Here is a 41,529-nt window from a genome sequence, read left to right on the forward strand (position 1 = left end):
GCGCGGATGCCGTCGAAGCGTAAGTTCTTCGGTAGGGTGCGCTTGGCGAATTCGATATAGCGTTCCCGCGCGCTGTCGATGCGGGTGGCGCGGCCGATTTTTTCCGGCATGGCGAGCAGCGCCGAGGTGTCGCCCTCCATCAGGGCTTCGATCTCGGATTCCTTCTCGTCCGACAGCTTGTAGCCGTCAGGCCCGAACAGCTTGATGCCGTTGTCGACGAACGGGTTGTGCGAGGCGGAGATCATCACGCCGAGATCGGCACGGAGCGAGCGGGTCAGCATGGCGACGGCCGGAGTCGGCATCGGGCCGAGCTGGAACACGTCCATGCCCACGGCGGTGAAGCCGGACACGAGCGCGGATTCGATCATGTAGCCGGAGAGGCGCGTGTCCTTGCCGATCACCACGCGATGACGATAGGAACCGTTGGTGAACACCTTGCCGGCGGCCATGCCGACCTTGAGCGCCACCTCCGAGGTCATCGGATACGAGTTGGCGCTGCCACGGATCCCGTCCGTGCCAAAGAACTTGCGTGCCATCCCGGTATTTCCCCCGTCTAATCCCCCAGCCGGTGCCGGCCCCATCTTCGGGTGTGCCTGGCGCGACATGGAATTATGCTCCTCCTGGCGGCCTATCCGCGTTCAACAAATGTAAGCAAAAATTACACCCAAAATCCTAGAACGGGGTGGAATTTCGCTTAATTTTCAGTGCCGAACATACTGGCGCGCCACACCTCGAGCCCCTGGTGGCTGCCCGCCACGTCGTGCACCCTGAGGATCTGCACCCCTTGCGCGGCCGCGGCGATGGCCGCGGCATGGCTCCCCGGCTCACGCGAGCGCGGCTCCTTGCCCTGGCCGAGCCCGCCGATGAAACGCTTGCGCGAGGCGCCGACCAGAAGCGGCACGCCGAGGCCGTGGAACAGGCTGAGATTGGCGAGAAGCGACAGGTTGTGGGCAAGCGTCTTGCCGAAGCCCAGCCCCGGATCGGCGGCAATGCGGGCCCTGCCGATGCCGGCCGCGACGCAGGCCTCAATGCGGCTTTCGAGATAGTCGAACACTTCGAGCGTCACGTCGTCATAGGTTGGGTTCTCCTGCATGGTCTTGGGCTCGCCCTGCGCATGCATGAGCACGACGGCGAGCCCCGCTTTCGCCGCCACCGTCATGCAGGCGGGATCGTAGGTAAGCGCCGAGACGTCGTTCAGGATCTTGGCGCCGGCCTTTGCCGCCGCCTTGGCCACCTCGCTCTTCCGCGTATCGATCGAGATGACCGCTGGCGAACCGGCGAGGCCCTCGAGCACGGGTACGACGCGGGCGAGCTCCTCGTCGCGCTCCACCGCGTCCGACCCAGGCCGCGTCGACTCCCCGCCGATATCGACGATCTGAGCGCCTGCGGCGGCAAGCTCCGCCGCATGGGTGATCGCGCCTTCGGTCTCGTCATAGAGGCCCCCATCGGAGAACGAATCCGGCGTGACGTTAACGATGCCCATCAGCACCGGACGCGTCAGCGATAGCCCGGCGTAAGCCGGACGCGGCGCCGTCACGCGCTTCAGCACCGCCCCGAGGTCGGAGTCGCGTACATTCCTCAGCGCTTGCGCCGTGAAAAGCCGCCGCCTTGAATTGGTGGCGTTGCCTTCGATCAGAACCGCGGCGGTGAAGGCGATCGGTCCGCCGGCGAGCGGCAACGCCAAACCGTCCTCGACCGCCGCATCTGCGGCCGGCCCGTATAGAAATCCGATGGGCCTGAAATAGAGTTTCCCCTCTGCCATGGCTCCGAGCCTTAGCACAAAGCAGCATGCCCGGCACAAGCCGGGCATGCGCAAGTCGTAAACTGAGTGGCAGGGCTTAAGTCGACGGCTCGGGCGCCATGCCGCCGGCGTCGGGCTCGGGCTCCGGCGGCTTCTTGCCGCGCCCGGCGGTAGGCACGGCCGAAGCGGGTCCCGGACGCGGCTCCTCGGCGGCGAACTCGCGCACCGGCGGCTTGCCCTTGAGCAGGTTCTTGATCTCCTCGCCGGTCAGCGTCTCATACTCCAACAGTCCGCGGGCGATGGTGTGCAGGTCGTCGATATTTTCGGAGATGATCTTGCGCGCCGCCTCGAAGGACTCATCGACGATACGGTGAATCTCCTCGTCGACCACGGTCTGGGTCTCGTCCGAGAGATTCTGCTGCCGGGCGATCGAATGGCCGAGGAACACTTCTTCCTCGTTGTCGCCATAGGCCAGCGGCCCGAGCTTGTCGCTCATGCCGTACTGCGTGACCATGGCGCGCGCGAGCACCGTCGCCATCTTGATGTCGGAGGAAGCGCCGGAGGTCACCTTCTCGTAGCCGAACACGAGCTCCTCGGCCACGCGTCCGCCCATGGCGACGGTGATGTCGGCCTTCAGCTTGGCGCGCGTGTAGGACAGAATATCGCGCTCCGGCAGGCGCATGACCATGCCGAGCGCGCGGCCGCGCGGGATGATCGTCGCCTTGTGCACCGGATCGGAGTCCGGCATGTGCAGCGCGACGAGCGCGTGGCCGCCCTCGTGATAGGCGGTCAGCGTCTTCTCCTCCTCGGTCATCACCATGGAGCGCCGCTCGGCGCCCATCATCACCTTGTCCTTGGCGTCCTCGAACTCGTGCTGGGTGACGAGCCGCTTGGAGCGGCGCGCCGCGAGCAGCGCCGCTTCGTTGACCAGGTTGGCAAGATCGGCACCCGAGAAGCCCGGCGTGCCGCGCGCGATGACGCGCAAATCCACGTCGGGCGCGAGCGGCACCTTGCGCACGTGCACTTTCAGGATCTTCTCGCGGCCGATGATGTCGGGACGCGGCACCACCACCTGGCGGTCGAAGCGGCCTGGCCGCAAGAGCGCGGGGTCGAGCACGTCGGGACGGTTGGTGGCGGCGATGAGGATGATGCCCTCGTTCGCCTCGAAGCCGTCCATCTCGACCAGCAACTGGTTCAGCGTCTGCTCGCGCTCGTCGTTGCCGCCGCCGAGGCCGGCGCCGCGATGACGGCCGACCGCGTCAATCTCGTCGATGAAGATGATGCACGGCGCGTTCTTCTTCGCCTGATCGAACATGTCGCGCACGCGCGATGCGCCGACGCCGACGAACATCTCGACGAAGTCGGAGCCGGAGATGGTGAAGAACGGCACATTGGCCTCGCCGGCGATGGCGCGGGCGAGCAGCGTCTTGCCGGTGCCCGGAGGCCCGACGAGCAGCGCGCCGCGCGGGATGCGCCCGCCGAGCTTCTGGAACTTCTGCGGGTCGCGCAGGAACTCGACGATCTCCTGCAGATCCTCCTTGGCCTCGTTGACGCCGGCGACGTCGTCGAAGGTGACGCGGCCATGGCGCTCAGTGAGGAGCTTCGCCTTGGACTTGCCGAAGCCCATGGCGCGGCCGCCGCCCGACTGCATCTGCCGCATGAAGAAAATCCACACGGCGATGAGGAGCAGCATGGGGAACCAGGAGATCAGCACGCCGAACAGCGACGGCACGTCGTCCTCGGACGGCTTGGCGGTGATCTTCACGCCCTTCTGGTTCAGCTTGTCGACCAGGTTGGGATCGTTCGGCGCATAGGTCTGGAAGTTCCGGCCGTCGTTGAAATGCCCGCTGATCTGATTGCCGGCGATGGTCACGTCCTGGATGTTGCCGCCCTCGACCTCGGAGAGCAGCTGCGAGAAGCTGATCTCGTTGCCGCGGACCTGCACGCTCGGGTTCTGGAAGAGATTGAACAGAGCGACCAGGAGCAGGCCGATAAATACCCAGATGACGAAATTGCGGAAGTTCGAATTCATTCGCTGACCTGACGGCTTGAGCGACGGCGACGCCCGGGCGCGGCCCCCGACATTCTGGCGGAAAGACGCTTAGTAAGCCTCGTTAACATAGGAACCGGCACATCTTTTTCCAAGTAAAGCTAACGCAAAGAGGTGCACGCTTCCTAAAACGTCTGGGAATCCCCCTCAGGTCCCCGTTCCGGCTGACCTAGGCCGTCCCTCGCAGGAAGGTTGCCCGGCAGTCAAGGCCCACTTCATGGCACGAGAATGGCGCGGGCCCGAGGGCCGGCAGTCCGATCAGCCGTTCGCCCCGCCAGCAGGCGGGAAGGGTCCGGGCGGCAAGACGCGGCAGCGCCTCCGGCAATGCTTGTCGCTCACGCAGCGTGCGCAGTCCCGCCTCGCCGAGCGCCCGCACGGTAATGGGGGCGGCCTCGCATTGCCCCAGTTCGACCTTGAAGCGATTGTCCCACAAGGTCCGCTCGCCGGGCTTCAATTTCAGCTCGGGCAGGCCCTGTTTCCGCATCTCGCGGAAGATGCCGAGTTGCCCGCCGCGCGGCTCGATGCGGCAGCGCCCCAAAGTGTGTGCCTTGCCAGGCTCGGCCTTGAGAGCCGCAAGCAGGGCCTCGAGCTTCACGAGCCGCATCGGCTCCTCGCCGCCGCCGACCGCTGCGATCAAGCGCGACAACCCGCGAAGCGCGATCTCCTCTGGCGCCGACCGAAGCGCCGCTAGATCGACGACGGCGTAGCCTGCCTCGCACGTCTCGCTGTGCAGGAAAAGAAAATCTCTGGCCGCGGTCTCGAGCGCTTCGCGCGCGCGCCGCAGGCGCCGCGCCGACAATGCCACGGCTTCAGGCGTCAGCCCGAGCGCGGCGAAGGCATCGGCGTTTCGCCGCAGCCGCGCCCGCTCGAAGCGTTCGTCGCCGTTGCTCGGATCGACGGCGAACTTGAGGCCGGCCTGTTCGACCGTCGCCACGAGCCGCGCCTTCGGCACGTCGAGCAGCGGCCTGAGCAATTTGAGCCCCGCCCAGGAGCCTTGCTCAGGAATCGCCGCAAGTCCGTCGAGGCCGCTGCCGCGCCTGAGCCGCATCAGAAACGTCTCGGCCTGATCGTCGAGATGATGCGCGGTCACGAGCGCGGGGATGTCATGCGCATGACAATAGGCGGCCATCAAATCGTAGCGCGCGACGCGCGCCCTTACCTGGACGCTTGTTCCCACATCGCCATGGTGCTCCCATGCAAGGATCGCGTGCGGAAGCCTGAGCGACTTCGCGATGCGCCCAACCATAAGCACCTCGTCACGCGAGCCGGCGCGCAAACCATGATCGACCGTCAGTACGGAAATCTCGGGCCCCGTGCGCCGCGTCATGCGCCAACGCGCGGCAAGATGCATCAGCGCGAGACTGTCCGGCCCGCCTGAGACGGCCAGCGCCACGCGCGGGAAACGGGCGAGCGGCGCAAGCAGGCTCTTGGCCTCGCTGCGGGAGATGGGCAAAGCGCGCATCTCAGCAGCCGGCCTTCTTGCTTTCGCCCTTCGCCTGGTCGCGCACATGGTCTGGCGCCTTGGGAAATCTATCGCCGAGCTCCTTGAACGTCGAGCAGGCGGCATCCTTCTCGCCGAGCGCGGTCAGCGACATGCCGAGCTTGAGCAGGGTGTCCGGCGCCTTGTCGCCCCCCGAATATTTGCGGTAGCCGGCGAGAAACGCGTCCGCCGCCTTCTTGTGCTGGCCGCGCAGGAAGTAGGTCTCGCCGACCCAGTATTGCGCGCTGCCGGCGAGCGGATCCTTTGGGTACTGCGCCACCAGCTTGCTGAACGCCTTCTCGGCCCCCGGGTAATCGTGCTGGAGAAAGTCGCCGTAGCCCTGCTCGTAAAGGGCCTGAGCGTCGCTATCGGGAAGCGCCGCCAAGCTCTGCGGCATCTTCTCGTCAGGGAGCGTGCCGGTGGCCAAGTCAGGCGGCGTGATCGACTGCGGCGCGTTTGCATCCTCGCCGGGGCGCGGCCCATACCAGCGCGGCTTCGACGGATCGCTGTCGTCTGCCGCCGGCGGAGCGGCGGGAACTTCTGCATCTTGTCCTGACACAGCATCCTCGAGCACGTCCAAGATATTCCGCTCGGGGGGCGCGTCAGGCGCCGGAGTCGCTCCGACCGGCTCATCCGGTGTCGGCGTGATCGGAAGAGGCGCCGTCTCGTCCATGGGCGCAGGAACACTCGCTTGACCGCCGAGGCGCTCGAGCTCGCTGGTCAACGCGCCGATCTGCGTCTCGAGCGCGCTCACGCGGGATGCGAGATCGTCTGCGCTCGCGTGAGGCGGGATGCCCGCATCGCTCGGCGGGAGGCTCGGCTTGGCGGTGAGCAGCGATTCGAGCCTGCCGACCATGGCTTTCAGTTCGGCGATCTCCGCCTCGATGCGCGTGACGCGCGCGGCGATGTCGGCGCTATCCTGGGCGAGACCAGGAGCGGCGGGAAGAACCATCGCAAGAAGGCAGGCCGCCAAAGCGGTGCGCCGGGAACGAGAGAGTGGAGACACCATCAGGGACCTTGTCGGCACGGTTGGCTATTGGGATGGGGGCGCGCTGCGGCATGCGTACACGCGAGGCGCCCGAGCAGCTCCCATTTGCCCTGGCGTTTGGGGCCAAACTGAGGAGTGTTTGGCCTACAAAACGCGCCGCGACAAGGCCTAGTAGCGGGCGATGGCGCCGGGGTTCAGGACCGTCTGGGCCCGCCGGTTCTGCGACCAGCAGGAGGGTGCGTCGCACACGGCGATGGGCCGCTCCTTGCCGTAGGAGATCGTCTTGATCCGCGCTCCGTTGAGGCCGCTACGAACCAGGAAGCCCTTGACCGCCATGGCCCGGCGTGCGCCAAGCGCGAGATTGTATTCACGCGTGCCCCGCTCGTCGGCGTGGCCCTCGATGGTCACCGTGTATTGTGCGTACTGGTTGAGCCAGCGCGCCTGGTTGCGCAGGATGGCTTGCGCCTGGCCTGAAAGTGCCGAGCTGTCCTCCTCGAAGTGAACTACGTCGCCGACATTGACGGCGAAATCCCTGGAGCTTCCCGGCGTGACCGGCCCCTCGCCGCCGAGGCCGTATTGTCTTGGCTCCTGGCTCTGGCGCGAGCAGGCGGCAAGCGCCAAGGCAACGACGAGCACGCCGGCGAGCTTGCAGGCGCGGCTCAACCCACTACGAAAACGCATGTACTGGTTACCCCCGCTAGCCTCGATTTTAGGAAAATCGTAGGAGCCGGGTCCTTAACGATGTCCTACCTCGGCGGGGCTTAAGGTGGGCAATTCCAAGGCGCAAAAAAGGAAGGGATGCCTGGAGCGCCGCCGCATCTGCCACGGCGCTCCGGCATCCATGTCCCACTTGACGCGGAAACCCTTGGGTTTCCGCGGCAGATCTGGCATTCACGTGCTTAGACGCGAAGGATCTGCCCTACCAATTTGGCTAGCCGAGCTTCAGGGGCTCGGTCACAACGGCCTTCTCGTGATGGCCAAAGCAGCCACCGAGAGTAATGGCGGCGGCCACGAGCATGGCGGCAGCGATAACGCCCTTCAAACCCTGCATGGTCTTCTCTCCTTTGGTTAAAACGGCAATAGCCGTCTTTGCATGTACCGGCGCGGCGTATTCAGATCAAGATGCGACTAGGGTCGAGGGACCGTTTTGTCGGCTATTGATGCCAAAATGCCACGCCGAATCTCATCCTCCAGCCCGTTCAAGCTATCCCCCTCCGGAACGCCGATCAAGGTGTGGTTAACGACGTTGGGGCCCCTGGATTAAGAAAGTGTAACCAGCTGTGGCATTTTCGTCGCAAGCCCCGCAGGGACCAGCTAAGTCATTATAGAGACTTTGGAATCCCCGAAACGGCTGTCTAGTTGATCAGCGGCGACCAGGCCGGGTCGGAGCCGAAGGCGGGGGTCGCCACCTGGCGCTCGTTATAGCCCGTAAGATCGATCGTATAGAGCCTGGGGCCGCCCGCCGCTCCCGGCGATTCCCGGAAGAACATCAGGACCCTGCCGTTCGGCGACCAGGTCGGCCCCTCGTTGTGGAAGCCTTCGGTGAGGATGCGTTCGCCCGAGCCGTCCGGCCGCATCACCCCGATCAGGAACCGCCCATTGAGCATCTTGGTGAAGGCGATGAGATCGCCCCGCGGCGACCACACCGGGGTCGAATAACTGCCCTCTCCCTGGCTGATGCGGCGCTGATTGGCGCCGTCTGCGTCCATGACGTAGATCTGCTTCGACCCATCCCGGTCGGTCTCGAAGGTGATCTGGCGCCCATCGGGCGAATAGCAGGGCGCCGTATCGATGGCTGCCGTATGGGTGAGCTGCATGGTGTGGCGGTTGCGCAAATCCATGGCGAAGAGATTTGAGTTCCCGCCCTGCTCGAGGCTCATGACGATGCGCTGGCCGTCCGGCGAGAAGCGCGGCGCGAAGGTCATGCCGGGGAACGAGCCCACAGTCTCCTTCTGGCCGGTCTCGATGTTGAGGAGATAGACCCTCGGCACCGCCCCCTCGTAGGACATATAGGTGATCTCTTGCGTCGAGGGGCTGAACCGCGGCGTCAACACGAGGGTCTGCCCCGTGGTCAAGAGCCGCATATTGTGGCCGTCCTGATCCATGATGGCGAGCCGCTTCACGCGCTTGTCCTTGGGGCCGGACTCGTCGACGAACACGATCCGCGTGTCGAAATAGCCCCTCTCGCCGGTGATGCGCTCATAGATGGCATCGGCAATGAGATGGCCGACGCGACGCGCATCCTTGAACCCGGTGAAGAACTGCTCGCCCGCAAGCTGCTGACCTGACAGCACGTCCCACAGCCGGAATTCTGCGCTCAGCCTGCCGTCAATGCCGCCGATGCGCCCGACGACAAGAGCCTGAGCATTGATCACCCGCCAGTCCGCGAAATTCGGCACGCTGTCGGTGTCGAGGCCGCGCTCGATGAACGCCGCCTGGTCGATGGGAATGAACAGCCCGGACGAACGGAGATCGCTCGCCACCACGTTTGAGATTTCGAGCGCGATGGCCGGATCGATGGATCCGTTGCCGGCAAAGTCGGGAATGGCGATGGGCAGCGGCTGGATGTTGCCTTGCGTAATGTCGAGCTCGACGACGGCATGCGCCGGCGCGGCGCTCAGGAGCATGCCGAGCAGGGCCGCAAGCATGAACGCCGGTCGCAGCCGGCCGGCGCGGGGTATGGTCCGTGGCCTCATCGTTCGAATCGCATCTACCCGCTGCGATACATCTGGCTTGGGTCGAAATTGAGGATCATGTCGCGCCACAGCGCATATTTCTCGACGGGCAGCGCGTAAGGCTGGCACTGGTACACGGCGCGCACGGCGCTGTCGGCGGCCGCCTGGAAGAATGGCGACGTGCCGGCGTTGGCGACGGTCGGATAGCCTTCCAAGGTGCCATCCTTGTTGAGCTTGAGGCGAATTCTCACGACGATGTCGTCCGCCCCGAGGCCGCCCGGCGGCGGCGTCCAGCACTCCGAGATGCGCGCCCGGAGCGCATCCAACTCATTGATGGACATCGTCATTTCAGAGCCGGTGCTCTGTCCTCTGACCGGGCGAGTCTCGTCGGCAAGGTCGAGCGGCTGTGGCTCGTGTTTGGCGTCCGGGATCTTGTTGAGCAGCGCGGCGATGCGATCGGTATCGAACTCTTGCTTTTTCGGTTGAGGCGGCGGCGCCTTCGGCGTTTTCGCTTCGGCCTTCTCCGCTGGAGGGTCCGGCTTGCGTGTTGGCGCCGCAGGCTTCGGTTGCGGCTTCGGCGCCTCGGCCTTTTTCTCAGGCTTCGGTTCAGCCTTCGGCGCAGTCTCTGCGGGTTTATCAATCGCGGCGGTTTGCTCGGGCGCCTTCGCAGCCTTCTCCTTCACCGCTTGCGGCTTCGGCGCCTCCTGCTTGGCGGCGAGCGGCGCGTCGTCCTTGGCATCGCTCGTGCCAGCTTTGACCTTGGTGTTGTCGGAAGACGTGGCGACGTCGATGGGAATGGCGACGAGCGGCGCCGGTCTCATGTTGGACGACGAAAAGCCGGCGATCACGAACAGCAAGATCGCGATATGTAGCGCGGCGGAGATAAACGTACTTGGGCCCATGAACGCGGGGCTCCTCGTCAGAGTTGGTCCACCTGGTCGGTGACGAGGGTCACAGGCAAGCCGGCCTCCTTGATCCTGACCAGCACCTTCGCGACGTTGCCGTAAGGCGTGCTCTTGTCGCCGCGGACCCAGACCTGAGTCCCGCCACCGGCCTCGCGGATAGCAGCAAGTTTTGGCACAAGTTCGTCAAAATCGATCTCGGTGTTCTGGAGGAAGATTTTTCCCTCCGCGTCGACGGTAATGCTGAGCGGCGCCTGTTCGGGCGTGACCGGGCCCGCCTCGGTCGCTGGCAGCTCCACTTCCGGCAGTTGCGCGGGCGCGTCGATGTCGACCCCGACGGTGAGCAGCGGCGCCGTCACCATGAAAATAATGAGGAGCACCAACATCACGTCCACCATAGGGGTGACGTTGATCTCGCTCATGGGCAGGCTCGAGCGCCGCCTGGCGCGGCGGTTGGCGAGTGCGCCACCCGGTTGAAGTGCTGCTCCCATGGTTTGACCTCACATCGTCTTGTCGATTTGCCGCGACAAAATGGCGGAGAATTCGTCGGCGAAGCCTTCGAGACGTGCCGCGTATCGCGCCACTTCAGCGTTGAATTTATTGTAGAAAATGACCGCCGGGATGGCCGCGAGCAGGCCGAGCGCGGTGGCGAACAAGGCCTCGGCGATGCCGGGTGCCACCACGGCGAGGCTCGTGTTCTTGGTGACGGCGATCGCCTGGAAGCTCGTCATGATGCCCCACACCGTACCGAACAGCCCGACAAAGGGCGCGGTCGACCCCACCGTGGCGAGAAACGTGAGCCGGCGCTCGAGGCGCTCCACTTCGCGGGAGACGGTCACGTCCATGACCTTCTCGACCCTGAGCTGCACGCCGGGCATCGGCTTTGCCGCCGGCTCGCGTCCCTCGCGCTCGGTCGATCGCTTCCACTCGCGCATCGCCGCCACGAACAGCGCCGCCATGCCGGTGTTCCGGCGCTGCGCCAGCGCCTGGTAGAGCTCGTCGAGCGATTGGCCCGACCAGAACACCTGCTCGAACTTGTCGGTCTCTTTCCGCGTCTTGGCGTAGAGGAAGAACTTCTCGAGGATGATCGCCCAAGTCCACACCGAGGCAAGCAGAAGCCCGATGATGACCAGCTTGACGACGATATGGGCGTTCTTGAACAGCTCCCAGATCGACAAATCGACGGCGACGTCAGACGGATTCATTCACGGCCTCATGGCATGAGCGCCAAGCAGCGAGCCCCTCAGCCAGACGGCCGCTTGGCCCCGCGACGGTTACCGCGCGGGGGTTCGAGTTCGCCGGAGGAGGCCGCATGCCGCTCGTAGCCCCGAGCTTTCACGGGCCTTTGTGACTAAACTTGGGCTCGTTTGGCCGGGCTGCGCACACCCCATCCAGCGCGATGACTGATATACCCCTGTTCGCTACGTTCAACACCCTCGGTTTACGAAACGTTCAAGGGCGCCGCGGACTATCTGCCCGATGCGCTGCGGCTTGCCCGAGGCCGACACCAGCACGACGGTGACCTTGGCGCGGACCAGCACAGCGCCGTCCTTGCGCACCTCCTGGGTCAGCACGAGGCTCGCGCCGCCGATCTGAGCGCAGCGCGTGACCACTTCGAGCACATCATCGAGGCGCGCCGGTTTCAGATAATCGATGTCGATATGGCGGACGACGAACACGGAGGCCTCGCCCTCTTCGGGGTTGGCGAGGGCCTGGTGGTGGACGCCGAGCAGCCGGATGAAGTCGGAGCGGCCGCGCTCGCAGAATTTGAGGAAGTTGGCGTGATAGACGAGGCCGGAGAAATCGGTGTCCTCGAAATAGACGCGCACCGGCAGGACGTGCGTGTCGCCCTCGATGCGCCCGGCAAGGTCCGGCCAGGCGTTCTTCATGCGTTTAGGCATGGCGCGAAAGCGAAGCCGCCCAGAGTTCCCCTCTCCCCTGGGAGGAGAGGGGGCCTAGAACCGAAGGTGCGAGGGGGGCGAGGGGGAACCAGCGCCAGGGCCCCCTCACCTAAGCGCGGCATTCTCCTAACCCGCATCTTCGCCCACCAGACTAGCCAGCGCGCGCTAACGGCGGTGATGGCTTCGGAATGTCCTGCTTCCATTCCTTGGCGGCTTCGATCCAAGAGGCAATCGCCTCCTGAACGTTCCTGAGTGCTTCTTCGGGCGTCTCGCCGTCAGACATGCAGCCGGGAAGATCTGGAACGATAGCGAGATAGCCGCCGCCATCGCTCTCAGCCAGTCGCTCGATTCTGACGGAATATTCAAGCTTCATGATCCGTCTCCATAGGCATCTATATAGCGCACGAGTTTCCGGATGTAGACGGGCTTGATCGGCCTGCGAGCAGGAATGGTTAGGATTTCCCGAGCGTTGGGATGCTTGGCGTGGCAGTGGGAGGTTCCCTTGCCAGTGCGAAATAGCAAGCCATGCTGGCGGCAAACCGCTTCCACATCCTCGATACGCCAGTCCCCAGCGGGATTTCGGCGCATGCGCTCCAAAAGCTCGGACGGCATTAGTCGTGAGAGTCCTCGCCGTTGAATAGCGGAAACTGCGCCGGCTGGGCCAGTGGCGCAATGCCGAGATGGGCGAAGGCGAGCCCCGTCAACACGCGGCCGCGCGGGGTGCGCGCGATGAAGCCCTGCTGCAGGAGATACGGCTCGATGATCTCCTCGATGGCGTCGCGCGGCTCCGACAGCCCCGCGGCGATGGTCTCGATCCCGACCGGTCCTCCGCCGTAATTGATCGCGATCAGCCGCAGATAGCGGTGGTCAAGCGCATCGAGGCCGCGCTTATCGACTTCGAGCTGCGACAGCGCGCTGTCGGCGAGCTTGGCGTCGACCGCGCCGCTCCCCTCGACGGATGCGAAATCGCGCACGCGGCGCAAGAGCCGCGCCGCCACCCGCGGCGTGCCGCGCGCACGCCGCGCAATCTCATGCGCGCCTTCGCCCGTGAGCGGCAGACCTAAGAGCCGCGAGCCGCGCCGGACGACCTCTTCCAGCTCCTCCACCGTGTAAAACTCCAGCCGAATGGGAATGCCAAACCGCTCGCGGAGCGGTGTGGTGAGAAGGCCGGTGCGCGTGGTGGCGCCGATTAGAGTGAACCTGGCGAGATCGATGCGCACGGAGCGCGCCGCGGGTCCCTCGCCGATGATGAGATCGAGCTGGAAGTCCTCCATCGCGGGATAGAGAATTTCCTCGACCGCCGGCGAAAGCCGGTGGATCTCGTCGATGAACAAAACATCGCGGTCTTCGAGATTGGTGAGGAGCGCGGCGAGGTCGCCCGCCTTGACGATCACCGGGCCCGAGGTCGCGCGGAAATTGACGCCGAGCTCTCGCGCGACGATCTGGGCGAGCGTGGTCTTGCCGAGGCCAGGGGGCCCCGCGAACAGCACGTGGTCGAGCGCCTCGCGCCGGGCACGGGCGGCGTCGATGAACACTTTGAGGTTCGAGCAGACCTTGGTCTGGCCGATGAACTCGGCGAGGACCTGCGGCCTGAGCGAGACCTCTGGCTGATCGTCGTCGCGCTTCGCTGCCGCCAGCACCCGCTCAGCCATGAGCCAGCTCCTTGAGGCCGAGGCGGATCAAATCCTCGGCGCGGGCTTCGCGGCCGGCTTTGCCGATCGCCGCCGACACCGCCGCGGCCGCCTCCCCATGGGCATAACCGAGATTGGTCAGCGCCGAAACCGCGTCCCGCGCCGCGAGCCCCTCGGGCAGCGCCGCCACCGGCGCGAACCCACCACCCACCCTGATGGCGGGCGCCAGCGCCGGCATCTTGTCCTTCAGCTCGGCGACGATGCGCGCGGCGACCTTCGGCCCCACACCGGGCGCGCGCGCCACATGGTTCTTGTCCTGGAGCGCCACGGCATTGGCAAGGTCGGCGGCTGACAAGGTGCCGAGCACCGCCAGCGCCACCTTGGCGCCGACGCCCTGCACCGTCTGCAGCGCCCGGAACCAGGCGCGCTCGTGATCCGTGGCGAAGCCGTAGAGCCGCACGCCGTCTTCGCGCATATGCGCGTCGATGGCGAGCGTCACCACCTCGCCGACCGGCGGCAGAGCAGACAGCGTGCGCGCGCCCAAGGTCACCTCGTAACCGACGCCGCCGACGTCGATGATCGCCGTCGAGAGCGTGACCGAATCCACCTTGCCGGTGAGCTTGCCAATCATGGCGTGATCCCCGCAAGCGCGACGCGCGCTTCGAGCCTGGTCCAACTCCGCGCATGCGCATGCGTAATGGCGATGGCGAGCGCGTCCGCCGCATCGGCGCTGTCGGGCACCGCGCGCGGCAGCAAGCATTTCACCATGGCCCTGATCTGCGTCTTGTCGCCGTGGCCTGCGCCCACCACGCTCTTCTTCACCGCGTTCGGCGCATACTCGGCGATGGTCAACCCGGCGAGCGCCGGCACGAGCATGGCGATGCCGCGCGCCTGGCCGAGCTTCAAGGTGGCCACCGCATCGCGATTGACGAAGGTCTGCTCGATGGCGGCTTCCGCCGGCGCGAGTTCCGCGAGGACTTCGGACAGGCCATCGAACAATTGCCGCAAGCGATGGCCGAGACTGCCACTCGCATCGGAGGTCACCGAGCCGCAAGCGACGAAGCCGAGCCTCACCCCGTCGGTGTCGATGACCCCCCAGCCGGTGCGCCTGAGCCCCGGATCGATGCCAATAATGCGAAGAGTGCCCATGAAAGCTGCCAGCCGAGAAGTCGGGGACCGAGCCCCGCGCGGAGCCGAATCGCTTGCGATTCTGCCACGCGGGGAGCTTGCCAGGTAGTCAGGGTATCCCCGAGCCCCTTGTGGTGGTCGGTTGAATAATCATACTATACAACTTATAGGAGAATAGTCGGTCGTCGAAGGAGGCAGCGATGGCAACAAGGTCAAAAAAGTCGGCAAGCAAGACAGCTCGCAACGCAACGCAAAGCGCGAGGCCCAGAAAAGCAAAACCGGCCGGACGACAAGCATCTCGGCACATAGACGATGACGTGGATGGATGTGATTGCAATTTTCTCGAAACCGACATCACGCCTGACTCAGCGCTCCCGGCGGCCAAAGGTGGTGTGGAGTCGATTCCTCAAAGGAGCCGACGCAGCGCACGGCAATCGGCGTCGGCCCGATAACTCCAGCCCGCACATCACTTTCCGAGGAGTATGCAGATGGCCTTCTCGCTAACATGGCTTCCGCAGGTGCTACTCGATGCAGGTCTTCGGGTGGCAGAGCAACCCGGCTGGAGAACCCGCGGCCGGGGCGATGTTGGAACGGTTCGGGGTGTGATCTGTCATCACACGGCCGGCGCCCGCACAGGGAACATGCCGAGCCTCAGGGTTGTGACGGACGGAAGGTCGGGCCTCCCCGGTCCGCTCTCGCAACTCTGCCTCGCGCGCGACGGCACGTATTTTGTCGTCGCGGCCGGCCGATGCAATCACGCGGGCCGCGGCAACTGGCAAGGCGTCGCCACCGGCAACACGAGCTTCATTGGAATTGAGGCGGAGAACACCGGTTTGACGAGCGGACCGAATGCCGATCCCTGGCCTGACGTGCAGATGGATGCCTATCGACGTGGCGTGGCGGCGATCCTGAAAAAGATCAGAGCCAACGCCATCATGACCTGCGGACACAAGGAGTACGCCCTGCCTCAAGGCCGCAAGCCGGACCCGACCTTCAACATGACCGAGTTTCGCACGCAAGTATCGGCCATCTTGGCCGGCACCGCGCCCCGCCCTTCAGTCATACCGGCGGTGGATGGCGATGGCCGGCCGACTTTGGGACGCGGAGATACCGGCGCACTCGTCAAAGAGATTCAAAGGAAAGTCGGGGTCGCTCAGAGCGGCACGTTCGATGCCGATACCGAGGCTGCGGTCAGGCAATTCCAACGCGACCATGGCCTGGTTCCGGACGGGATTGTCGGCCCACGGACATGGGCGACATTATTGATGTAACCCGCCACGGACGGTGCCCGTTGCCGGGGTAAATCGCTTGGGGTCCTTCGATCGTATCTTCCTCCCAGGGAGATGCATCCGACTCCACTTGAAAGCTGCGGGCGTTCAAATATCTTAACCCCCGTGCCCGGTGAGGAACGGCTGATCCTTGGCGGCACAGGGAAGCGGTTGCAAGCCAATCTCGGATTTCTTCAAGTAACGCGAGTGGCCATGGATTGTAGAGTGAACAGCTATACTGCTAGTCCTCGAAATCTACTTTTAAGAACACTGAATGAGCACGACTTCGAGAGACTTAGACCCTTCCTAGAGCCGGTACCGCTGGTGCCGCGCCGCGTTTTGCAGCACGCGCGGCTTCCGATTGAGTACCTCTACTTCATTGAAGAGGGGCTCGTATCCGTGCTGGCGAGCGCTGGCAAGGGGAATGCCGTCGAGGTCCTTTTAATCGGGCGCGAGGGCGTGGTCGGCATCCCCGGCGCACTTGGCCTCGGCACCACGCCGCTTCGCCACGTCGTGCAAGTCGAAGGGAGCGCCGTGCGGATCCGTGTCGATGACGTCGGCCGCTTTATGGCCGAAATGCCGCAGCTACGAGCGCTGCTGCTCAACGACCTTCACGCCGCATTTCTTGAGAGTTCGCAATCGGCGGCCTGCAGTCTCAGCCATTCCTTTCCTCAACGGTTGGCGCGCTGGCTGCTTACCGCTCAGGATCGATGCGACAGGGACGAGTTGCCCGTGACGCACGATCTGCTGGCCCGCATCCTCGGGGTTCGGCGCGCCACCGTATCCGAGGCAATCAAGTCATTCGTCGGCAAGGGCATCCTTGCGCGCGTGCGCGGCGTGATCAGAATTCGAGACCGGGGCGGCCTCGAAAACATCGCCTGCCGCTGCTATCGGCCCACCCGTCTCGACGATGAGAAGCAGCAGGTGGGGCGGCGCCGGTTATTTGCCCTTCCCGCTCTTTGCTGCCTGCTCGAGGTTGAGTTACTGGCCCAATGAAGGTGCCCGGCCGAAGCCGGGCACCCGGCACGAGGTGCTACTCAACGACACCCTTGCACTTGTCGCTGTTGCGGATCTCGTCCAACGCCTTTTTGGCCAAGTCCACAGACTCATAGCCGCCGGTCTCGAGCATCGCTGTCTGACCTGCGCTTGGCGGCCCGTGAGACACCGAGCAATTCCCGACGGTGTCGACGGTCACGAACCACTTCGATTCCGTTGCCGCCCAGGCCGGAGTTGCCAGTCCGGCCACCAGCAGTCCTGCGACGAAGTATTTTTTCATGTGCGTTTCCTCCTTAGACACCAACCCCACAGCCGTCTTGCATATGTGCTTTCATCGCCGTCGGGCACCGGTGCAAAGGGCGGAATCCGTACGGTAGACGACGCAGTTTTTGCAGGCAGCCGGCTTGGTTCGAATCTCGCTCGGAGCCGCGGGCGGCGCGAGGAACGGATTTTGTAGCGCTGCGTTAGGGATTTAGGCGTAGGCTACGCAAAGCTCTTACGGGAGTGTGGGGTGCGCCCACCCGTGGGATCTCAAGGGGGAGCACCATCATGTCTGGTGCGGAGCAGACCCTCGATCCGATCGAGGCCGCTCAAGTCGACATTACCCGGTCGAAGGATCTGATCGCCTCGACCCTCGACGACCTGCGACAGCATCACAGCTGGCTCGAAGGCTACCATCGCGCCGAGCGCCGCCGGGTCCAGCGGCTTAAGCGCCAAGAGACGCTTCACCAGCTCGAGTTGAGGCGCCGGCGCACGGCTGGGACTTTGAGACAGTTTATCTTGATCTCTTGGTTCCTTGCGCGATGGCTTGTCCTCTCCTTGTTGAGGGGCAGCGCCGCCTTCCTCCTCGCTGCCTGGCGGCTCATGCGGCGTTGCGCGGTATGGACGGCCCCGAGGGCCTACGCGCTTGCGCTCGCGACCTGGAAAGCGACGGCCGCCGGCCTTCAATGGTCGTGGCGGACCTCCGTCATCCTCGCCAGCGCCGGCTTCAAGGCAGCTTCGGCCGGGTTCGTCTGGACGGTGCGAACGTCGGAGGTGGTTGGTCTCGCATTCCGAAAGCATCTCTCCGCCGGCTTTATCGTGCTTAGCGCCAAGGCTGCGATCCTCGCCGAGGACGTTCGCGAAAGGGCGGCAACCGGCTGGGCTTGGGCCGAGCGCCGGTCGCTACGCGCTGCCCTCACGCTGCGAAAGCGGCTCTCCGACGGCTGGGCCTGGACGCAGCCACGGGCGGTCGCCGCCTCACGCGCCCTCGCCGGCAATGCCCGCTTCAGTCTGGCGTGGCTCACCGACAAATCCGTGGCCTTCGGCTCCGTGACGCACGACCGAGTTTCACGCGGCCTCGCGCGAAGCCGCATCGAAGGACGGGCTCTCGCGCGGGCGATTCGCCGGACGGTACAAACCGTGTCAGGCCAGTTGACCGTGCAGAGCGCCACGCGCGCGCGCGCGGCGCAAAGGACTCTCACCACCGGTGCGGTCCGTGCCCGCGCGAAGTCTCGGCGCATCGCGCGCGCGGCTTCCCAGACGGCATCGGACGGATGGTCCTGGGTCGCCCTGCGAGCTTCGCGCGTGCTTCGGACACCGGAGCCGATGGTGCCGCTTCAGGCTGAAGCCCGGGCGTTGGTTGTAAGGCGGTGCACGGCGTTGGTGTGCGGCGAGCCGTGGCGCCCGCGCCTGCCGGCCGTTCTCGCGCCCTCCCCAGTTCGCGAAACTACCGGTCGAGATACAGCTCCCGCAGATCCTTCGTCCGCGCCTGCGTATGTTCCAAAAGGCAAGAAGAAATCGCGCCGCCGGCGCCGCCCCACCACTCGTAGAGCACCGCACCATTGCAGTCATGCTCCTTGAACTCGACCCAGGCGCGCTGGGCTTCGCGTAGCCCCTGCTTCCAGGCGTCGCGCTGCTCTTCCGTCAGGTGGTCGGCGTCATCGCCAACGCATTGACGAAACTGCTGCCTCCGACTCCGTTTCCGCCGCGCCAGCCGACACGGCTCAACTCACGTGGGGACCGCGCATCTGCTTGATCGCGGCCTGGATGCGCCGCCAGTCGGCCGCTTGGCTCTTGTCGCCGTGCCGCTCGCATTCGGCGACCTTCTGCGCCGCCTCGAGCTCGGCCTTCTCGCCGTGGGCGCCGACGAAACGCCGCGCATAATCGTGGATCTCGGTCATGTCCATGGCGTCCTCCTTGTCGAAGCGTTTTCATGCTCTCGGACGAATTCTGCACCCGCACTGAGGCAGATCAATGATGCCCTGGAAGGAGGCAGATCGCCTTAGCGCCCAAACGGAAGGCGCGGCTTTCCGGCCGCACAGCACGCCTAGTTCGGCGCCGCCGCGTCTTCGGCTCTCGGCAGCTCGACGATCTGCACGAGCCCGCCGTCCGGCCGGTTGGCGATACTGATGTTCCCGCCGGCCCGCTGCACCAGCTCCCGGGCGATGGTGAGCCCAAGACCGGCGCCGGGGATGTCCTGACGGCGCGCCGGATCGGCGCGGAAGAATGGCTCGAACACCTGATCGATCATGTCGGGCGGGATTCCGGGGCCATCGTCCTCGATGACGATGCGCGCCATGTCCTTGCCCACGCCGTCGACGCTGACCCGCGCCCGAACGCCATGGGTCGCAGCGTTGATCATGAGGTTGCGCAGCGCGCGATTAAGCTTGAAACGGCTCGCGCACACCGTGACCTCATGCAAATTCACACAGCCGACGTCGAGGTTATGGTCCTTCAGCTCCGCCGCGATATCGCCGACGAGCTTGTCGAGTCGGATGAGTTCCGGCGCGGCGGCGCCTGTCTCCTCGCGCACCAGCATAATGGCGCTGTCGGCGATGCGCTCCAGCTCGTCGAGATCGGCGAGCCACCGCGTACGCTCCTCCTCGTCTTCGACGAACTCCGCCCTGAGCCGCATGCGGGTGATCGGCGTGCGCATGTCGTGGCCCGCGGCCGCCACGAGCCGCATGCGGCTTTCCATGGCGCGCTTCAAACGCGACGACAGGGTGTTGAGGGCCTTGGCCGTTGCCCGTACCTCCGCCGGTCCGCGCTCGGGCAGCTCCGGCAGGAGCGCGTCGGGTCCCACCGAGGCCACGGCGTTCTCCAACAGGACGAGCGGGCGCACCATGCGATTGGCGGCGAATACGGCGACAGCCGCCGACCCGAAGGCAATCACCGTCAGCCATCGGGACAGCGCCCGCCACGGCGGCCCTTGCGGCGGCATGCCCGACGTGGGCATCCACAGCCATCCTTTATCCTCGATGGGAACCGAGACGATCAACGGCGCTTGTTCCCCGTCGCGCGAGATCGTCACGGGGAGATCGAGGCCTCGCGCCTTCAGGAGCTCGCGCACGGCTTCGGCCGATCGTTCGTATTGGCGGCCTGGTGCGGGCTCCGTCGCCAAGGTGACCCCTTCCAAGCCGTCCCTCCTCAGGCGAAGCGTCATCTCCACCTGCTGCGCCAATCCGTCGATCGCGCGCTCGGCGTGGGGCGGCGGCCCGAGCAGGTAATACAGCACGAGCGTCAGCAGGAAGACGACCGAGACGATGGCCACGACCAGGAGCAAAGCGAGCTTGACCCGGAGCGTGTTCACGTCGCGGCGTCCTCAATATCGACCTTGGCGGCAAGCTGATAGCCGCCGTTGCGCACCGTCTTGAGCAGCTTGGCGGGACCGCCATCACCGAGCTTGCACCGGAGCCGGCTCACCAGCACGTCGATGGAGCGGTCGAAGCCGTCGCCGTCGCGCCCGCGCGTCAGATCGAGCAATTGATCGCGCGACAGCACGCGGCCCGGCCGGTCGAGAAACGTCTTGAGCAGATCGAATTCCGCTCCGGTCAGCTCCACGTCGGTTCCCTTTGGGTCGGTCACCCTGCGCATTTGCGGGTCGGCGGTGAAGCCTTCGAAATGATAGACCTTGGCCTCGCTCGCCGGAGGGAGGGCTTCGGCCCGACGCCTAAGCACCGCCCGCACCCTGGCGATGAGCTCGCGCGGGTTGAACGGCTTGCCGAGATAGTCGTCGGCGCCGATCTCCAGCCCGATGATGCGGTCGACGTCCTCCTTGAGCGCCGTGAGCAGAATGATCGGCACGCTCGAACGCTGCGCCCGCAGGTCGCGGCACATGTCGAGACCCGAACCGTCCGGCAGCATCACATCGAGGACGATCAGGTCGATCTGATGTGTCGCCAGCTGGTCGCGCAGTTCGCGGCAGTTCGCGGCGAGCAGCACGCGAAACCCCTGGCTCTCCACATAGCGGGCCAAGAGCTTGCGGATTTCCGGGTCGTCGTCGACGACGAGTATGCGTGGGCTGGTCGAGGTCATCGGGTTCGTCCCCTTCTAGCCTCGCATGGGCCGGGCCACGAGTGCATTTTTGTAACCCAAGGCCGCCCCCTCCCGCGCCAGCAATGTTTCGACACAAAACTCGCTTCCGCGGCAACGTTCGGACACGCCGAGACTAACCAAGGCAACGAACCGGAGGTAGACCAGGGCGACACCAACATTGAGGATGCTGCAAATGAAATTCCCTGCAAAGTTCGCCCCGCTCCTCGTCGTGTGCGTGCTCAGCGTCGCCGGCCTCACCGCCGTGACTTCGGCCTACGGTGGCAGCGGGCATTCGGGCCACGGCTCCTGGTCCGGCAAGCATGGCGGCAAGCATATGTGCCAGCGCGGTTCCGGCGGCATGCACCATGGGCCTAAGCACGGCCCCGACTACCTCGCCATGAAGCTCGGCGTGATGGAGACGGAGATCGGCATCCGCGCCAATCAGATCGATGCGTGGCGCGACTTCACCGACGCGCTGCTCGCCACCATGAAGCGGCGGCCCATGGGTCCTGGCATGGGGCCCGGCGACTCCGCTGCGCCCTTCTCACTGGCCGAGGGTTTCGCCGACCGCGCCATCGAGCGCGCCGACAGCGCCGAGAAGCTGAAGCAGGCCATCGCGACTTTGCGCACCACCTTGACGGCGGAGCAACTCGACAAGGTCAAGACGATCGAGGCGCGGCTCCGTGCGCGCTTCCAGCAGCACCACGGCGGCGGCCATCACGGCATGGGGCCGCACGGCACCCCCTCCGTATCGGATGAGCCTGATGCATCCGGCGAAGACGACACCGAGGACGACGAGTAAGTCCCCCGCTAGCCGGCCTCTCCACGGCTAGTTCTTAAGAGGCGGGAGCAAGCGCGCTCCCGCCTTTTTCCTTGGCGAGCTCCGCACGGACGCCACCTGTCATTGCGCCAACTGATCCATCGGCACGGCGGTGGCGAACAGGCTCTCGCCCCATTCATGGAGCGGCCGGCCGAAATCCGATTCGGTGTGTATGCCTTTGCCCTTCCGCGCCTCCCACTTCGCGCCATAGGTCTCGTAGGGGAAATGGCGGATGTAGTAGTCGCAGGTCTCTTCCCAATGGGCGACCGACAGCGACTTGCCGTAGTGCTGGCAGTAAAGGTCGGTCTTGGTGTTCCCCATGCCGCGCGGCGTGCGCCCGTCGCCTTCGGCAAAGCCGATCTCCGGCCGGTTGCGCCACAGCATGAGAATGTCGCGCTGCTCAGGCCCGTAGAACTTTCGGAAATTCATCAGCTTCTGGTCTGAGGTGTACGGCGCGTGATCCTCCGGTGTCATGTAGGCGTCGAACAGCTTGACTCGCACCGCGTCGCAGGGATCGTCCCCTAGCCCTGCCACGAAGCCGCGCATATCGCCGGTCACGCGCTCGTCGGGATCGAAGCAGAGCATCCAGTCATGCGGCAGCTGGCGCCGCGCCATGTCGAGCAGAAGACCTCTGTGCCGCCCCTCGGCGCGCTGGCGCGCCTCGACGTCCTGCTCCCACACCTGATTGGCCACGACCAGCGCGACCTTGGGATGCGTGCGCAGGATCTCGACCGTCTCGTCGGTGCTCGCGTCGTCATAGGCGACGATCGCGTCCACTTGGCCGGCGAGGTAATCGAGCGTATCGGGCAGGAGCAGCGCCTCGTTGCGCACACGGGTGAGTGCCACGAGGAAATGCTTTTGCCCGAGCAGGCTCTCGTTGCCGGTGACGACCTGCTCAGTGTCGCGCAGTGGCCAATCGTTGGACACGTCGCTTAGAACCCGAACCGCGCCAGGATCGCGGCGATCCACACCATTGCGGCGAGCGCGATGGTGAGGAACACGCCGGCAGAGGCGAGGTCCTTGGTGACCTTGATGGCCTCGTGCTTTTCGGGATGGAGGTGATTGCACAGGCGCTCGATCGCGGTGTTGAGGAACTCGACGGCGAGCAGGAGCAGCAGGCTCCCCATCAGCGCCACCCAGGTCCACACATTGGTGGCGACGAAGAACGACACGGGCAGCGCGATCAAGGTGATCGCGGCCTCCTGCTTTATGGCCGCTTCGGTTCTTAAGCCCTCGCGGAAGCCGCCGATCGTGTTCCAGAACGCTCGCCCGATGCGCGTGAGCCCGCCCTTGCCGGGCAGGGCCGGCTGCTCGTGCAGGTGCTTGTACTCGGCGCTCTCCGTCGGCCGGGGTGCTCTCATGTGCAGCCTTTCAGGCTCACGCGGCGGTCAGCTTTTGCAGCACGTCCTCGGCCACATCGAAATTGGCGTAGACCTGCTGCACGTCGTCCAGATCCTCGAGGCCGTCGATCATGCGGAGCAGCTTCTGGCCGGTCTCCTCGTCGATCGGCACTTCGGATTTCGGCCGCCACAGGATCTGAATGGCGCGCGGCTCGCCGAAGCGCGATTCCAGCGCCTTCGCCACCTGATGCAGCTCGTCGGGATTGCAGTAGACGAAGTGCCCTTCTTCGCCGCTCTCGACGTCCTCGCCGCCCGCCTCGATCGCGGCTTCAAGCATCTCGTCGGCGGTGGCCTTGTCGATGTCGAATTCGATGGCGCCGAGCCTGTCGAAGTTGAACGACACCGCGCCGGTCTCCCCCAAATTGCCGCCGAACTTGGTGAACACTGAGCGCACCTCGCTCGCCGTGCGGTTGCGGTTGTCGGTCAGCGCCTCGACGATGACGCCGACGCCCCCCGCGCCGAAGCCCTCGTAGCGAACTTCCTCGTAGTTGGCGCCGCCCGCCTCCTGGCTCTTCTTGATGGCGCGCTCGATGTTGTCCTTGGGCATGTTCTGGGCCCGCGCCGCCTGGACCGCCGTCCTGAGCCGCGGGTTCATGGCCGGGTCCGGGAGCCCCATCTTGGCCGCAGCGGTGATCTCTCGCGCGAGCTTGGAGAACAGCTTGGAGCGCTTCTTGTCCTGGGCACCCTTGCGGAACTGGATGTTCTTGAATTTCGAATGGCCTGCCATGGTCTGATCCCTAGTCGCTGCGGGCCTTCACGGTCAAGGCCGGCCCCTTGGGCCTCCACAGGGCCTCCGGCTTATCGAAGCCTTAACCCTAATGGCCCGACAACTAAAGGCTTGGAGTCGGCAACAGGGCTCCGCGTGGGGAAGGGGGACAGCATGGCGCCGAAACGGAAAGACGCGGCGGGCAAAACGCACGACCGGTCGATGCCCACGTTGAGCCTGTCGCAACTCTGCTCCGAGGCGGCGGATCATGTGGCGAGGGCTCGCTTCGCCCTGTTCGACGAGAGCTACGACGCCGACCGGGCCCTGCTCCATCTCGACGAGGCGATCTTCTGCCTCAAGCGCATCCTGGCGCAGGGGCGATCCACGAGCGGAAGCGGCGCGCGGTCAGGTCTGCGCTCGGCCTAAGTCTCCGTCAGCCAAAACGCCGGCTCGGCTTGCGACAACCGGCCGCCGAGCCGGAGCGGCGCAATGGCGCGGGCGAGCCCCGTCGCATCGTCGACCTCGATGCCGACCCCGCAGATCGTCGCCTCCCCGAGCGAGGGCGCGAACCTTCGCGACGCGATCTTGGTGAGGAAGCGGCTGATCGGCTCCTCTTTGTCCATACCGAGAATCGAGTCGAAGTCCCCACACATGCCGGCATCGCTGATATAGGCCGTGCCGCCATTTAGGATCTGCTCGTCCGCCGTTGGCACGTGGGTGTGTGTGCCGATCACGGCGGTTGCGCGCCCGTCGACGAAGTGCCCCATGGCTTCCTTCTCCGAAGTCGCCTCGGCGTGGAAGTCGATGACCACGGCATCAGCACCCGATTTGAGCCCGCACGCCTCCAGCTCCCGCTCGATGGCACGGAACGGATCGTCGAGATCAGCCATGAACACGCGGCCTTGGACGTTGATCACGAGCACGTCGGCGCCGTTCGCCGCCTTGAAATGGCCGACGCCGCGGCCAGGCGTGCCCGGCGGGTAGTTGACCGGCCTGAGCAGGCGCTCTTGACGCTCGATAAAGATGAGCGCCTCGCGTTGGTCGAAGACGTGATTGCCGGTCGTGACGACGTCGGCGCCGGCGTCGAGCAACTCCAGGAGAATCGCCTCGGTGATCCCAAAACCGCCGGCGGCGTTCTCGCCGTTCACCACGACGAAGTCGGCACGGTAGCGCTCGCGCAGTTTCGGCAAGCTCTCCAGCACGGCCGTGCGCCCCGACCGCCCGACGACGTCGCCTAGGAAAAGGATGCGCATGGCTTGCCGCCGGTCTGCCGCCGAAGGTTCATCATCCGGCCGTGCATACAGAATTGCGGCAGAGGTCGCTAGCTTAACGGAAGGGGAGTGGCAGGGCCGCGATGGCCGTCGGAGCGTAGATCCCGGGTGTCCCTACTCAAAGTAGGTGGGCGCCGAGTGGCGGAGACCACGGTCCCCGTCAGGGTCAGCTCCCATAGGATCTTATAGGGCCCTGGAATACGTGCTCCTTACGCACCTCGCAGCCCGCCAAATGGGAATTATAATGACTCAAAGCGCATTGGACGACTAGCGCCGGTTGGCCGCACCCCCGGTTGGGCCGCCGTGCGTGAACCGCTCGTTGATAAGCTCGAGCCGATCCGCGGCGGCTCGTACCCGCGCTGCCAGGTCCGCCTGCGCTGTCCTTGCCGACTCGTCGGCCGCCGACTTGTCCCGGCGGGCCTCGGCGAGAGCGGTCTTCAACTCCTGAACCTGGCGGCGCAGGTCCCAAAGCTCGTCCGCCACCACCAGCGACGCCATCAGGATGAGCCGGTCGTCGCCCACCTGGCCGAACTTTCGCCGCATCGTGTCGACATGCGTACCGAGATATTCGGCGAGCGCGATGAGATGGCTCTCCTCGCCTTCGCTGCACTCGAGCCGGTAAGTACGGCCATTCAGAGTGACACTGACTTGTCCCATGAGGACCCCCCTCGCCAAACTCAGCTCGGCATCGCCGGCATCATATCCTTGAGCGTCACCATCACCGCCTCAAGCCGCCCGGAGACCTCATCGTTGGCGGCCTTGAGCCGCCGCACGCGGCTCCGCTCGGCGTCGAGATCGGCAAGCAACTGGTCGCGTTCATCGGTCAGGAAACGCGCTTGCTCTTTGAGGGCCGCGACTGAAACGTCGCTGTCTTCCTCAGAAAAAACCTGCCGCAGGTGGGTCTCGAGCTTGTCGAGTGCGGCGTCGAGCCGTCTGGTTTCCTGCTGCAAAGCCTCTGGTTGACTCATTGAACCCGCCCCTCCCCCCACTAGGCGCCTCAATTCCCCCAGGTGGCTTACTCTAAAGTCTCAACTGGCAGCCTGATGAGAATGTGGTTACGCCATGTTCTCTCGTCAACGACCTCCCGACAACCATCTTCTCCCGCCGAAGGTTCCAAAGATTGACAGGGCCGCGAGGCCTGTGATTTGAGACGAACGCTGTTAATGCCTGGTCAATGCGAAGACGCCGTGGAAACCCCCTGATCATGGCTGACGCCAAGCCTAGTTGCCGGCTCTATTTGCAGCTTCCGGCGCCCCTGACCGCGAAGCTCGAGGCTCAACTCGCGCAAGCCCTGGCTAGCACCACGGCGGCATGCGTTTTGCTTTGCGACTACGGGCGGCCGGACGATGACGCTAATACTGACCGCGTGATCGACCTAGTCCAGGCAGCCGGAATCGCCTGCCTCATCGACAACGATATTGCGCTGGCGGAGCGTCTCGGGGCCGACGGGGTTCATCTTGAGGCCGATCCGGCCCTCTATCGCGGCGCGCGCGAGCAACTCGGGGAAAGTGCAAGTATTGGCGCGGGTTGCGGCTTGAGCCGTCACGCCGCCATGGCCCTTGCCGAGGCGGGCGCCGACTATGTGGCGTTCGGGCCCGATGCTGGCGATATCGATGGAATCGATCAGTGTGCGGAGCTGATTGCCTGGTGGTCGGAGATTTTCATCGTGCCCTGCGTCGCCTGGAACGTCGATGACGCCGGGCAAGCGGCGCACTTGGCGCGCCTCGGCGCCGATTTTGTCGCCCCCTCCAGAACAATCTGGCAGGACGACCGCGCCGCCACCATCATCGCCGGCATCGATAATGCGATCCGCTCCGTCCGGAGGGCCGCGTGAACATGGCTTCCGTGCGGGACACGGCCTTTGCCGCCCTGTGGGCCCTGGCGATCGGGACAGGATCCGTGCGCGCCGCCGAAAGCCCCTCCTATGTGGCCTATTTCGAAGGCCGCTACCTCACCGCCCTGGAGCTCGCGGAAAAGGAGGCGGAGCAAGGCTCCAAGGAGGCCTATACCCTCATGGGCGAGATCTATTCCGGCGGCCTCGGCGTCGCCCAGGACTACGGCAAGGCGGCCGATGCCTACGCCAATGCCGCCGATCTCGGCGATCCCAATGCCCAGTTCTCGCTTGGACTCATGGTCGCCGAAGGTCTCGGCGTGAAGAAGGACCTTCGCATTGCCTCCGACCTGTTCCAGCGCGCCGCCGAGGCCGGCAATTCCGCCGCGCAATACAACCTCGCGCTCATCTATCTGCATGGCCGGGGCCGGCCTACGGACGACGTCAAGGCGGCCCAATGGATGGAGAAGGCGGGCGCCCAAGGCAACGCGCAGGCGCAATACGACCTCGGCGCGCTCTACCAGTTCGGCCGCGGCGTCCCTATCGACAAAGCGAAGGCCGCCGAATGGACCGGCAAGGCGGCGGAAGCTGGATTGTCCGCGGCGCAGGTCGAATACGGCGTGATGCTGTTCAATGGCACCGGTGTCGAGGCCGACCAGAAGCGTGCCGCCAAGCTGTTCCGGCTGGCGGCCGAGGAGGGCAACCCGGTGGCGCAGAACCGGCTCGCGCGGCTCTACGCCAACGGCGTGGTGGTCAAAGCCGATCCTGTCCAGGCCGCCAAATGGCACCTCCTCGCCCGCCAGGCCGGCGTCAGCGACTTCTCCCTCGACATCATGCTGTCCAAGCTAACCAAGAAGCAGCGCGTCCAAGCGGAGCGCGCGGTCGACGCCTGGACCTCCGGACGCCTGACCGAGTAGCAGCGGTGCGAATCCGCCGTCCCCTTGACAGCGGCCGGGCCCCACGTCTTAAAGGCGCCACCTCACTTCACATCAAGGCACCCCATGAAGATCAACGGCAACGAGATCAGGCCCGGCAACGTCATCCAGCATAAGGGCGCTCTGTGGGTTGCGGTGAAGACGAGCCACGTGAAGCCCGGCAAGGGACCGGCCTACGCTCAGGTGGAGCTGAAGAACGCCATCGACGGCACCAAGCTCAACGAGCGCTTCCGCTCCTCGGAGACGGTCGAGCGCGTGCGCCTCGAGCAGAAGGACTACCAGTACCTCTATGCCGAGGGCGACATGCTCACCTTCATGGACACCGACACTTACGATCAGATCCAGCTTCCGCGCGATTTTCTCGAAGAGCGCGCGGCCTTCCTGCAAGACGGCATGACCGTGACGGTGGAAAGCCACGAGGGCAGAGCCATCGGGGTCACGCTTCCCGGCCAGGTTACGCTCGAAGTGGTCGAGGCCGATCCCGTGGTGAAGGGGCAGACGGCCGCTTCCTCGTACAAGCCGGCCAAGCTGGAGAACGGCGTCCGCGTCCTCGTGCCGCCTTTCGTCGAAGCCGGTGAGCGTATCGTGGTCGACACCAACGAGCTGACTTACGTGCGCCGCGCCGATTGACGCTCTAGCGTCATACCGGCGAAAGCCGGTATCCAGATATTCACTCCGAGCAAGCGGCCCTGAATTCCGGCTTGCGCCGGAATGACATAGAACAGAACCATGCCTGCGTCCGCTCTGATGAACGTCATGCTCGCCGCCGCCCGCAAGGCGGGACGCAGCCTCGCGCGCGACTTCGGCGAGGTCGAGCAGCTTCAGGTCTCGCTCAAGGGCCCTTCCAACTTCGTCAGCGCCGCCGACCACCGCGCCGAGGAGATCCTCTTCACCGAGCTGACCCGCGCGCGACCAGGCTACGGGCTCCTCATGGAAGAGCGCGGCGAGATCAAGGGCGCCGATCTCACCCACCGCTGGATCGTCGATCCGCTCGACGGCACCACGAACTTCCTGCACGGCATTCCCATGTTTGCCGTGTCCATCGCGCTCGAGCGCGACGGCGAGTTGGTGGCGGGGCTGGTCTACAATCCCGCCAACCACGAGACCTTCACGGCGGAGAAAGGCAAGGGCGCCTTCCTCAATGATCGCCGCCGGCTCAGGGTGGCGGCGCGCACCGAGCTTGCGGCATCGGTGATCGGCACCGGCATCCCCCACAGCGGCCGACCCGGCCATGACGTGTTTCTCAAGGAGCTCCGCGCCGTCATGGCGGCGTCTGCCGGCGTGCGGCGCATGGGGGCCGCAGCCCTGGACCTCTGCTGGACGGCCGCAGGCCGTCTCGACGGCTTCTGGGAGCGCAGCCTGCGAGCCTGGGACCTCGCCGCCGGCATCGTGATCCTGCGCGAGGCGGGGGCCTATGTGAGCGACGGGGACGGCAAGGAGCGCATGCTGGAGGACGGCAGCATCGTCGCCGGCAACGAGACCATTCACGGCAAGCTATTGAAACTGCTGAAAGCTGCCGGTATGAGCGCCACGGCTCCGACCGCCGCACCCAAGGCGACGCTCACAAAATAGCGTCGTCCGGCGCCGCGCCAGGGAACGTCATCTCTCCCGGCCCCCGCCGGAAGAATGGGTAGCGCGAGAATATGGAGTTCTCCGCCCTGAGGTTGCCGTTTTGCCCGTCAAACTATTCGGCTAATCTCAACGCCAAATCGTCCGATTCAACGACGGCACCAGATGGCTCCGAAGCAGTACAAGACGAAACTCACGCGCCCGCAGGTTTTCCTGTGGCGCATGTCCTTGTTCCTGATCCTGGCCGTGCTGCTCACCATCATTCTCGACGGCCAGACCGGGCAGTTGCGGCGGAGCTTCATGGCCAATCCCGGCTTGAACGCGCTGATCATCGGCGTGCTCCTTGTCGGCATCGTCTATGCCTTCCGCCAGGTGCTCCGGCTCTATCCCGAGATCAACTGGGTCAACAATTTCCGCATCTCCGATCCAGGCATCGCCGTGGAGAAGCAGCCCGTGCTGCTCGCGCCGATGGCCACCATGCTACGCGACCGCGCCGGACATCTTTCGCTTGCGACCGGCTCCATGCGGACGCTGCTCGACTCCGTCGCCTCGCGGCTCGACGAGCAGCGCGAGACGACCCGATACCTTGTCGGCCTCCTCGTCTTTCTCGGCCTGCTGGGTACCTTCTGGGGCCTGCTGCAAACCGTGAGCTCGGTCGGCACCACCATCGGGGCGCTCGACACCACGGGCGGCGAGAACGTCATGCTGTTCGATCAGCTGAAGGAGGGGCTTGCCGGCCCCCTGAGCGGCATGGGCATCGCCTTCTCGAGCTCGCTGTTCGGACTTGCCGGCTCGTTGATCCTGGGCTTCCTCGACCTGCAAGCTGGCCATGCCCAAAGCCGCTTCTACAACGAGCTCGAGGACTGGCTCTCCAACATCACCGAGCTGCAATTGGCCGACGCCGGCGCCAAAGATGTACCGCCGCAACTCCGCTTCGCCCTGCTCGACATGCAGCGCTCGCTCTCCGACTTGAACGAGAAGGTCGAGCAAAAGATGTTGACCGACACGACCGGCGATGCGGTGAAGGATCTCTCCCAGGGCGTCGACAAGCTGATCAGGCAGATGCGCGCCGAGCAGAAGGTCGTGCGCGAATGGGCCGATGAGCAGGCCCAGCAGCAGCATGAGCTCGCCGCCGTGCTCCGACAGATTAGTGGCAAGCCGCCCAAAGTGCCGGCCCGCGAAGGAAGCTGATCATGGCGCTCGCTCGCGCACGCCGCCGGCAATATACGCCCAACTATTGGCCCGGCTTTGTGGACATGCTCTCCACCTTGCTGCTGGTGGTGATCTTCCTCATGGCCCTGTTCATGGTCACCAATTACATCATCACCCAGGCCGCGAGCGGCAAGGACACCATGCTGTCGCGCCTCAACCGTCAGCTGTCCGAGCTGACCGAGCTCCTGGCGCTCGAGCGCTCCAAGGGCGAGTCCGCCGAGGATAACCTCGCCGCGCTGCAGGCGACTCTGATGGACAAGGACAAGGAGACCCAGCGCCTTACCGGCCTCCTCGGCGAAGCGAGCGGCCAGACGGAAGGCGCCGAGGATCGCGCGGCGGCCCTCGGTACCAAGCTCGACGAGCAGAGGAAGATCACCGACGATGCGCTCGCCAAGGTCGAGCTGCTGAACCAACAGCTGGCGGCGCTCAGGCTCCAGCTTGCTGCCTTGAATGAGGCACTCGAAGCCTCCGAGGCGAAGGACAAGGAGAGCCAGGCGAAGATCGCCGATCTCGGCCAGCGGCTGAACGTGGCGCTGGCCAGGAAGGTGCAGGAGCTTGCCCGCTACCGCTCGGATTTCTTTGGCAAATTGCGCGAGGCCTTAGGGACCCGCGAGGACTTCCAGGTGGTCGGCGACCGCTTCCTGTTCCCTTCGGACGTGCTGTTCGACACGGGCTCTGCGGACCTCAAGCCTGAGGCCTTGCCTCAGCTCGACAAGCTCGCCGCGGCACTCAAGGACATCGAGACGAAGATTCCTTCTGACATTGCTTGGGTGATGCGGGTCGACGGACACACCGACATCAACCCGATCGTCACGCCCCAGTTTCCCTCGAACTGGGAGCTGTCGAGCGCGCGGTCCATCTCCGTCGTGCGCTACCTCATGCAACAGGGCATCTCGCCGGAGCATCTCGTGGCGGCCGGCTTCGGCGAGTTCCAGCCGATCGACGCCACCACGAGCGACGAGGCATTGGCCAAGAACCGCCGCATCGAACTGAAGCTGACTGAGCGCTAGGTCAGTCCTGATGGAAAGCGCCGATCGCGGCGAGCGCCTCCTTGCCGGTCGCATCCTTGAGCCCGCTGAAGGCAGCCTTGGCGAAAGCACGGACAAAGCCCACATCGCTGTCGTCGAGATGCCGCACCACGCGCGGCGCGACTTCAGCAAGAACCGCTATGCGTTCGTGCACCCAGCCCCTTGGTAGATCGTCGATCACGAGACAGCAAAGCGTACGCTTTATGGTCGTACTGAGCTTGTATTGCGTGTCAAACCAGCCCGTCCCCCGAATCAGCTGATTATATCTTTCCTCGTCCGACTCATTCGCCAACGCTGCACTGGTTACATCAGCAATCAGCGTTGCGAGACGCAGTACCGCATCCAAGGAACGTCCTATTTCTGAGGCGAACCGGACGACGTTCCTATCGCCCAGACGAACTCGCGCGTCCGGATTGGTGACCGATATGGAGCCCGCCCGAAAATAGGTATTCCCGATCCTCTCTGCAGCCTTAGTCCAAGAAACGAAAACAACGACATCCTTGACGCCATAGCTCGCGGCATCCTGAAGTTGCGACGTATCGAACACGTGATCGAGAAGAACCCGGACGACAGGGTCGCTTTGACGCGGCATTATGGCCGTACTTTCGCTATCCTGAGCAAGAGATGCGAACTTACTCGCGCTGCGGAGCACGTCTCCAAGCCGCTCAAGTAGCGCTCTCGATGGATCGCTTCCGCTCATTCAGGTCTTATAACACCGACCTGCGATCCATTTAGGCGTCAATCCCGACTTGATCCGGAACTCACCACCGTCGCGGATCAACAACCCGGCAATGACCGCGTGAATTTCTGCGGAAAGCTACTCCGCCGCATCCGGGGCGAATTGAAGCTCGGCGAGGCGGGCATAGACGCCGCCTTTGCGGAGCAGGGTCTGATGCGTCCCCTCCTCGACCAAGCCCCCGCGGTCGAACACGAGGATGCGGTCGGCGCGGACCACGGTGGAGAGGCGATGGGCAATGACCAAGGTGGTGCGTCCCTCCATGATCTTGTCGAGCGCCTTCTGCACCAAGGTTTCGCTCTTGGCGTCGAGCGCGCTCGTTGCCTCGTCGAGCAGGAGGACCGGCGCATTGCGCAGCACCGCGCGGGCGATGGCGATGCGCTGGCGCTGTCCTGCCGAGAGCGTGACACCGCCCTCCCCTAACATCGTATCGTAGCCCCGCGGCAGCGTCTCGATGAACTCATCGGCGAACGCCGCCTTGGCTGCTTCCTCGATATCGCGCCGGCTCGCACCTTCCGCGCCATAGGCAATGTTGGCGGCAATCGTGTCGGCGAATAGCGCCGTCTCTTGCGGCACCACGGCGAACCGCGACCTGAGCGCCTGAAGGTCCGCCTCGTCCACCGGAACGCCGTCGACCTCGACCCGGCCGGACGTCGGATCGTAGAACCGGAGCAGAAGCGCGATTACCGTGGTCTTGCCGGCCCCTGAGGGGCCCACCAGTGCCACCCGCTCTCCCGGCTTGACTTGGAAACGGACCTCGTCGAGCGCGCTCATCTCGGGGCGCAAGGGATAGGTGAACGAAACATCCCGGAAGGCAATCTCGCCGCGCGGCGGCTCCGGCAACGCCTTGGGGTGCGCCGGTGACTTGATGTGAGATTGCACCGTGAGCAACTCGCCAAGCCGCTCCGCCGCGCCGGCGGCTTGGGCCACCTCGCCCCACACTTCGCTCAAGCTGCCGACCGCGGCGGCGGCGAGCACCGCATAAAGCACGAACTGGCCCAGCCTGCCGCCGGTCATGGCGCCGGACAGCACATCCTGCGCGCCGTACCACAACACGCCAACGACGGTCGCGAACACGAGGAAGATGGCGATGGCGGTCAGCCCGGCGCGCGCCTTTGCCCGCGCTCTGGCCGCGTCGAACGACCGGTCGACCGCCGCCGCGAACCGCGCCGCGGTCGCGGCTTCATGGGTGAAGGCCTGGAGCACCTTCACCTGCCCGAGGCTCTCGCTCGCGTAAGCCGACGCCTGCGCCAAGGTGTCTTGCGCGTGGCGCGACAGCGCCCTGACCGAGCGGCCATAGGCCACCAGCGGCAGCACGATGATGGGAATGGCGATCAACACGGCGAGCGACAGCTTGGTGCTCGTCACCACCATCATGATGACGGCGCCAACTAGCAGAAGCGTGTTGCGGATGGCTTGGGAGATCGCCGTACCGGCGGCGGCCTTGACTTGCGTCGTGTCGGCGGTGAGGCGCGACATCACCTCGCCAGAATGTGCCACCTCGTAGAATGCGGGGCTCAAGCCCGTCAGGTGCTTGAACACGTCGCTGCGGATATCGGCGACCACGCGCTCGCCGAGCCAATTCACGCAATAGAAGCGCGCGGCGCTCGCCACCGCGAGGATGACGCCAACGCCGATCAGGGTGAAAAAGTAGGTGTCGATCAAGTCCGGCTCGATCCCGGAGAAGCCGAGATCGATCATGCGCCGCACGGCAAGAGGAACGGCGAGCGTGGCGATCGCCGAGACGACCAGCGCGAGAAACGCAGCCGCCAGCATGCCCTTGTGGCGCAGAAGGTAAGGCCTGAGACCGAGCAGCGGGCGCAAGGAGACGCGCCTCGCCTTCGCCCCCTCAGGCTCCACCGGGACGGAGTTCTGCCGGCCGTGGCGGTCCGAAATGTCGCTTACGCGTTGCACCAGAAATGCCCAGCTAGACTTTGCAGTTGGCCGACTTTAAGGGCCCGGGACCCGGGCGCAAAGGCTTTGTGCCGCGCCTTTCCGGCGCAGTCTTGTGCCGCCGGCCCAGTTCCAGTATAGGCTCCGCTCAACCAAACCCGCGGGATTTACAAGGCTAACGCCATGAAGAAGGACATCCACCCCGATTACCACCGCATCAACGTGGTGATGACCGACGGCACCGAGTTCGTCACCTATTCGACCTATGGGGCCGAGGGCGACACCTTGAAGCTCGACATCGATCCCAAGACCCACCCGGCCTGGACCGGCGGGGGGCAGCATTTGATCGACCGTGGCGGCCGTCTGACCCGCTTCAAGCGGAAATACGAAGGTTTCCTGAAATAAGCGTTGGCTACTTGGCGTCGGGGCCGAACGCTTCCCTCAAGCGCGACAGCTGCGTGCTCAAGGGATGGAGGCCCTCGCCGGCCACGGGCGGCTGATTGAAATCGAGCATCTGATCGAGGCGGATGACCCGCTCCTGAAGCTTGACGCTCTGTTCGATGAGGTCGCGCAAGCGCTCCGGCAGCACGCCGAGGTCCCGGCTCGGCTCCGCGCCCATGGCTGGCAGCTTGATCTTGCGCTGCTCCTCGATGGCCTGCTCGGGGGTCAATTCCCCCTCGCTCACCGCACGCCTTATCAATAGCCAAGACGCAAGCTGCATTAACCGCGTCGTCAGCCGCATGCTTTCCGTGGCGTAGGCGAGCGAATGCGGCGGGCGGAGCTTGCGGGCCTCTTTGCGGCCGTCGCCGTCGAGATAGGCGGCCGCGGCCTCGACCAGCGCCATGCCTTCGCGGAATACGGTCTTGAACTGATCGGAGCGCGCGAATTTCGCGCCGAACGAGACGGTCACGCCCTCGCGCTCATCGTTCTTCGACTTCCCCGCCATTACCCCACTCCCCGTCACACCCGTGCCGGCGGCATAGTATGCCATGCGGAGGCTCTGTCGTCGCCTTCGAGTAACAAAGGTTAAACGCCTCGAATCCGGCCAAAAAAAGAGCCGCCAAGCGGCGGCTCAGGAAGTTAACAGGGAGGCGTCAAACAGAGTGGAACAGGCCACTCAGATCCAGAGGACTGGATAACGCTGACCCTACAAGCGAAGTCCTAACAACGGGTTAACGCTAAGGGCCGATTTACCTAAAGGATCGGTAGCCGCGAAAAGGCGGCGCATCGTGGCGCGCGATGTGGCGCGATTGGCGGGGGATTGGCGCAATTGACGGGCGAATTGGCGCGAATGGCGGACGATTTGGCGCGCTGAATTTCCCGCCGCGTCACGCGTGCGATTTTCAGCGCTTGAACGCCGCCTCCGCCGCGCTCTTCGACGACTGCTTGGCGCCGAGCACCTGCTCGACCCGCGCGATCTCCTCCTTGAGGGTGGCGATCAGCGCCTCGAGCTCGGCGACCGAGTGCTTGGAGAGGTCCTGGCCGAGCTCGTGGGTCTTCTTCTTCGGCGGCGGGGCGATGTCGTCAAGGTCCATGTGTGCATCTTACCACCAGGAATCAGAAGTCAGTAAGTGGTAGCCCGGGTGAAGCGCAGCGGAACCCGGGGCAGCCTGTCAACCGCTCCCGGATTTCGCTTCGCTCCATCCGGTCTACAAGCTGATCAGAACAGCCAGGTGACCCGGCCCTTGACGGCGTTGTCGGTGACGCCGTCGCCGAACTGGCCCGAGTAGGACACGCCGGCGGTGGTGTTGGTGCCAAGCGCGAAGTCGAGGCCCGCGTCGACCAGCGCCGTGTCCTCAGCGAGCGGCACGCCCTCGATGGCGAAGCCGATGCCGGTTGTCGCGAAGGCAAGCGCGGCACCGGGGGTAACATCGTCAAACGCGTGCTGCCACGCGGCGGAGACATGCGGCGTGACCAGCATCGAGCCCCAATGCATGGTCGTGGCGGCGCGCAAGCCAAGGGTCGAGTAACCGACATCTTGGTCCGTGCTGCCGCGCAAGCTCGCCAGCGCCCCGCCATGCTCGCGGAAGTTCTCGCCATCGATGGACACATAAGCGAGTCCCGCGAACGGCTCGATTGCCATGCCGCCCATCGCCATCGGATAGGCCACCTCGCCGAAGATCTGGCCTGTGTCGGCGTCATACGAAGCGTTCTGCCGCTCGAAGAAGCCCGGGAAGATCACGGCGCGGGACGTGTCGATATCGTTCCACGCGAAGGCCCCGCCGCCCCTGAGCGCAAGCGGCCCCGCCATGCCACCGAGATAGCCGGCAAGCAGGAAGCTCTCCACATCGGCGGTGCTGTAGCGCTCACTGACGTCGACATTAGCGAACGAGGCGCCGGTGGCGAGGCCTACTCGCCACGAACCTGAAACTTGTGCATCCATGCCGGACACGAAGCCGCCGAGATCGCGGTCCGCAGTCGCCGCGTTGCCGTCGCCGTCGAAATCGCCCCAGGCGCCATAGGCCCGCGTCCAGAAGGCGAGCGGTTGCCCGTAAGGCGCGGACGCACTACCGAATGACCTATCAGTGCCAAGCGTCATCGCGCTCGCATCGAGGCTCGCCACCTGCGGTCCTGCCGCCGCCAGCGACGCGACTTGCGTATTGCCGCCGCCGGTCGCGTTCGCCTGCATCAGCCGCCCAAGGATTGCCTCGCGCACATAGCGGCTGTCGTCGGCGAGCACGCCCGAGAGGGTCGCGTGGATCTCGCCCGACAGCGCGTCGAACGCCATCCGCGCGCCTTCCACAGTTTGATTCAAGACCGCGAGGAACAGCGCGTTGGTCGTGGGGAACTGGTCGAGCGCCAAGCCCACATTGCATTGGTTGCTCGTCAGCGCCACCGAGCAGAAGCTGATCGGGCCCGGCCCAGGCCCAGGTCCAACCGTGCGTAACAAGGTCAACACCACATCGTTGCCGTCGCCACCCTTGTAATCGACGCTCGGCGTGAGGAAGGCGAGATTGGTGGTGGTCTCGGCGAACCTGCCCTTGACCCTGTCGTTGCCGTCATTGTCGACGATGAGATATTCGGTCGTGAGATTGTAATTGCCGTTCGCGGCCAGCACCCGCAGCACCGAGCCGGTGAGATTGACCGTGCCCCTCACGATCACCTGGTCGCCCTGGCCTTGCGCGTTGACCTCCACCTCGTAGACCGCGCCGGCCTGGAGCGTGAAAGCCCCGTTCACCGTCATCGTGCCGATCGAATTGCCGGGCGCAAAAATGCCGCCGCCGCCGATGGTCGTCGTCCCCACCGTGCCGGTGCCACCGAGCGTGCCGCCGTTCACCATGAATTCGGTGTTGGGCAGGCTCCCATTGACGAACAGCTCGCCGCCATTGACCGTGAATTCCGGAATGGTCGTGTTGGTCCCGGTCAGGGTCCACTCGCTCCCGTCTTGCTTCGTGAAGGTATCGAAGCCGCGATATTGCGCCGCCGGGCCGATGCTCGACACATCGAAGCTCGCCGCGCCATTGCCGCCGAGCACGAAACGGTTGTTGCCGGGCAGCCCGGTGAGGACGAGCCCGTTGATAACGGCGCCGGGATGCAGCTCGAGCCTGGCGCTGCCGCAGCACTGGTCGAACGAGATCGCCCCGCCGCCGCCGCCGCCGCCGTTCACCGTGCCCGCCACAGTGACGTTGCCCCGGCCCTCCATGATATCGATGGCGAAATTGCCGGCGCCAACGCCGTTGCTCGTCACACGGCCCCCGGCTTCCACATTAATCGTGACCGGGCCGCTGAGGTTGTAGGCGTAGATGCCGTCACCAGCGCCGCCCGTGACGTCGCCCCTCACGGTGATGGTGAACGCTTGGCCGCTTGTGCTGGTGGCCCGGATGCCGTCAATGCCGCCGGCGACATCGCCGTTCGTGGTAAGGGAGAACGCCGCGTTGCCGTACTGGCCGGCAAGAATGCCGAAATTGGCGCCCGTGACGCCCTCGGTGGTGATGCTGAGTGGGCCGGTGCTGGCGGCGTCGTTCCGCGCAAAGATGCCGGTGTCATTGGTGCCGGTGACATTGCCACGGGCGATGAGGGTCAGCGCGCCTTCGCCGTAGTTGCGGGCACTTATGCCGCAGGTGCCGCCGGTGACATCGCCATTGGCGGTGACGGTCAGCGCGCCCGTGCCAGAGTTGAAGGCAAAGATGCCGGAATCTCCGCCGGTGACACTCGTGCCGGCGCGGGTGGTCACGCTGAGATCGCCGGTGGAAGCGGCGAGGTTTTCCGCACGGATGCCATCGCTCAGGTTGCCCCTAACATCGCCGTTGGCAGTGACGGTCAGCGCCCCGCTGCCGGCATTAGCGGCAAAGATGCCGTAGTCGTTCCCGAGGACATAGCTGCCGGCGCCGGTCCTGACGCTGAGGGACGTGGTGCCCGCCTCGTTCACCGCATTGATGCCGTTCATAGAGATGCCGGTGACATCGCCGTTGGCGGTGACGTTCAGCGCGCCGTTGCCGGCATTGCGGGCAAAGATGCCGCGAATGTCGCCAAGGACGTCGCTGCCCGCGCCCGTCGTGATCGTGAGGCTTGTGCCCTCGTTCACCACATAGATGCCGTCCGCGGAAATGCCGGTGACATAGCCATTGGCCGTGACGCTGGTTGCCCCGCTGCCGAAGTTGTGGGCGAAAATGCCGTGGGTACCGCCGGTGACCGCGGTGCCGAGGCCGGTGGTGACGGTCAGAGCGGTCCCGGCGGGTGCGCCGCCGTCGCCGTTCAGAGCGAAGATGCCGATGGTGGCCGTGCCCTCGACATCGCCATTGGCGGTGACGCTCAGCGCCCCGCTGCCGTTATTGAGGGTGTAGATGCCATAGGAACCGCCGGTGACACTGGTGCCGAGGCCGGTGGTGACGGTGAGGTCGGTGCCGGCGGGGGCGAGGTTCGTGCCGTTCCGTGCAAAGATGCCCCTGGAGCCGGTGCCCTCAACATCGCCATTGGCGGTGACGGTCAGCGCGCCGCTGCCGTCATTGCCGGCAAAGATGCCGCGAATGTCGCCAAGGACGTCGCTCCCCGCGCCGGTCGTGATCGTGAGGCTTGTGCCCTCGTTCACCGCATAGATGCCGTCCGCGGAAATGCCGGTGACATAGCCATTGGCCGTGACGCTGGTTGCCCCGCTGCCATAGTTGAGGGCGAAAATGCCGTGGGTACCGCCGGTGACCGCGGTGCCGAGGCCGGTGGTGACGGTCAGAGCGGTCCCGGCGGGTGCGCCGCCGTTGCCGTTCAGAGCGAAGATGCCGATAGTGGCCGTGCCGTAGACGTCGCCGTTGGCGGTGACGCTGGTTGCCCCGCTGCCATAGTTGCGGGCGGCAATGCCGTAGGTACCGCCGGTGACACTGGTGCCGAGGCCGGTGGTGACGGTGAGGTCGGTGCCGGCGGCGACAATGCTCGTGCCGTTCTGAGCGTAGATGCCAGTCAAGGCCATGCCCTCGACATCGCCATTGGCCGTGACGCTGGTTGCCCCGCTGCCATAGTTGCGGGCGAAAATGCCGTGGGTGCCGCCGGTGACCAGGGTGCCGAGGCCGGTGGTGACGGTAACAGCGGTCCCAGCTTGTGTGCCGGTGCCGCCGTTCTGAGCAAAGATGCCGGTCAAGACCGTGCCCTCGACATCGCCATTGGCGGTGACCTCCAGCGCGCCGCTGCCAAAGTTGCTGGCATAAATGCCGCGGAGACCGCCGGTGACCGCGGTACCGGGGCCGGTGGTGACGGTAAGAGCGCTACCAGCGGGCATGATGAAGTCGCCGTTCAGTGCAAAGATACCGAAGAAACCGGTGCCCACGACGAAGTCGCCATTAGCGGTGATGCTCAGCGCTCCGCTACCGGCATTGAGGGCATAAATGCCGGAACTGCCGCCGGTCAGATTGCCGTCGGTGTCGACCGTCACGCTGCCCTGGTTCCCGGCCGGGATGTCGGCCCCGGAGCGGATATAGAGGGCGGTGTTCGCTGCGGTCAGGCTCGAAGCATACTCGTCGAAATAGGACAGGGCGCCGTCGCCGGTGATGCTGAGGGCGCGAGGGTCACCGGTATCGACGCTGAAGCCATAGAGGGCGATGACCTCGGCGTTGTTGGCAATGACGCTCTGTTGGGTGAGCACGCTGTCGGAGCACTCGAAGGTGGAGCCGCCGACATTCACGCAGCCCTGCCCGTAGGCGCGGCCGCCATAGGTCAGCGCGCCCACGAGCATCGTGCTCGTCAGCAATACACGCCGGCGCAACGACTTTGCGTCCAACCCCACCCCCCGGGGGCGCCTGTGTCGCACGTGGGCGCCAATCCAGCTTCGTCAGGCTCCGACTGTCGTACACGGACGAGAGTCGGACAATCCCACACGAGATGTGTGGCTGAGAAATTGGAGGGATTCTCGCGCGTTGTTGCTGGTGGGATACACAGGGATCGCGGCTTTTGGACTGAGCGCTAAAGCCGTTGGGACTGAGCGTTACACGGCTGTGCCCGGAGGACACAAGCGCGTCGCCGCTCTGCCGCCTGCGGCAGTAGCCGTCACAGGAATCAGAAGTCAGTGATCAGAAGTCAGATTGAAGATTGGGCACGTCTGACTTCTGACTTCTGATTTCTGATTTCTGATTTCTGAACCCCGATCAGAACAGCCAGGTGAAGCGGCCCTTGACGGCGTTGTCGGTGACCCCGTCGCCGAATTGGCCGGAGTAGGACACGCCGGCTGTCGTGCGCTGCCCAAGTGCGAAGTCGAGGCCCGCGTCGACCAGCGCGGAGTCCTCGGCAAGCGGCACGCCGTCGATGGCGAAGCCGATCCCGGTCGTCGCGAAAGCAAGCGCGGCACCGGGGGTAACATCGTCAAACGCGTGCTGCCAGGCAGCGGAGACATGCGGCGTGACCAGCATGGCGCCCCAATGCATCGTCGTGGCGGCGCGCAGGCCCAAGGTCGAGTAACCGACATCTTGGTCCGTGCTGCCGCGCAAGCTCGCCAGCGCCCCGCCATGCTCGCGGAAGTTCTCGCCGTCGATGGACACATAAGCGAGTCCCGCGAACGGCTCGATTGCCATGCCGCCCATCGCCATCGGATAGGCCACCTCGCCGAAGATCTGGCCTGTGTCGGCGTCATACGAAGCGTTCTGCCGCTCGA

The 41,529-nt window shown here is 65.0% G+C and carries 42 protein-coding genes, 1 other RNA gene and 1 pseudogene; 11 read left to right on the forward strand and 33 right to left on the reverse strand.

All coding sequences use genetic code 11. The features are described from left to right. From glmM to ruvC, 15 genes and pseudogenes are all read right to left on the reverse strand, one after another. Positions 1-536: pseudogene (gene glmM / locus ACRECX_RS14410) on the reverse strand (phosphoglucosamine mutase); the annotation flags it as partial. Between the two features lie 158 nt (positions 537-694). After that, positions 695-1,762, reverse strand: a complete 1,068-nt coding sequence (gene folP, locus ACRECX_RS14415) for a dihydropteroate synthase (RefSeq protein ID WP_431559540.1) — start codon at positions 1,760-1,762, stop codon at positions 695-697. A gap of 76 nt (positions 1,763-1,838) precedes the next feature. Continuing rightward, on the reverse strand, positions 1,839-3,773 hold the full coding sequence (gene ftsH, locus ACRECX_RS14420; protein WP_431559541.1) for an ATP-dependent zinc metalloprotease FtsH: 1,935 nt from the start codon (positions 3,771-3,773) through the stop codon (positions 1,839-1,841). Positions 3,774-3,960: 187 nt separating this feature from the next. After that, positions 3,961-5,253, reverse strand: a complete 1,293-nt coding sequence (gene tilS / locus ACRECX_RS14425; RefSeq protein WP_431559542.1) for a tRNA lysidine(34) synthetase TilS — start codon at positions 5,251-5,253, stop codon at positions 3,961-3,963. Position 5,254: 1 nt separating this feature from the next. Beyond that, positions 5,255-6,223: a tol-pal system protein YbgF gene (ybgF, locus tag ACRECX_RS14430; RefSeq protein WP_431559543.1), complete on the reverse strand. Its 969-nt coding sequence runs from the start codon at positions 6,221-6,223 to the stop codon at positions 5,255-5,257. A 204-nt stretch (positions 6,224-6,427) separates the two neighbouring features. After that, positions 6,428-6,940 (reverse strand): peptidoglycan-associated lipoprotein Pal, encoded by a 513-nt coding sequence (gene pal, locus ACRECX_RS14435; RefSeq protein ID WP_431559544.1) that lies wholly within the window; start codon positions 6,938-6,940, stop codon positions 6,428-6,430. A 674-nt stretch (positions 6,941-7,614) separates the two neighbouring features. Then, the gene (gene tolB / locus ACRECX_RS14440; protein WP_431559545.1) at positions 7,615-8,907 is read right to left on the reverse strand and encodes a Tol-Pal system beta propeller repeat protein TolB; all 1,293 of its coding nucleotides are present in this window, start codon (positions 8,905-8,907) and stop codon (positions 7,615-7,617) included. A gap of 62 nt (positions 8,908-8,969) precedes the next feature. Further along, positions 8,970-9,836 (reverse strand): cell envelope integrity protein TolA, encoded by an 867-nt coding sequence (locus ACRECX_RS14445; RefSeq protein ID WP_431559546.1) that lies wholly within the window; start codon positions 9,834-9,836, stop codon positions 8,970-8,972. A gap of 17 nt (positions 9,837-9,853) precedes the next feature. Then, entirely contained in the window at positions 9,854-10,327 is a 474-nt protein-coding gene (locus ACRECX_RS14450; protein WP_431559547.1) for an ExbD/TolR family protein, read from the reverse strand. Between the two features lie 9 nt (positions 10,328-10,336). Beyond that, positions 10,337-11,041, reverse strand: coding sequence for a protein TolQ (gene tolQ, locus ACRECX_RS14455; protein WP_431559548.1), 705 nt, complete (start codon positions 11,039-11,041; stop codon positions 10,337-10,339). Between the two features lie 222 nt (positions 11,042-11,263). Then, positions 11,264-11,737, reverse strand: a complete 474-nt coding sequence (gene ybgC, locus ACRECX_RS14460; protein WP_431559549.1) for a tol-pal system-associated acyl-CoA thioesterase — start codon at positions 11,735-11,737, stop codon at positions 11,264-11,266. A 151-nt stretch (positions 11,738-11,888) separates the two neighbouring features. Beyond that, entirely contained in the window at positions 11,889-12,110 is a 222-nt protein-coding gene (locus tag ACRECX_RS14465) for a type II toxin-antitoxin system HicB family antitoxin (RefSeq protein ID WP_431559550.1), read from the reverse strand. Between the two features lie 238 nt (positions 12,111-12,348). Next, positions 12,349-13,389, reverse strand: coding sequence for a Holliday junction branch migration DNA helicase RuvB (gene ruvB, locus ACRECX_RS14470; protein WP_431559551.1), 1,041 nt, complete (start codon positions 13,387-13,389; stop codon positions 12,349-12,351). Then, positions 13,382-13,999 (reverse strand): Holliday junction branch migration protein RuvA, encoded by a 618-nt coding sequence (gene ruvA, locus ACRECX_RS14475; RefSeq protein ID WP_431559552.1) that lies wholly within the window; start codon positions 13,997-13,999, stop codon positions 13,382-13,384. Before ruvA ends, ruvB begins: the two co-directional genes overlap by 8 nt. Next, positions 13,996-14,517: a crossover junction endodeoxyribonuclease RuvC gene (gene ruvC / locus ACRECX_RS14480; protein ID WP_431559553.1), complete on the reverse strand. Its 522-nt coding sequence runs from the start codon at positions 14,515-14,517 to the stop codon at positions 13,996-13,998. Before ruvC ends, ruvA begins: the two co-directional genes overlap by 4 nt. A 467-nt stretch (positions 14,518-14,984) precedes the next feature. On the opposite strand from ruvC, the gene ACRECX_RS14485 reads away from it, so the two are divergent. Further along, a complete protein-coding gene (locus ACRECX_RS14485) occupies positions 14,985-15,767 on the forward strand; it encodes a peptidoglycan recognition protein family protein (RefSeq protein ID WP_431559554.1) in 783 nt (260 codons plus the stop codon). Positions 15,768-16,088: 321 nt separating this feature from the next. Further along, the gene (locus ACRECX_RS14490; RefSeq protein ID WP_431559555.1) at positions 16,089-16,760 is read left to right on the forward strand and encodes a Crp/Fnr family transcriptional regulator; all 672 of its coding nucleotides are present in this window, start codon (positions 16,089-16,091) and stop codon (positions 16,758-16,760) included. Between the two features lie 37 nt (positions 16,761-16,797). On the opposite strand, the gene ACRECX_RS14495 is transcribed toward ACRECX_RS14490, so the two are convergent. From ACRECX_RS14495 to ACRECX_RS14515, 5 genes are all read right to left on the reverse strand, one after another. After that, positions 16,798-17,040 (reverse strand): hypothetical protein, encoded by a 243-nt coding sequence (locus tag ACRECX_RS14495; RefSeq protein ID WP_431559556.1) that lies wholly within the window; start codon positions 17,038-17,040, stop codon positions 16,798-16,800. A 1,428-nt stretch (positions 17,041-18,468) separates the two neighbouring features. Beyond that, positions 18,469-18,735 (reverse strand): lysozyme inhibitor LprI family protein, encoded by a 267-nt coding sequence (locus ACRECX_RS14500; RefSeq protein WP_431559580.1) that lies wholly within the window; start codon positions 18,733-18,735, stop codon positions 18,469-18,471. Positions 18,736-18,745: 10 nt separating this feature from the next. Next, positions 18,746-18,928, reverse strand: a complete 183-nt coding sequence (locus ACRECX_RS14505) for a hypothetical protein (protein WP_431559557.1) — start codon at positions 18,926-18,928, stop codon at positions 18,746-18,748. Positions 18,929-19,068: 140 nt separating this feature from the next. Further along, positions 19,069-20,331, reverse strand: a complete 1,263-nt coding sequence (locus ACRECX_RS14510; RefSeq protein WP_431559558.1) for an ATP-binding protein — start codon at positions 20,329-20,331, stop codon at positions 19,069-19,071. Then, positions 20,328-21,056, reverse strand: a complete 729-nt coding sequence (locus tag ACRECX_RS14515) for a response regulator (RefSeq protein WP_431559559.1) — start codon at positions 21,054-21,056, stop codon at positions 20,328-20,330. The genes ACRECX_RS14510 and ACRECX_RS14515 overlap by 4 nt, the downstream gene beginning before the upstream one ends. A 193-nt stretch (positions 21,057-21,249) precedes the next feature. Between ACRECX_RS14515 and ACRECX_RS14520 the strand changes: the two genes are divergently transcribed. Further along, positions 21,250-21,858 carry a hypothetical protein gene (locus ACRECX_RS14520; RefSeq protein WP_431559560.1) on the forward strand — a complete coding sequence of 203 codons (609 nt, stop codon included), beginning with the start codon at positions 21,250-21,252 and terminating at the stop codon, positions 21,856-21,858. 99 nt (positions 21,859-21,957) lie between these two features. Here the strand turns inward: ACRECX_RS14520 and ACRECX_RS14525 are convergent, their stop codons facing one another. The 3 genes from ACRECX_RS14525 to ACRECX_RS14535 are packed head-to-tail and all read right to left on the reverse strand — an operon-like array spanning position 21,958 to position 24,003. Next, positions 21,958-22,803, reverse strand: coding sequence for a glycosyltransferase family 2 protein (locus ACRECX_RS14525; RefSeq protein ID WP_431559561.1), 846 nt, complete (start codon positions 22,801-22,803; stop codon positions 21,958-21,960). 5 nt (positions 22,804-22,808) lie between these two features. After that, positions 22,809-23,237: a diacylglycerol kinase gene (locus tag ACRECX_RS14530; RefSeq protein ID WP_431559562.1), complete on the reverse strand. Its 429-nt coding sequence runs from the start codon at positions 23,235-23,237 to the stop codon at positions 22,809-22,811. Between the two features lie 16 nt (positions 23,238-23,253). Further along, entirely contained in the window at positions 23,254-24,003 is a 750-nt protein-coding gene (locus tag ACRECX_RS14535; RefSeq protein ID WP_431559563.1) for a YebC/PmpR family DNA-binding transcriptional regulator, read from the reverse strand. A gap of 153 nt (positions 24,004-24,156) precedes the next feature. Here ACRECX_RS14535 and ACRECX_RS14540 point away from each other — a divergent pair, with 153 nt between their 5' ends. After that, positions 24,157-24,408 carry a hypothetical protein gene (locus tag ACRECX_RS14540; RefSeq protein ID WP_431559564.1) on the forward strand — a complete coding sequence of 84 codons (252 nt, stop codon included), beginning with the start codon at positions 24,157-24,159 and terminating at the stop codon, positions 24,406-24,408. Here ACRECX_RS14540 and ACRECX_RS14545 read toward each other — a convergent pair. From ACRECX_RS14545 to ACRECX_RS14560, 4 genes are all read right to left on the reverse strand, one after another. Then, complete coding sequence (locus tag ACRECX_RS14545; protein WP_431559565.1) at positions 24,405-25,235, reverse strand: TIGR00282 family metallophosphoesterase; 831 nt, start codon at positions 25,233-25,235, stop codon at positions 24,405-24,407. The genes ACRECX_RS14540 and ACRECX_RS14545 overlap by 4 nt on opposite strands. 89 nt (positions 25,236-25,324) lie before the next feature. Then, positions 25,325-25,483: non-coding RNA, 6S RNA (gene ssrS, locus ACRECX_RS14550), on the reverse strand. A gap of 37 nt (positions 25,484-25,520) precedes the next feature. Further along, a complete protein-coding gene (locus ACRECX_RS14555) occupies positions 25,521-25,910 on the reverse strand; it encodes a cell division protein ZapA (RefSeq protein ID WP_431559566.1) in 390 nt (129 codons plus the stop codon). A gap of 20 nt (positions 25,911-25,930) precedes the next feature. Beyond that, positions 25,931-26,203: a DUF4164 family protein gene (locus tag ACRECX_RS14560; RefSeq protein ID WP_431559567.1), complete on the reverse strand. Its 273-nt coding sequence runs from the start codon at positions 26,201-26,203 to the stop codon at positions 25,931-25,933. Positions 26,204-26,457: 254 nt separating this feature from the next. Between ACRECX_RS14560 and ACRECX_RS14565 the strand changes: the two genes are divergently transcribed. The 6 genes from ACRECX_RS14565 (at position 26,458) to ACRECX_RS14590 (ending at position 31,810) form a co-directional block, all read left to right on the forward strand. Beyond that, positions 26,458-27,087: a thiamine phosphate synthase gene (locus ACRECX_RS14565; protein ID WP_431559568.1), complete on the forward strand. Its 630-nt coding sequence runs from the start codon at positions 26,458-26,460 to the stop codon at positions 27,085-27,087. Between the two features lie 2 nt (positions 27,088-27,089). Then, a complete protein-coding gene (locus ACRECX_RS14570; protein WP_431559569.1) occupies positions 27,090-28,001 on the forward strand; it encodes a tetratricopeptide repeat protein in 912 nt (303 codons plus the stop codon). A gap of 84 nt (positions 28,002-28,085) precedes the next feature. Beyond that, a complete protein-coding gene (efp, locus tag ACRECX_RS14575; RefSeq protein WP_431559570.1) occupies positions 28,086-28,649 on the forward strand; it encodes an elongation factor P in 564 nt (187 codons plus the stop codon). A gap of 99 nt (positions 28,650-28,748) precedes the next feature. Then, complete coding sequence (locus ACRECX_RS14580) at positions 28,749-29,591, forward strand: inositol monophosphatase family protein (protein ID WP_431559571.1); 843 nt, start codon at positions 28,749-28,751, stop codon at positions 29,589-29,591. 162 nt (positions 29,592-29,753) lie between these two features. After that, complete coding sequence (locus tag ACRECX_RS14585) at positions 29,754-30,779, forward strand: flagellar motor protein MotA (protein ID WP_431559572.1); 1,026 nt, start codon at positions 29,754-29,756, stop codon at positions 30,777-30,779. 2 nt (positions 30,780-30,781) lie between these two features. Then, complete coding sequence (locus ACRECX_RS14590; protein ID WP_431559573.1) at positions 30,782-31,810, forward strand: peptidoglycan -binding protein; 1,029 nt, start codon at positions 30,782-30,784, stop codon at positions 31,808-31,810. Between the two features lies 1 nt (position 31,811). Here ACRECX_RS14590 and ACRECX_RS14595 read toward each other — a convergent pair whose 3' ends face one another. Together ACRECX_RS14595 and ACRECX_RS14600 are read right to left on the reverse strand one after the other, a co-directional pair. Continuing rightward, positions 31,812-32,528, reverse strand: a complete 717-nt coding sequence (locus ACRECX_RS14595) for a hypothetical protein (RefSeq protein WP_431559574.1) — start codon at positions 32,526-32,528, stop codon at positions 31,812-31,814. A gap of 117 nt (positions 32,529-32,645) precedes the next feature. Continuing rightward, positions 32,646-34,478 (reverse strand): ABC transporter transmembrane domain-containing protein, encoded by a 1,833-nt coding sequence (locus ACRECX_RS14600; RefSeq protein ID WP_431559575.1) that lies wholly within the window; start codon positions 34,476-34,478, stop codon positions 32,646-32,648. A 162-nt stretch (positions 34,479-34,640) separates the two neighbouring features. On the opposite strand from ACRECX_RS14600, the gene rpmE reads away from it, so the two are divergent. Further along, a complete protein-coding gene (gene rpmE, locus ACRECX_RS14605) occupies positions 34,641-34,862 on the forward strand; it encodes a 50S ribosomal protein L31 (RefSeq protein ID WP_431559576.1) in 222 nt (73 codons plus the stop codon). A gap of 7 nt (positions 34,863-34,869) precedes the next feature. Here the strand turns inward: rpmE and ACRECX_RS14610 are convergent, their stop codons facing one another. The 4 genes from ACRECX_RS14610 to ACRECX_RS14625 all read right to left on the reverse strand — a co-directional run. Beyond that, entirely contained in the window at positions 34,870-35,403 is a 534-nt protein-coding gene (locus ACRECX_RS14610) for a DUF1465 family protein (RefSeq protein WP_431559581.1), read from the reverse strand. 397 nt (positions 35,404-35,800) lie between these two features. Next, positions 35,801-35,992, reverse strand: a complete 192-nt coding sequence (locus ACRECX_RS14615; RefSeq protein WP_431559577.1) for a DUF1192 domain-containing protein — start codon at positions 35,990-35,992, stop codon at positions 35,801-35,803. A 125-nt stretch (positions 35,993-36,117) separates the two neighbouring features. After that, positions 36,118-40,662: an autotransporter domain-containing protein gene (locus ACRECX_RS14620; RefSeq protein ID WP_431559578.1), complete on the reverse strand. Its 4,545-nt coding sequence runs from the start codon at positions 40,660-40,662 to the stop codon at positions 36,118-36,120. Positions 40,663-41,026: 364 nt separating this feature from the next. After that, a partial coding sequence (locus ACRECX_RS14625; protein WP_431559579.1) for an autotransporter outer membrane beta-barrel domain-containing protein occupies positions 41,027-41,529 on the reverse strand: 503 nt, incomplete at its 5' end.

It is taken from the genome of Methyloceanibacter sp. (genome assembly GCF_050726195.1).
In the GTDB taxonomy this organism is placed as follows: domain Bacteria; phylum Pseudomonadota; class Alphaproteobacteria; order Rhizobiales; family Methyloligellaceae; genus Methyloceanibacter.

Excerpts from the sequence above, each read along its gene's own strand:
- ftsH (WP_431559541.1), bottom strand. The coding sequence starts at position 3,773 with ATGAATTCGAACTTCCGCAATTTCGTCATCTGGGTATTTATCGGCCTG.
- ruvA (WP_431559552.1), bottom strand. The coding sequence starts at position 13,999 with ATGATTGGCAAGCTCACCGGCAAGGTGGATTCGGTCACGCTCTCGACG.
- ACRECX_RS14505 (WP_431559557.1), bottom strand. The coding sequence starts at position 18,928 with ATGGACATGACCGAGATCCACGATTATGCGCGGCGTTTCGTCGGCGCC.
- ACRECX_RS14585 (WP_431559572.1), top strand. The coding sequence starts at position 29,754 with ATGGCTCCGAAGCAGTACAAGACGAAACTCACGCGCCCGCAGGTTTTC.
- ACRECX_RS14555 (WP_431559566.1), bottom strand. The coding sequence starts at position 25,910 with ATGGGACAAGTCAGTGTCACTCTGAATGGCCGTACTTACCGGCTCGAG.
- ACRECX_RS14615 (WP_431559577.1), bottom strand. The coding sequence starts at position 35,992 with ATGGACCTTGACGACATCGCCCCGCCGCCGAAGAAGAAGACCCACGAG.
- ACRECX_RS14495 (WP_431559556.1), bottom strand. The coding sequence starts at position 17,040 with ATGAAAAAATACTTCGTCGCAGGACTGCTGGTGGCCGGACTGGCAACT.
- ACRECX_RS14520 (WP_431559560.1), top strand. The coding sequence starts at position 21,250 with ATGAAATTCCCTGCAAAGTTCGCCCCGCTCCTCGTCGTGTGCGTGCTC.
- ybgC (WP_431559549.1), bottom strand. The coding sequence starts at position 11,737 with ATGCCTAAACGCATGAAGAACGCCTGGCCGGACCTTGCCGGGCGCATC.
- ACRECX_RS14610 (WP_431559581.1), bottom strand. The coding sequence starts at position 35,403 with ATGGCGGGGAAGTCGAAGAACGATGAGCGCGAGGGCGTGACCGTCTCG.
- ACRECX_RS14580 (WP_431559571.1), top strand. The coding sequence starts at position 28,749 with ATGCCTGCGTCCGCTCTGATGAACGTCATGCTCGCCGCCGCCCGCAAG.
- ACRECX_RS14570 (WP_431559569.1), top strand. The coding sequence starts at position 27,090 with ATGGCTTCCGTGCGGGACACGGCCTTTGCCGCCCTGTGGGCCCTGGCG.
- tolB (WP_431559545.1), bottom strand. The coding sequence starts at position 8,907 with ATGCTTGCGGCCCTGCTCGGCATGCTCCTGAGCGCCGCGCCGGCGCAT.
- folP (WP_431559540.1), bottom strand. The coding sequence starts at position 1,762 with ATGGCAGAGGGGAAACTCTATTTCAGGCCCATCGGATTTCTATACGGG.
- ACRECX_RS14445 (WP_431559546.1), bottom strand. The coding sequence starts at position 9,836 with ATGGGCCCAAGTACGTTTATCTCCGCCGCGCTACATATCGCGATCTTG.
- rpmE (WP_431559576.1), top strand. The coding sequence starts at position 34,641 with ATGAAGAAGGACATCCACCCCGATTACCACCGCATCAACGTGGTGATG.
- ruvB (WP_431559551.1), bottom strand. The coding sequence starts at position 13,389 with ATGGCTGAGCGGGTGCTGGCGGCAGCGAAGCGCGACGACGATCAGCCA.
- ACRECX_RS14515 (WP_431559559.1), bottom strand. The coding sequence starts at position 21,056 with ATGACCTCGACCAGCCCACGCATACTCGTCGTCGACGACGACCCGGAA.
- pal (WP_431559544.1), bottom strand. The coding sequence starts at position 6,940 with ATGCGTTTTCGTAGTGGGTTGAGCCGCGCCTGCAAGCTCGCCGGCGTG.
- ybgF (WP_431559543.1), bottom strand. The coding sequence starts at position 6,223 with ATGGTTCTTCCCGCCGCTCCTGGTCTCGCCCAGGATAGCGCCGACATC.
- ACRECX_RS14545 (WP_431559565.1), bottom strand. The coding sequence starts at position 25,235 with ATGCGCATCCTTTTCCTAGGCGACGTCGTCGGGCGGTCGGGGCGCACG.
- ACRECX_RS14590 (WP_431559573.1), top strand. The coding sequence starts at position 30,782 with ATGGCGCTCGCTCGCGCACGCCGCCGGCAATATACGCCCAACTATTGG.
- tolQ (WP_431559548.1), bottom strand. The coding sequence starts at position 11,041 with ATGAATCCGTCTGACGTCGCCGTCGATTTGTCGATCTGGGAGCTGTTC.
- ACRECX_RS14540 (WP_431559564.1), top strand. The coding sequence starts at position 24,157 with ATGGCGCCGAAACGGAAAGACGCGGCGGGCAAAACGCACGACCGGTCG.
- tilS (WP_431559542.1), bottom strand. The coding sequence starts at position 5,253 with ATGCGCGCTTTGCCCATCTCCCGCAGCGAGGCCAAGAGCCTGCTTGCG.
- ACRECX_RS14565 (WP_431559568.1), top strand. The coding sequence starts at position 26,458 with ATGGCTGACGCCAAGCCTAGTTGCCGGCTCTATTTGCAGCTTCCGGCG.
- ACRECX_RS14450 (WP_431559547.1), bottom strand. The coding sequence starts at position 10,327 with ATGGGAGCAGCACTTCAACCGGGTGGCGCACTCGCCAACCGCCGCGCC.
- ACRECX_RS14465 (WP_431559550.1), bottom strand. The coding sequence starts at position 12,110 with ATGAAGCTTGAATATTCCGTCAGAATCGAGCGACTGGCTGAGAGCGAT.
- ACRECX_RS14535 (WP_431559563.1), bottom strand. The coding sequence starts at position 24,003 with ATGGCAGGCCATTCGAAATTCAAGAACATCCAGTTCCGCAAGGGTGCC.
- ruvC (WP_431559553.1), bottom strand. The coding sequence starts at position 14,517 with ATGGGCACTCTTCGCATTATTGGCATCGATCCGGGGCTCAGGCGCACC.
- ACRECX_RS14485 (WP_431559554.1), top strand. The coding sequence starts at position 14,985 with ATGGCCTTCTCGCTAACATGGCTTCCGCAGGTGCTACTCGATGCAGGT.
- ACRECX_RS14595 (WP_431559574.1), bottom strand. The coding sequence starts at position 32,528 with ATGAGCGGAAGCGATCCATCGAGAGCGCTACTTGAGCGGCTTGGAGAC.
- ACRECX_RS14530 (WP_431559562.1), bottom strand. The coding sequence starts at position 23,237 with ATGAGAGCACCCCGGCCGACGGAGAGCGCCGAGTACAAGCACCTGCAC.
- efp (WP_431559570.1), top strand. The coding sequence starts at position 28,086 with ATGAAGATCAACGGCAACGAGATCAGGCCCGGCAACGTCATCCAGCAT.